We start from the raw sequence: 57,671 nt of genomic DNA, 5'->3' as shown, positions 1-57,671 counted from the left end.
TCTCCTCTGGCGAAACGCCTCGACACTTCCGAATATCTTCTGAGATAGGTACGGTTTGGATGATCAGTCATCATATGGTGAGTGCAGGGAAAACCTGTCGCAGAAAATTGATGTTGGACATCCATAATTGGCAACAAGAGTATGGATTTTCTATTCAACCGAGTGACGTTTTGATCATTGTTTCCGACCATTGGATTAGCCGAAGTAAAAACAGTGGTGAGTTATTGCATTGGTGGATGGGTGAACTCCCAGACGAGATCACTGAATATAGCCAACAAGGCATCACGCTAAGAGAGAGTGATTCTCAATTCGCCACTGAATTAAATAGTAATTTTAAAATCAGCCCTTGCTTTATTAAATTCGGACATCCTCTCAAACGGTCAGGAAATCAACAATTAGTTCGTAAATACCTGCAACTTTATGCCGTACTTCAATGGCAGTAACAATATGGGTCAACTTTTTCACTCCATCTTTAAAGTAAATAGTTAGACCTTCATCCCAATACTTTATAAGACCCAATTCAAACCCTGCCCAATAATCAATCAAAGTTTATCTTCTTTAAAAGAATAACTTACACGCTCATCGTTGATATTTTGAGAAGTAGATATCATTTATATGCAAACAGAGCTGTTTGTTAATATCGTAACTTTGACATTCCCCCATAACTTAAGGCTTTGCCCCTACTTTTACCTGGTGTATTAGCGCTGAAAACATATATTGATTGACGTTGATATGAGATAGATTACTCAGGGATTAAATTCACAATAATCATTATTAATGGTGAATGATAAGTAATTTTAATGACTAATATCAATTATCATGCTGTTTTTTCGTTAATTATATTTATTTAAATATTGACTCTACAAATGAGTTTTTATTAATTGACAATTTACTTACACCTGTCAATATTGTGACAGCCGCGACATTTACGTCCGCCATTGAATAAGCCCTCTTTACTAGCGACTATGATTTTATCAGACAGAAGTGAATTTATTAGCTGTATATCCGTAGATGCTGATATGCAGTTCATTGCGAAATACCAAGACCTGACGCTTAGAAGTGTCTATCAGCCTATATTCGATTCTTCTATGACTCAAATAGGCGTGGAAGCTTTGGTGCGCATTTCAAATAACAAAGGTGATACCGTTCGTCCCGATCACTTCTTCCATTCAGACGAAACCTCATGCACAGACAAAATTAATGTAGAGAGGTTGAGCCGAGCAATTCATATCCGCAACTTTGCGCAATCAAATGTTCGTCATCTAAACCTGTTTTTGAACGTTCTTCCAAACGTAGGTGAGCTGTTTGCTGCAGAGAAAGTAAGTGACAGCTTGCTAGCCAAACGCCTTCACGAGCTCAACCTTTCGTGCGAGCAAATTGTAATGGAATTGGTTGAACTCAATGTCGAAAGCGAAGAGCGTTTAAAAGACGCAGCCCTCTCACTTGCAGATAATGGCTTTCAAATAGCAGTCGATGATTTCGGAACACAAGCATCAACCGAGCAGCGCGTTCGCCATATCAACCCTCATATAATCAAGATTGATCGCTCTGTTATGTTGGACTTTGAACAAGGTGAAACTCAAGAAATGACCTTGGTACTCGATCTTGCAACCCAAATTGGCGCAAAGACAGTGATTGAAGGCATAGAAACCCAACAACAACTCGAAGCGATGCAGAGCCTAGGCTTCGATATGTATCAAGGCTATCATTTGGCCATGCCAAAACCGATTGAGTTGGATATACGCCTCGCAATCTAGCACTGCCTCTATTTCCGACAAAGCCGCTTTACCATTGGTAAGCGGCTTTTTTAATGTTTATCTATTCGTACCCTTTGCCACTCTCACGTGTCGTCAAATCACACGTATAAAAAAGCCCAGTCAAAACTGACTGGGCTGGCTTAAAAGAATCTGTTTTATATCATTCCCTAATAACCCGCAGTGGACGGTTTGATTCTATATAGAATAGCGAACATCACTGGTACTACTATTAGCGTTAGTACTGTAGCAAAGCCTAAGCCTGCCATGATGGTAATCGCCATCGAGCCGAAAAATGCATCGAATACCAAGGGAATCATGCCCAAGATAGTCGTAAGTGCTGCCATAGATACCGGTCGTACACGACTGATCGCGCTGTCGACAACCGCTAAATATGGGTCTTTACCTGTTTGTAGCTCACTGTTGATCTGGTCAAGCAGTACGATTCCGTTCTTCAAAATCATGCCGCTTAGACTCAATAAGCCTAGGAACGCCGTGAAGCTGAATGGCATATTGGTACCTAACAAACCAATTGAAACACCAATGATAGAGAGCGGGACCGTAAACCAAATCACAAGCGGCTTGCGAACCGAGTTAAACAGAAGCATCGTGATGATAAACATCAGCAAGTAACCCATTGGCAGTGAGCCAAACAGAGATTCCTGCGCATCTTTAGAGCTTTCGTACTCACCGCCCCAGCTAATGCTGTAGCCTTCTGGTAAATCTAATCCTTCTACCTTTGGTTTCACTCGAGCAAACAGACTCGCTGGCGTTTCATCACCAAGAACATCGTGATCAGCCAATACCGTTAGCGTACGTTTTCTGTCGCGACGCTGAATCAGTGGCTCAGACCATTGAAGCTCGACGCCATCAATCACTTGCTCAACTGGGATGTAAGTTTGCAGTGATGGGCTCCAAATCTTCACATTGTTCAGTGATTCAAAGTCAAAACGCTCTTCTTCAGGCAGGCGTGCCACGATAGGTAACATGTGCGTACCATCACGCAATAAGCCTATGTTGTAACCACCAAACGCCATCTGTAGTGTCTCAGACAGATCCGCCTTTGAAATGCCAAGGCGACGTGCCTTTGATTCGTTAAACAGTGGCACGAGCTCTTTGGTGCGTTCACGCCAGTCATTGCGCACATTTCGAGAGCCAGGATCGGCAAGTAAGATATCTTCGACTTCAACCGCAATATTACGCAGTACTTGTGGATCGGCGCCGATAATACGCGCTTCAATTTTTGAAGCTGGTGACGGGCCAAACTCAATCAACTTGAATTGGAACGTCGGTTTTTCAAATTCGTTTGCTAAGTCTTTGTCTAGCGCCGCTAGAGCCTTAAACATAGTGTCACGGTCAGTCGTTCTTACTTGCAACTGGGCGTAAGCTTCGTAGCTTTTCTCTGGTTGGTATGTCAGAGCGAAACGTTGCATGCCCTGCCCAACCGTTGTGGTTACAAACTCTACGTCGTCTTGTTGACGAATGTAGCTTTCAACCTTCTCAGTCTGCTTGATCGTTTCACGAACATCGGTACCTTCTGGCATCCACATGTCGACGTAGAACATCGGTGTGTTTGATGGCGGGAAGAACTGTTGCTTCACCATACCAAAACCAACAATTGATGCAGCTAGCAGAGCAATCATGCTCACTACCGTTAACCATCTGAAGCGCAATGCTAATTTCAGAGACGCGCCGAATACAACAAACAGGATACCTTTGTAAGGGTCTTCGTTTTCATCGACCTTGTCTTCTTCTTTTAGCAACATCTCAGCAAGGAATGGCGTTAGTGTTAGTGCCGTAACCCAACTTAAGAACAATGAGAAACACAATACCCAGAACAGTGAGCCCATGAACTCGCCTGTCGCGTCTTTCGATAAACCAATCGGCGCAAAGGCTGTGATAGCGATAATGGTCGCACCTAACAATGGCCATTGTGTTTGCTTCACGATGTCTTTCGCTGCTTGAAGCTTGGTTTTGCCTTTCTTCAAGCCAACCAAAATACCTTCAACGACAACAATCGCGTTATCCACCAGCATACCCAGTGCGATGATCAAAGCACCCAACGAGATACGGTGCAGTTCAACATCGTTGTAGTCCATCAAGATGAAGGTACCGAACACCGTCAGTAGCAGTACTAAACCGATGATCAAACCACTACGTAAGCCCATTGCGAACAGAAGTACGATGATAACAATCGCTACCGCTTCAACGAGGCTGATTAAGAAGTCAGCGACTGATTTGTCTACTTCTTGCGCTTGGTTATAGAAGTAATTCAACTCAACACCGGCTGGCTTAATGCTTTCTAAGCGCTCAAGTTCCGCATCAAGCGCATTACCAATCTCAACCACGTTTACGCCTGAAGAGAAAGCAATACCTAAGTTGATCGCTGGTTTACCATTGTACGTTAATACATTGCCCGGCTTTTCTTGAATACCACGAGTCACTTCAGCGACATCTTTCAAACGAATGAGGTTACCCGTATCACGACCATGAATGATCAGGTTTTCTAGCTCTTCAACCGTGCTCAATGTGCCGTTTGGCTTGATCGCTAGGCTTTGACCATTTAGCATCACCTCGCCCGCTGATACCACACTGTTTTGTTGTGCGAGCAGTGATGTCACAGTCGACATATCTAAGTTCAATGCGGCTAAACGTTCTAGTGACATCTCAACGAACAGTTGCTCTTGTTGATCACCGGCAATACTTACCTTGCCGACCCCTTCAACCAGTTCAATTTCGCGAGTTAGATAATCTGCGTACTGTTTTAGCTCTACGTAATCATAGCCATCACCTGTCAACATGATCATCACGCCAAACACATCACCAAAATCATCGATGATCTGGACAGAGTTAACACCACTAGGCAGCGTTGGCTGTAGATCGTTGATCTTTCGACGCATTTCATCCCAGATTTGTGGTAGCTCATCCGGACCGTAATCCATCTTCATGCTAACCATAATTTGAGACATACCATTCGATGAGGTCGATGTGATCTTATCGATGTAAGGGAGCTGTCTTATCTCTTTTTCAAGCGGGTAAGTCAGTTCTTCTTCAACTTCCATAGACGTAGCGCCAGGGTAAGTTGAAATAATCATTGCATCTTTAATGGTAAAAGCTGGGTCTTCTAAACGGGATAGATTACCAAAAGACGTCACACCGCCAATGGCCAAAATGACGAGAAACAGCCAGCTGATTACTTTGTTCTTTATTGAATATTCTGCGATGTTCATTCTGCTTTTCCTGACAATTGGATTCCGTCACGGAGTTTTCTTAGATTTGAATTTACGAGTACGTCACCTTGCTCAACGCCATGAGCGATTAATGCGCCTTGTCCACTGATCTTGTCGACTTCTACTTCGCTTTTGAATGCTTGTCCGTCTTCCATTTTCCACACGTAAAATTGGTTCGCTTCAGCGCCTGCTTGTAGTGTCGTCATCGGCAACTGGTAGCCTTGAACATCACTTAGGCCTGCTTTTGCCATGTCGACATTTACTGTAACGCTCGTACCCGGCAGAATTTCACTTTCAGGTTGTTGCATCTGCATCCAAAACTCGTATGTACGTGATTGTGGGTGCAATTCACTGGTGTGCTCTAGATACGTCAGAGGATATTCTCTAGAGTTACCACCAAAGGTCGCTTCAGGACGGTAGCTACTTGAACGCATGTCAGGACTGATCGACGCTAAGATCGAATCGGATACTTGGATTCGTACGTAGACCTTATCGTTCTGGTACAAACTAAGAAGCGTTTCACCTGGTGTCGTGTTTTCAAAACGCTGTTTATCAACCGTTGAAACTGTTCCTGGGAATGGCGCTAAAAGCTCCGTGTAACTTAGCTTGCGTTTTGCAGCCGCCAAATTCGCCGACGCCAGCTTGTAGTTAGCAGTCAGTTGATCGTGTTCTGATTGCGATAACATCTCACTGCCAAACATCTCCGTACCACGGGCCAACTGTTTGCTCGCCAGTTTAAATTGAGATTTAGCATCAGTAAGATCTTGGAGGTACGTTGCGTTATCTAAGGTTGCTAATAGTTGCCCTTTTTCGACGTTATCACCCGCTTCTACTAATACTTGTTGAATCTCACCTGATAGCTTAAATGCCAAAGGAGTCAATTCAGCTGGCATCACCTGTCCATTGAAACTTCTGAACTGATTAGTCAGCGGCGCGCCAACTTCAAAGGTAGACACCAACAAAGGCGGTTGTTCACGGTGTACAGCTTCATTGTTACAGGCTTGAAGTAACAGAGCCGACGCGACAACGACTGATAATTTTGAAAGGTTCATTAAATACCGCCCTCACGAAGCCAAGCTTTTACTTGTTGTCCGTCTGATAACACATCGACACCTGCTTCAACAATAAGGTCGCCAGACGACAATCCGTCGATAACCTTGCCTTGCTCATCAAGAAGGACTTGTACTTTAGAAATCAGTTGAGAGTCAGGGTTATAACGCCATAGTTCACCATGGCCTGCGTCTTTGTTTAACCAAGCTGAATCCACAATACCAATGCCATAGTCAGATTTACTTTTCTGAACTTCAACTTGCGCTGTCATGCCAGAAAGTAGATTGATGCCTTCTGGCTTTTCGATAGACACAACCGCTTGGTAGCTGTTGGTGTCTTCATCTGGTTGCGTTGAGATTTCTTTAAAGCGAGTCGGGATACGAATGCCGCGGTGGCTGTCCATCACAACCCACATGTTTGAGCTCGTTAGGTCTTGAATAGAACGGTCTTCAAGCTTTGATACTGGAATTGAAAACGTCACATCCATTTCACTGTGATTCAAGATATTCAGTACAGGCTGCTTTTCTGCAATCAATTGATATTGATTTCCAAACACCATCGATACCACACCATCGAATGGAGCAACTAAGGTAGTGTAGCCAAGGTTTGTTTTTGCTTGATCCAACTCAACTTCAGCGGCAGTAAAGGTGTTCACGGCTTGGTCGTAGTAATCGGTACTGACCAGCTTTTTTGCATACAACTCAGAAGCTTGTTTGTATTGGCTGTTTGCAAGATCAAATTTAGCTTGGGCTGCGTCAACGGCAATACTGTAATCCGTCGCGTCTAATACGGCTAACACCTGACCTTTCTTCACTTCTTGTCCCATACGAATATCGAATGTTTCTATATCGCCACCCACTTGGAAAGAAAGTGCCGCACGGTCGGTTGCATCAACCTTTGCAATGAAGCTATCAAGATCAATATCAGTCTGTTGCGGGATTTCGAACAGCTTTACAGGCTTGATTACCTGCTCATTTTCCTCTGACTGAACTTTGTCACATCCAGTTAGAGAGCCTGCGAGCAATAGTGCTGCAATAACAGCTCCCATGCGCTTGCTCGATATGGCATTGATAGACAAATTGGACTGCATGATGTCTCTCCATTTAATTATTATGATTTATTACACAGATGGGCAGTATATTTAATATTAAAGAATTCTCAAGCTTTACTTTCCACTTGTGCAGTATTTTTTATTTCAGTAAAAACAGTGTAGAATGTGGTAATCAGGTAAATATGTGAAATGAAGATGACTGAAAAGAAACAAGGTAGAAGAAGCGCGAAAGATGCTGAAGAGACGAGATTTTTGATCATGGGTGTTGCCGCGGATATGTTCTGTGAGCATGGTTATGATAGCGTTTCGCTTCGTAACATTAGTGAGAAAGCAGGCGTATCGCATAGCCTTATTCGCCATCATTTTGGTAGCAAAGAAAAGATCTGGCATGCTATAAGCGATTGTTTACACGACTATTTTCAGTCTTATATTGCTAAGATAATGGAAGAGCTACCAAAAGGTATTGCGCCGAATATTTCGATTTATTTATTCGCTATGCGCTTGTTTACTAATATGATTCACTCACGCAGACCAATGCAACTTCTCTCAGATTCAGTGCGTCAAGAAGATAACTTGGTTGATTACTTTATCGATAACGTTGGTGATGTTGAGAAAGAAATTAATGGACTGGCGAAACAATATAACGACGCCAATCCAGATAATCTGATCAACATTTACGAAGTAAAATGGCAAATGATCATCTACGCGAACGCCGCGGTGTGCCTAACACCGTTCATGGAGAGTACGTGGAATGAAGGCGACATGGTCACCTCCCCCGAAGAGTCCTTAATCAAGCATTGGCAACTATTCAACTCACAAATGGTAAGTAAATTTAGAATCGAAGAGCAATGGGTGCTAAACCCAACTAGCTTAGAAGAACTGATTTACGAAGTGCCCTGTGTATGGAAGTGCAATCAAGAACATAATTAACCCAGTATTTTTATCTGCATTGGTCATAAATTGATTTACTTGAAACAAAAATGCGCCGTTACAGAGCCAACTGTAACGGCGCATTTTTATATGTATAGAATTTTAAACTGGAGCATGTTCCAGTTTGTTAACGACGTGCTTTACCGCGGTTTTGGTGAATCTTAAGCTTTGCTTTCATCTTACGTTTTTCTGATGAACGACTCTTACTGCGACCACCGCGCTCTGGTGCTAGATCTTTTTCTAGGCTAGGTTCAAAGCCTTCTAGCCACTCTTGAGGCAAGCGCGTATCAAGCAGTCGCTCAATGTCACCCAATAAGTAAGCTTCATCCTGACTCATCAACGAAATCGCTAAACCGCTGTTACCTGCGCGACCAGTACGTCCGATACGGTGAACGTAATCTTCAGCTTTGTATGGCATGTCATAGTTTACAACTTGTTCTAACTGCTGGATATCAATACCACGAGCTGCTACGTCGGTTGCGATCAACGCACGAACTTTGCCTGATTTGAAATCGTCTAATGCTTTTTGACGCGCACCCTGGCTCTTATCACCATTGATTGACGCCGCTTTAATACCGTCTAACTTAAGCTCTTTAACGAGAGCGTCGGTGCCCTGCTTAGTCTTTGTAAACACCAACACTTGTTGCCAGTTTTTTGAGCCAATCAAATACGCCAATAATTCACTTTTTCGCGACTTATCTACCGGATAAACCATCTGTGTTACGGTTTCAGCGGTGCTGTTTTTTGGCGTAACTTGAATTTCACTTGGCTTCTGCATCATACGATGCGCAATCGCTTTGATTTTGTTATCAAACGTTGCAGAGAAGAACAGCGTTTGACGCACTTCGTTCATGCGAGAAAGAATACGTTTGATGTCAGGCATGAAACCCATATCTAACATACGGTCAGCTTCGTCTAGCACCAGCACTTCCGTTTGGCTCAACATGATGTTCCTAGTAAACATATGGTCAATAAGACGACCAGGCGTCGCAACAAGAATATCAGCGCCTCCACGTAGGTTATCAGTTTGAACCTTCATGCTAACGCCGCCGTAAGCCACCACAACTTTGATGTCGGTGCCCTTTGCGTAGCTAGTTAAGTTATCAAACACCTGCTGTGCCAATTCACGAGTTGGTACTAATACAAGCGCACGAACGAGCTTCGGGTTTGGAATAACGTTGTCTTTCGTCTCGATTAACCTTTGAATAATCGGTAAACCAAACGCAGCCGTTTTACCCGTACCCGTTTGAGCACCCGCCAGTACATCTTTGCCTTCTAATACCAATGGAATCGCTTGTTCTTGAACACTGGTTGGAGCCGTAAAGTTAAGCTCTGATAGCGTAGCAAGAAGGTGCTCAGACAATCCTAGTTGGTTAAAAGATTTAGTAGATTCAGACATAGTATGATGCTCAAAGATTAAATAGGCGCGGATTGTAGCAAACCTGCATTACGCTGTTTACCTTTCCTTTTGATTTTTCTTCATTTGAAGCGCATTAAACTGCTTCGCTTCTTCTAAAACATTGGGATAAAGCTCATAAAAGTGACACTGCAACGTATCATAGTGACGTTCGAGATCATCGTAACATGCCTCGAGCATACCGAGCTTTGGTCTTCTCAACGCCATTCGCTGCAATACCACCTCGATTGATGACATGTCTTGATAGCTCTCTAACCATCTATGCTCAGCCATTTTCTGATGAACCATAACGAAATTTTCTGGCCAGTGTGGCTCTTGATTTTCAAAGATCTGCTCATGGCTATCGAAACAAAAACGTTCTAATGTCTGCTGCGAGAACTGAGCCCAATGATTGGCTAAGCAGTGATCCCAAAATACATCGAGTGCGATAGGCGCAAAGCGTCGTGTTTGGTCTGAAAAGAGAGATTTTGCAGAGCGAGAAACATCATGACGATCAGTATAGCTATCAACAAATCGATGAAGCCTAATGCCGTCAGAGAGTGAATCCGAATACTGTTTATTGGGGTTGCCTTTCACAAAATCACCCAACAGGTTACCTGCTAAATTGCTGTTACAGTGCTTGGCGATGTGAAGGTGTGCAAGAAAGTTCATTGAACCTCATTAAAGTATCGAGAACTAAGTAACATGGTAAACGTACTCGTTTGTCTTCGCGAACTTTAATGAGGATAGTTTTGGTATGACGTGTGAGCGAATGAGATTTGCTCAGTCTAAGAATTGTCTAATTTGAGAACATTGAACTAAAAAACCTTTACTAAGGAAAACCCTAGTTGGAAGATTTGAAAAGTTCTTCTGCTAATTGTTTAACTGTCTGTTCATAGTCAGACAAGTCAATGCCAATTTCCATAGCATCTAACAACTCAAGACTTTCGTCATTATAAGATTGGTCACTCATTGTGCCCCCTCTATTCCTTGGTGTGGACATGATGTCCTGTTAACTAGTGCACCATCTTGGACTTATATTATGTCACTTTGATGAACGCACTCTACTCTACCCATTCCATATTTATAGCTTGAAGCTACTCGCGATCATTAGCGCTTGTTTACGCTAAAGGGGTATACGCGAACGACATATTTACTGCCACCTTACACCAAGTACAACTGATTACTCTACAAATTTTGAAGCAGATCATGGTCAAACGTTTGCTTCTCCCTTTTCAACACCTAACCCTCAAATGTGTGTAAATTAATATTTACAGTGCATATTTTTAATTACATTAGATATTGCATTTGGAATTAAACTCAATCAGAATACTTCAAAATCGAGATATTCTTTGGGTTTATGCGCTTAAGCTAGAAGAATTACAATGAAAACACACCCTAACGTAAAGAATTATATACAATGAATAAATCAAAGGTTTTTGGTAGTACTTTGATCATTGCAGGCACAACGATTGGTGCTGGCATGCTCGCTCTTCCACTTGCTTCTGCAGGTATTGGCTTTTCAACTTCACTTTTCTTAATGCTGGGTTTGTGGGCTTTAATGGCATTCACTGCCTTATTAATGGTCGAGCTTCACCAATTCGCAGAATCTGATGCAACCCTACACACCTTAGCTCATACAATTTTAGGGACGAAAGGAAAGTGGATCGCGAGCTTCGCAGTGATGTTTCTGTTTTACGCTTTATGCGCTGCATACATCGCGGGCGGTGGCGCTCAGTTTAACCAACGTATTTCAGATATCGCGGGCCTTGAACTCAATGGCCAAGTCACGACTCTTCTGTTTACCTTGTTGGTTGCAGGCGTTGTAACGATTGGTACACACAGTGTCGATAAAGTTAACCGCGTTTTATTTGGCTTAAAGCTGGTTGCAATGGTTCTGGTACTGAGCTTCCTAGCACCTAACATCACTTCTCAATACTTGCTGAGCATGCCTTTACAACAAGGTCTGATTGTTGCAGCTATCCCGGTTGTGTTCACCTCTTTCGGTTTCCACGGCAGCATCCCATCGATCGTTCGTTACTTAGATGGAGACGTTCGCTCTCTACGCAAGGTAATGATTGTCGGTTCTGCGTTACCTTTGGTTATCTACGTATTCTGGCAGAGCGTCACTTTGGGCGTAGTAAGCCAAGAACAACTGTTGTTAGACACAAGCTTGGGTGCACTTTTAGTTTCGCTTTCGCAAACCGTTCATCAATCAAATCTAAGCGTGATCGTAGGCGTGTTCGCTGACCTTGCTCTTCTTACCTCATTTATTGGCGTGAGCTTAGGTCTATTCGAATTTATGGGTGACTCGCTAAGCAAAAAACTAGGCAGTGCAAAGCGCGTTAAAACCGCTGTTATCACCTTCTTACCGCCTTTAGGCTTCGCCCTGTTTTACCCACAAGGTTTTATCATGGCGTTGGGTTATGCTGCGATTGCACTTTCAGTGCTGGCGATTCTTCTACCTACCGTAATGGTATACAAAGTTCGCTACACAGATTTCTCGGTAAAATCTCATGGTACTGAAGCGACTTACCAGGTGTTGGGTGGAAGCAAAGCGTTATTTTTAGCGGGTAGCATTGGCGTATTTATCATTGCCATTCAAATCCTTATATCAGTAGGCCTATTACCGTCTTTGGGCTAATAAACCCATACAGGATATAAATACTTGATTGAGATCTCATAAATGACATGTTGCTATCATTAATTTTCACAATTAGTCGATTGATATCACATTTTTATTGAGGTCGGTTATTTAGAGTCCACGGTAAAGGATTTACCGTGGAGTTTTTATGAAAGAAGTACAATTTCGAACGATAGACAAACTGTTTATTAAAATGTCTATCAACGATAAGTTTTGGGTCATTTTCTTAATCTTTTTCGCCGCTGTGGCGAGCCTAGCTGGACTCAACTACGTCAATAAAATGGAACAAATTGACGCAAGTGCAAAACAGCAAGTTGAGTATCAACTCAAAGGTATTTTATCAGCGTCAGATTCCCCTGCCTCTGTTCGTACTGTTAGCCAACAAACTCGTCCTCAAGAGACCATCATTTCGAACAATGGCACGGTTACCGCAACGGCTATTGGACAAGATGGTAATTATTACTCTCTTACCGTCTCAAACAACGATACACAAAACCAAAAGCAGCAAGCACTGTACACTTTATTACTCAGTCTTTTATGGTGTGTGCCTTTTGGTCTTTTCTGTTACTGGGTAGCGACCTTCTTAGGTGGTGCGCTGTGGGTACTTTATTCAACCACTCAAAAGATTGGTGATGGTGACTTAACTTCACGCCTTGGCTTCCATCCTGGCCGTGACGAATTCGGCACAATTGGTTGTGCTCTTGACCGTTCAATGGACACGCTCAGTGAGTTAGTTAACAACGTAAACCACAGTGCAGCAACCCTAAGTGAAACGTCGGCTTCTTTCGAAACAGAGATGAAGCGCAGCGAAACACAAATCATGAGCCAAAACGCATCTCTAGATTCGGTTGCTACTGCAATGGACCAGATGACCGCATCTGCTAATGAAGTGTCTAACATCTCTGCACGTTCAACAGAGCAAACAGAGCAAGACGCACAGCAGATCAACGACAGCCACGCGAAGGTTCAACAAGCAATCTCAGAAATCACCACCCTTTCTTCTTTGATTGAACAAACCTCATCTTCTGTGACCAGCTTGAATGTGAACACGAGCCAAATTAACGAAGTCATCACGACGATCAACGCAATTTCAGAACAAACCAACTTACTGGCTTTGAACGCTGCGATTGAAGCCGCTCGTGCGGGCGAACAAGGTCGTGGTTTCGCTGTTGTTGCTGATGAAGTAAGAACACTCGCAAGTCGCACTCAGTCAGCTACCGTTGAGATCCAAGCGATGATTGAGCGCTTACAACAAGAGAGTCAAAATATTGCAAAGATCACAGAGCAAACGGTCGATCAGGCGCAAACCAGTAGCCAGCTGATTTCTAACATTGGTCACGACGTAAACTCGATTGCAGATTCTGCACAAGCGCTGATGGACATGAGTATCCAGATTGCAACATCAGCCGATGAACAAAGCAACGTTGCCAATACGATTGCAGCAGAACTTAACGATATTCGCAGCCAATCCGATGTGATTAAGGACGTCGCTCAGAATTCGTCAAATGGTGTATCTAGACTAACGGAAGCGTCGGTTTCTCTGTCTCAGACGTTGGCGCGATACCGGACTTAAGGATCAGCAGGCTAACTAGCGGCGTGAATTGAAAATAAACGAATGAGGACTCGTAATGGGTCCTTTTTTTGACTTTTGTTTAATAACATTACAAGAACCATGGTCAATAACGATGACATTATCAATTACCATGAAGCAAGTCGCAAAGGAGAGATTAAGAAGTGTCAGAACTGTCTAATATTCGAGCTTAGGAGTAATCTAATTGAACGGGTCTTTTTTCGCTTACCCTCTTGCTGCAGGTGACACATAATGAATAAAACAGAAACACCAAACACCGACGACATTACATGCCCTTTATGCCAACATGACGAGTATCTGCTTTCAGAAAGTGGAGAAAAGTTTACTTGTGCATCTTGTGGTTTCCATACCAAACAATTCAGTAAGGTAGTCAGTCTTCAACTAGGCTCTACCCCACCAAAGCTGCAGAATTCGATATACCACCATTTGAGCAGTGCTTGCCATTAATCCAAACTGAAATTTCTTCTAAACTGTAGATATCCTGAGCCGCGAGTTCTAATGAGTCGGCTTCGGGATCTACGATTGCTTCATCAATACTCGGGCGTAATCGAAACGATTGGATACCCGCACGAACACCAGCCTCAATCCCTTTTAACGTATCATCCACGTAGATGCACTCATTTGGTAGAAAGCCCATATTCATGGCCGTGTACATGATTAGATCAGGTTCTGGCTTCCAACTGTTAGCATCAAAAGCTGAGAACACTTTACCTTTAAAATCATCGAGCATGCCTGTCATCGCCAATGAAGATTCAACTCTAGATTTCGGTGCATTGGAAGCGATACAAAACTCAATGTCTTGTTGTTTGAGGAATTCAATAAGTTCGATAGCGCCGTCCATCGGTTTTAAATGACGCTGAAACAGTGCTTCTAATTCGATCCGGTATAACGGTTCTAGTGTATCAATTGAGATAGATAAGCCTAAACGCGCTTGCGTATCCATTAAGATGTCGGCCAGCTTCCCACCTTGGAAGTGCGCATAACAGTCGTTGACGTTCAACTTCGCCCCAAAGCCAGTGAAAACGTTTACCAAAGCTTGGCAGCACAGCTTTTCACTGTCGATAAGTGTTCCATCACAATCGAAAATTACACATTTAGTCTGTTCTAACCGCATAGGTATCTCACTAAGATTGAATCCAAGTTTTATCCTATAGTGTTCTTTCAATGCGCGAGATGATTGAGGTAACAGTTTGCGGATACAGGCTTATTTCTCTTCGCGAAATATGGAGTTGATCACTTTATCGCTCAGCATAAGCAACAGTTTTTATCAAATTAACCGAGATCCTACGAAATCAAATACTGCGAGGTTTACATAAGCGACTCAATTTCAGGGGAAAATATAAATCACCACTTCCTAGCCGGATCGTGATGACTAGATAAAAAACCAAGACGTATAAACGATTAAGATAGACCGAGACTTAGCTAACAACCGACTCTTCAAAAACCTTAGCTTCAAGCGAACGTGAAATCGCATATTCCACAGTTCCAGTATCAGGATACGAATCTCGGATAGCGACAAACTCGGGTAAGTGTTTCAGTAGCAATTTCGTTAGCTGAGGATCAAACTGGTAGCCACACTCTCGCTCGAAAAAATCGACTACCATATCTAACGGCCACTGTTCTTTGTAGCAACGAGCACTAAGCAGCGCATCAAAAACGTCGGCTACGGCAGTGATGCGAGCAAACAGGTGAATTTCATCTCCCACTTTGCCATTCGGGTATCCTGTTCCATCCCAGCGCTCGTGATGTTCGTTAGCAATGATTGCCGCGAGGTTGGTAATATCACCCGCTCCGCTCTTCAGTAAGTTATAGCCAGCCGTAGTATGAAGCTTCATCACCTCCCACTCTTGGTCGGTTAATTTACCAGGTTTATCCAAGATCGATTCAGGGACAGAAATCTTACCCACATCGTGCATCGGGCTGATGATCTCAATCATCTCGACCTCGCGATGGCTCAAGCCACGATACTTAGCGAGCAATGAGGATAACTTGGCTACACGCTTAACGTGATTACCGGTTTCGCCAGAGCGGGTTTCAATCGCCTCGCCGAGAACATGAATCATATCCTTTTGGATATTCAAGGTCTGTTTCTGAAGCTTTAAGATTCGTTTGTTCTTATTGGCCAACTCTTTCTTTTGGCGCAGAGTGACAAATTGCATCAAGATGATCAGGCTCAAACCCGCAATCACCATCGACAGCCCCATTAACAACTGGAAGTTTTTGCGAATAAAGGAAGAAGGTTCGTTAATGAATACCGCTTCATCAGGTAATGCGTTGGCACTAATCCCGTATCGTTTCATTGCAGGGTAGTTGAATACAAAACGTTTGTTATCTCCGGGAGTTAACGGTTCTGCAAAACCGAGAGGAAGGTATTTGTCTAGCGCATCAACTGCCTCCTCACCCATGCTTTGTGAGTGATTCACATAACCACCGAGAACATCGCCCGAAATATAAAACTGCCACAACGCGAACACTGGTGCAGCACTCGCTTTTGACAAGGTATCCGCAATCTCTTGGTAAGTGTGGTAAACCCCTTGTTTCAACTCAGTGTTGTAATGACTGAGCAATACCGCATCGTCTGCAGAGATTCCTTCCAAAAACTGGCTTGTATGCTCCAGCGACAAATCGCGAATTTCTATGAGGTTGATATTTGGAAATTCAGCCATCATTCTGTTCATTTCATTATGAATCAATTCAGACGTGACACTGTAATCATTTACAAAATAGAGGTTCTTTAGATTAGGCCTTAATTTGGAGATCAGCTTAATATTAACGTCTATCTGATCGTTCTCGTAAAGCACAGTTGCTCTGTCAGATACTGCATACATATCGGTACTGGTGTCATTGATTCCCACCGCCACTACAGGAGTAGAACGGTCAATTAAAGCACCTAACGATTCAAGGAAATTTGCTGCGTTATCGTCAGTCGCAATCACGCCGTCAAATTCATAACCTGCATATTTGATTTGCAAATAGTTCGAGAGAGAACCGTAGTAGTCAGAGCTATGGATACGCTTTGAATCCAAATACTCGATCGAGAGTTTAACTTCGGTTCTAGATTGGCTGAACGCGCTGTCGATCCCTTTTTGGAAATCAGCGGTCCATTGGTAAGAAGGTTCGTATGAGTGTAAAACTAGGATACGTTTGATATCCCAGTCGTTAGCAAAACTGAGTGAAGAATAAGCGCTAATACACAATACAGCGATTGAGATCAATAGCTTGTACATACAATACCCTTTAAATAAGACGGGGTATTGTACTTAGATTAACGCTTTCTCAAAGAATCTTTAGTTCTCGATCCACACTTTATCGCAAGAAGCATGATCTTGTGCCCAAAAATCGTGTAACTGCTTAGCAAAGTCGTTGATACTTTGACCATTTCCAGCAACAACGTCCGATATCAATAGAGAATCCTCTAACTCTGTAATGATCGCACTCGCAACAACTTCGCCATTGTGAGTGCCGATGTATAAAACATGTTCATCAGACAGCATAATTTGGCTCAAGAACTCAAGCATGTGTGCCCTTTCGGCTTCATCTTGGTACACGCTTGCTTGGTTAAGTGAGAATAGTACGGTCAATTTATGGAAATCAACTTTATGCAGTTCATCAATTTGGGAAGGTGTTTGATCTGGAGCTAGGAGTTGGTATGTCTTGGATGGGAGTTTACTTTGATAAAGTTCGCGGCCTAGAAGGCTCTCTTTTGCGGGGTAAGCAATGTCGAGCTGACTAAACAGCCATTGGTTTTTCTTTTGTGCAGTTTCAGGTATTTCGTTATTCATTCTTTTAGTACCTACGGTTAGTATCCCCAAATATCGCAGTTATTTGGAAGACATACGGTCGGCTGAGGTGCCGAACTACAAGCAGAGAGCATACAGAGCATGACCAAGGCCAACAAGTACTTTAAATGCTTCATATTTTTCATTATCCAACAACATCCTTTAAGAACTTAACGAAAAGCTCTACACTCGTATTCAAGCTTTCAATATCCTTATAGTAAACAGAACTATATAAATAAAAAGGACTTCTTATGAAAAAAGCCTTAATAGCAGCAGGTATCGTCACAATGTTAGCTGGCTGTTCGGACAACGAGGTTGGCGACGTCTCACTGGGTTTCTTCACAATGAAGGATATCAAGATGTCTTCATTAGATGACGATAAGATCGCAGGTGTTACCTGTCATATCGCATCAATCGAAGCAAACCTTAGCCTTTCAGATCCAAGTGATAGCTCTATCTCTTGTCGTCAAACAGGTGAAATCACACCAGAAATGATTGCTCAAATAGACAAGAGTAAGTCTGGCGAAGTGGTATTCAAGCAATCGAAAAGTATCTTCTTTAAAACAATGAAGGTTCGTCGTATCTACGATGCAGAGAATCAGTCGCTGCTTTACTTGTCTTACACCACCAAAGAAACGGAAGGCAGTTTCAAGCATAGCCTTTCAACCGTTCCGCTTTGGGGTACAGAGGCTTACGTAGATCCAGCAACACTTGTTCCAGCTGAATAGCTTCAAGCCAAAGTAAGACGATTCACCTGTACAGACATTGTGCAGGTGATTCAAAATGTAATAAAAATGAAAGAAACAGAAACAAAATGTGATATCATGCGGCAAAATTTTTTCACTGTATTTTTCATATGAAGTTTCCTGGACAGCGTAAATCTAAGCATTACTTTCCAACTCACGCACGTGATCCGTTGGTCAACCAAATTCAACAAACACCTAAGCTTCACCGCGCAACGATTGTCGGTGTTGGCCAAACGATTGTTGATATCGAAGCCCGTGTTGACAACGAGTTCCTAGAAAAATACGAGCTGAGTAAAGGTCACTCACTAGTATTGGAAGAAAGTAAAGCAGATGCGCTGTATGAAGAGTTAGTTGAGCGCGGTTTGATCACGCATCAATACCCTGGCGATACTATCGGCAACACACTGCACAACTATTCCGTACTTGCAGACAGCAAATCTGTACTGCTTGGCGTTATGTCTAAGAAGATTGAAGTTGGCTCATTTGGTTATCGTTATCTTTGCCGCACTTCTTCTCGTATGAATCTAAATCACCTTCAAACTGTTGATGGTCCAATCGGTCGTTGCTACACGCTTATTTCTGAAGATGGCGAACGTACGTTTGCAATCAATGAAGGTCACATGAACCAACTTCTTCCAGAGAGCATTCCTGAAAAAGTGTTCGAGAAAGCGTCTGCATTAGTTGTCTCGTCATACCTAATGCGTGGCAAACCTGAAGATCCGATGCCAAAAGCGGTACAAAAAGCGATTGAATACGCGAAAGCGCACAATGTGCCTGTTGTACTAACACTTGGTACTAAGTATGTGATCGAAGGTAACGCTGAATGGTGGCAAGAATACCTGAAAGAGAACGTAACCATCGTCGCGATGAACGAAGACGAAGGTGAAGCGCTCACAGGTGAAAAAGACCCTCTATTGGCGGCTAACAAAGCGCTTGAATGGGTCGACCTAGTTCTATGTACTGCTGGCCCTATTGGCCTATACATGGCAGGTTACACTGACGAACCAGCGAAACGCGAAACCACACTGCCATTGTTACCGGGTAACATCCCTGAGTTCAATAAATATGAATTCAGCCGCGCGATGCGTAAGCAAGACTGTAAAGACCCTGTAAAAGTGTACTCTCATATTGGCCCTTACCTAGGTGGCCCACTTGAGATTAAGAACACGAATGGTGCTGGTGATGGTGCACTTTCAGCACTACTTCACGACATGGCAGCAAACAGCTACCACCACGTGAACGTACCGAACTCAGAGAAGCACGAGCATACTTGTCTAACTTACTCTTCTCTTTCTCAAATTTGTAAGTACGCAAACCGTGTAAGCTACGAAGTGTTGACTCAGCACTCTCCTCGTCTTTCTCGTGCGCTACCTGAACGCGAAGATAGCTTAGAAGAAACATACTGGGATCGTTAATCGACCATATTAGGGGTTAGCTGATTGAGGTTCACGCCAAGTCAGATTACCTATTCGTTGAAGGGCTGCTATATGCAGCCCTTTTTGTATTCAACACCAATATAACTGCAACTGTAGGTAATCAGATCGAATATTTTGCTCGTTTAAGATTTGATCTCGCGCAATGACTCTTTAGATCTGTTATCTTCCAGCACATAATTCGTGTGGTTTGCCTTTACTTGGCAGATTTATACAGTACCATCGCCACGCAAACGTTTACGTACCACCTTTCGGTTCTGATATAAGGATCAAATATGCTGTCTGATATTGATATTTGTCGCTCTACTCCCCTTAAAAACATCAGTGAGGTTGCCAAGCAAGCTGGCCTACAACACAACGAACATCAGCCATTAGGGCAATACAAATCTAAAGTGTCTCTCACATCACTTGAACGCCTCTCCAACCAACAAGATGGTAAATTGGTCGTAGTCACGGCGATTACACCCACGCCACTCGGCGAAGGCAAAACGGTGACCACCATCGGGCTAGTACAAGGTCTTGCCAAAATTAACCAATCAGCGATGGCGTGTATTCGTCAGCCTTCAATGGGCCCTGTATTTGGTGTTAAAGGTGGCGCAGCTGGCGGTGGCTACTCTCAAGTCGCTCCTATGGAACAGTTGAACCTACATCTAACTGGTGACATTCATGCTGTTACGGCCGCTCACAACCTTGCCTCTGCAGCAATCGATGCACGTTTGTATCATGAACAGCGTGAAGGCTTAGAAGCCTTTGAAGCGCGCTCAGGCTTAAAAGCACTGGATATCGACCCCACTAGAATCGTATGGCGACGTGTACTCGACCATAATGATCGCGCGTTACGCATGATCACGGTAGGCAAGAACGAAGCAAGCAAAACAATTAACGGCTTTGAGCGCGAAGATGGATTTGATATCTCAGCCGCTTCAGAGCTGATGGCTATCCTTGCTCTAGCAGATGACCTTCAAGATTTAAGAAAGCGCATTGGACGAGTGGTACTTGCTTACAACAAACAAGGCTTACCGTTAACCGCAGATGACTTCAATGTTGCAGGCGCAATGACCGTAACAATGAAGGATTCTATTGAACCAACATTGATGCAAACCCTTGAAGGCGTTCCTACCCTAATTCACGCCGGGCCTTTCGCAAACATCGCACATGGTAACTCTTCAATTATTGCCGATAAGATTGCTCTTAAACTGAGTGACTTTGTGGTAACTGAAGGCGGTTTCGGCTCAGACATGGGTTTCGAGAAAGCATGTAACATCAAGGTTAAGGCATCCAACAAGAGGCCTGACTGTGCCGTTGTTGTTGCGACACTACGCGGATTAAAAGCGAACTCAGGTTTGTACGATTTAAGACCGGGCACCCCACTACCAGATTCAATCTTTAATGATGACCAAGACGCGCTTATTGCAGGGTTTGAGAACCTAAAATGGCACATAACCAACGTTAAGCAATACCAAGTGCCAACAGTTGTTGCGATTAACCAATTCCCACAAGACTCAGCTCAAGAGCTCGATGCTTTGAAACAGATGATCACCGACTTCGACCCAAGCGTTAGCGTTGAAGTGAGCGAAGCATTTGGTCAAGGTGGCGAAGGGACGACTCAACTGGCTCGCGCCGTGGTAAAAGCTTGCCAAAAGGAGTCTGAATTTGAGCCTTTGTACCACTCTGAGCAAACCCTAGAAGAAAAGCTAATGGCTGTCGCTGAAGTCGGTTATGGCGCGGCAAGTATTTCACTATCTCCACTGGCTAAAAAACAACTAGCTGAATTCAAACTGCATGGCTATAGCAACCTATCAGTTTGTTTGGCAAAAACACCACTATCGGTCTCGACAGAAGCACACATAAAAGGTGCTCCCACTCAATTTGACGTACCCGTTAGAGAGCTAAAATTGTGTGCTGGTGCTGGCTTTATTTACGCGTTGTGTGGCAATGTGATGACCATGCCAGGCTTACCTGACAAACCAGCGTTCATGTCGTTAGATATTGACAGTAATGGAAATATCGTCGGCCTAAGCTAAATACCCTTAGTTAGATAAACGACAAATAATCGCGATTAATCTGGCTCAATTTTCAGACCGGTGTTCTATATTGAGCAATCATTTCCTAACGAAGTAATTGCTCAACAATCAAGCTTAAGTGCAAGAAGTTGCAATAAAAACGTAGTTATATGCGCATATTGTCTTAAGTTCTGGGGCAAGATCACATTAAAAACCTTATAAAATATATAGTATTGCGCTGATTCTTTGAGGACAGTGATGAATACAAGTATAAAAAAACTAGTCGGGCAATTTCTATGCACCATATTTGCCCTAGGATTAGTCCCTGCCCTCTATATTAACTCTGAATTTGACAGGGTCGATGCTCAGCACACGCTAAATATCAAACAATCCAGCCAGAACCAAATCGAATACAGTTTTCACGAACTCGCCGTTATTGTTGAGCAAATATCTAACTCTGTTCCTTCTATTGCAGACTCTCAAACGTTACTTCGTGCCGTTCAAGAACCTTCACTCATCCACAAAGAAACGCTACAAGATCTTTGGGTAATGTTAGCTCGTGGCCAAAAATACTATTCTCAGCTTCGTTATCTCGATCTAGCCGGCAACGAAGTGTTCCGCGTTAACTACAAAGACGGTCAAGCAATCGTGGTCCCAGATAACGAACTGCAGAACAAGTCTTCACGTGATTACTATGAGGAACTGCAACGATTAAAGATTGGTGAAGTTAGTTCTCGCGGCATTGACCTAGAAGTTGAAAACGGAGAGATCGTTCGTCCTTTAATACCAGCGCTTCGCATTATGACGCCAGTCGCTGAAAACAATCGCATCATTGGTTACTTCATCGCAAACCTAAACATGCTCGAGATCTATAAGCGCCTTCACTATCAGATTGGTGCATCGTCTGCTGTTCCGATTATTCTCAACAAAACCGGACACATCATTATGGGGCCAGACCCAAAGGAATCTTTCGGACATGTGATTGAGTCACGTTCAGAGCGAACTTACGCAAAGTTATACCCGGAGCTTTGGACTGCGATTCAAGACAAGAAATCTTCTAGCTATTTTGATGGTAAGAACTGGTATTTCCACTCTGATATCAGCCCCAACATAAAACAGTTCGAAGGCCCAATCTACATGGTTCTTCATATTGAAAATCAGCAGTTCAGCAGTCAATACCGACAAGAAAAACAAGCGATTGTCGTTCAGATCATCACTTTATCTTTCTTGATTTCAATGATCTCTGCTGGCTTCGTATTGTGGAACAGCAATCACAAGAAGAACAGTATCGAGAGCCAACTGGCTAAAGCAGCAATGAATGGCATGTCTGCCTTGGTGATTACCGACAGAAACAACCGCATCATCAAAGTAAACCAAGAGTTCACCCGCGTGAGTGGCTACGAGTTAGAAGACGTAAAAGGTCGTCAACCATCGATGTTTGCCTCTGGCCGCTACAATGAAGAGTTCTACATCAAGATGTGGAGTATCATCAAAGAGAAAGGCATGTGGGAAGGCGAAGTCGTTAACCGACGTAAAGACGGGTCTTTAATCACGGAAATACTGCGAATCCAAACCATCAAAGATTCGAAAGATGTGATTCAGTTTTATGTCGCTTCATTTGTGGATATCAGTAAACACAAAGAGCTAGAAAACAAACTGAGAAACCTGAGCGAAAAAGATGCCTTAGCTGGGTGTTGGAACCGCCGTAAGTTCGATCTTGAGCTGCGAGATGAGTGCTCTCGTGTGAATCGTTATCCTACTCGTGAACAGTCTTGCTTAGCGATCTTAGATATAGACCACTTCAAACGCATCAACGACAGATTTGGTCACGATTATGGTGATCGCGTCATTCAAACGGTTGCTCAAGTACTCCAGCGAGAATGCCGTGAAACAGATTTTGTCGCTCGTATTGGTGGTGAAGAATTTGGCGTTATTCTGCCTCACACTACAACAGAAGAAGCTGAATACGTTCTTAATCGGCTCAGAATCGCTGTCAGTATCGAACTCGACAACGTAGTCACCGTGAGCGGTGGGATTACTAACGTAACAAATGATCCAGCACTTAATTACAAGTGCGCCGATTTAGCCCTATACGAAGCTAAAGCAGCAGGGAGAAACAATGTGTGCTTATTCCTAGATAAAGAGATGAGCGAAATAGCCTAGCAAATGACAATTGCATTCACTTGCCCGGCAAACGATCAGCTTGGAGCCGGATAAAATTCTAACTTGCTCCCCTCAACGACAAGAATACAATCCATGTTCGCAGCATGAGCAGCCTGCTTACCTAGGTTCGTATCTTCAAAAACAACACACTGCTTTGGCTGCAAACCCATACCAAAACACGCATCTAAGAAGGTATCCGGATTGGGCTTGTGATTCTTAACGTCTGTTGCTGTCACTAGGATATCGAGCTTACTCAAGATGTCTGTCTTATCCAGTAACTGTTCGGCACTTTTACGTTGACTGCCCGTTCCTACTGCAATCTTCTTATTACCCAGATGCTCTAACAGCAGAGAGTGAGTACAAGGGATAACGTCTCCTTTGTCTTCAATAGCCGCAAACGATGCCATTTTAAACGTGGACACAGCTTGTGGGTCGAGAGACAAACCGTATTTACTGTTCACCTCACCGGCTATTTTGTAGCTCGGCATGCCACCTAAGCTATACAGCCAAGACGCTTCAAAATGAAAGCCGAACTCTTCAGCCGTTTGCTGCCACGCCTTTACATGTGCAGGCATTGTATCGATCAGCGTACCGTCCATATCAAAGATCAATCCTTCATACGCCGTTAAATCTATTTTCATCACTACTACCACTCTTTAAGAAAGTTACTGATACCATAACCAATATTCAGTATCATGACCCCATATTACCGTTCAAAATGGATGTTTATGTTACAAATATCTAACTCTGTTTCGATTCAAGACTGGGAACTCCAGTTAACAGCGATCAGAGCACAAGGAGCCGGCGGTCAGAACGTCAATAAAGTATCGAGCGCGATACATTTACGTTTTGATATCACACACTCCACCCTGCCCGACTTCTATAAAGAAAAGCTTTTGGCACACAAAGATAGTCGCATCACCAAAGACGGGGTGATTATCATTAAGGCGCAACAATATAGAACTCAAGAACAAAACCGCGATGATGCTTTAGTGCGTTTGAAAGAATTGATCTTGGAAGCGACAAAGGTTCAAAAAGTAAGAAGAGCAACAAAGCCAACGCGTGGCTCTCAGAAAAGACGTTTAGAAAGTAAGAAGCAAAGAAGTACCACCAAACAGCTACGCGGAAGAGTGAGCTGATGGCTTCATGCCCTCAGTAACCACATTACTGTAGAAAGATCTGTCACTTTAACTAACGAATAGATCCATTACGCTGTTTATTTGAAAGTAAGATTACTGCTTCTTTTTGACCGACAAAATCAGTTTGATCAACAACATTCGCTCTTCGCTGGTCAGTAAGCGACTGACCGCTGCAACGTCTTCCGCTGTTGCTTGTGATGCACCCACAATATCAAGAACCACATCCAAATCCGTCACCTTTAAGGTTCTGGTGATTGAACGATACTGAGACATCTTAATATCCGCCTCGCCACGTTCAATCCGTTGATAGGTTTTTAAACTCATTCCTGAACTCGAGGCTAACTTTTCTTGAGACAAGTTAGCTTGTTTCCTACGCTCAATCAGCGCCACTATTATGGGTTCTTGTGACATAAGCTCATCCTCAAAAGACAGTTATGACCTAAATTCAGCAAGAAGCAGACCATATTGACTTGTGATGGTTTACATAAGCCATCAAAGGCATATTATCCAATTATTAAAAAACGTTACGTATCATAAACTTTCACGCTTTGATTGGTCGTGAGCGTAAAGGCTAGAAGACTTGAAGACTCAAGTGTTGGGAAATTAAAAAAATTGCATATTGCGAATAAGAAAAACGTCAAATTGGAAATTGCGAATCACTATACATTGGCATTTCCTTGCATTAGTCACGCATTAGAATCAGACAATCCCCGCCCAGAAATTATTGCAATACAACATAAGCTACTCACTTACAAAGAGGTGTTGCTACACGGGAGCATGTTGGAAGGTAAGGAATTAAAGCAGGCTTTTTCTGCATTGAACGAAAATGAAAAAGGTGTAGCGCAAGGTGGGATTAAAAGCATCAATGCTGCGATAAAAGAGATGGATGAGATTCTAGAAAGATACAGCCGTAAAGCGGTTGTAGAACTAAGCAGCTAAGTAACTAAGCGGGTAAATGACTAAACAGATAAACCTGCAGAAATAAAAAAGTCGACGCTATCGTTAGATAAAGCGTCGACTTGTTCTAACATTTTGAAGTTCTAACGTTTAACTGCTTTTCTAACACTAGCAATCAACATCAGCATACCTAGCAAACCAAATGAAACACTACCACCACTGCTACCAGAGCCAGATGATGTACGTGCATTCACATAAGCTGTTCGCTTAGCATCGGTTGCTGAGATTTGAACGGTCTCTGAGCTATTAATGACACCATTAGTTACATCTGTAATCCAATCTCTATAGTCATAGATTTCAGTGAATACTGACGTTACTCTTGAGCTACCACCACACGTTTCAGGACCAAAACTGGTGATCCCTACTTGTCTGTAAATGGAACCATCCTTCCAGTAAACCGGACCGCCAGAGTCACCTTGACAAGTGCCCCCGTACAAGCCAGAAGCTGCTACATCTCCAACAAAACAAATTTGATTCTCTGTTAACTCATCGCCAGCAGCGAATACCGTTTTACAAGTCGCATTGTCTACATAATTGAGGTTTGCTTTTTGTAGTAATGTGGTTCCGTCAAAACCAGTGCGTGTATCACCATGACCCACAGCGGTAAATACCTCTGAAGAACTACGATAACCATCCGAACTCGGGCGTTTTACAATATCGTTAATTGAATCAATATTCAGTGCGCTTTCTAGCTTAAGAATGGCAACATCGTTACGGAGTAGATCACTCAACGCATTTGAATAGTCACTGCGATAATAAACTTCTGAAACTCGCGCTTTTTGAATGTTACCGTTAGGGAATTGAGACGTATCTTCAATTTGAGGGACTACAGTAGTAAATAGCTGCCCTTCTTCATTGCCGTAAATACAGTGTGCTGCCGTCAGAATATGAGTCGGGTTTAAAATGGTCGCGCCACAGTAAGGGCCTGTAGAGTAAACACCATCATAATCAATACGATCAATGAACAAGCTCGCCATTGAAGGAAATTCAGTCACTGAAGCGTCACTACCGTTCACGATATAAGGTGTTACGCTCGCGTCAGGAGTACTTTCGACCGAGTTTTCTGTCGCCATAACACTTGATGTATAGATTAATGGGGCTAAAAGCCCAAGAACGGCTTTACGAACCGGATTCATTGTATGGTTCTCATTCATAGATAACTCCTTGTAACCCCTACTACTTATTTACAAAATTGATGAATCGCCACCATAACACGTACTAATCATCATTATAGTAAGTATTTGTAACGATATGGCCACATCTCTCATTTGATAAACGAATTTATAAACAACTTATCTTAGCTCATCATCCTAAGTTTATACGTTGCGAAAAACAAAAAAGCCTACCATTAAACTTCTCGATACAGAGAAGCAAACAATAGGCTTTTGGTTAAGCTTGGTGGTTTCTCTTAAAAGAGATTAGCCACGGTAGTAACGTTGAGGTACGAATGGCATTTTTTCTACTGTCATTGGTAGTTTCTTACCACGAACTTCAGCAAATACTTCGGTGCCGATTGCTGCTAGATCAGTGCGCACGTACGCCATTGAAACTGGTTTACCCGCGTTAGGACCAGCTGTACCACTAGTTACCACACCAACCTTGTTACCTTCAGCGTCAAACAATTCAGCACCTTCACGTACTGGTGCTTTAGTTTGACCAACAAGACCAACACGCTTGCGTTGAACGTCTTTAGTCGCGATTTGCTCAAGGATGATATCAGCGCCAGGGAAACCGCCAGCACGCTCCCCGTCAGTACGACGCACTTTTTGAATACCCCATAGAAGGCTAGCTTCTACTGGCGTTGTTGTTGTATCTAGGTCGTGACCGTAGAGACACAAACCACACTCAAGACGAAGTGAGTCACGTGCACCAAGGCCAATCCACTCTACTTCAGCTTCTGAAGTTAGCTTACGTGCTAGTGCTTCAGCATGATCATTCGGTACAGAGATTTCGTAACCATCTTCGCCTGTGTAACCACTGCGGCTTACGATACATTCCACACCATCGATATCCACTTTTTGAACATCCATGAACAGCATGTCTGCAACGCTAGGTTGGAAACGAGCCAGTACTTCAGACGCTTTAGGGCCTTGAAGTGCTAGTAGAGCGCGGTCATCAATCACTTCCATTTCTACGTCTGCAGGAAGGTGAGCCGTTAGGTGGTCGATATCTTGTGTCTTACAAGCTGCGTTCACAACAACAAATAGGTGATCGCCAAGGTTCGCAACCATCAGGTCATCCATGATGCCGCCCTGCTCGTTAGTAAAGAACGCGTAACGCTGCTTACCAGAAGGAAGGTCAATAATATCTACAGGAACCAAAGATTCTAAGACAGCAGCTGCATTTGCACCATGTAGACGAAGTTGCCCCATGTGAGAAACATCAAAAAGACCGGCAGCGTCACGAGTGTGTAAGTGCTCTTTCTTTACACCTAGTGGGTACTGAACTGGCATATCGTAGCCAGCGAAAGGAACCATTTTCGCACCCTCTTCAACGTGAAGTGCATGCAGTGGTGTTTTTAGTAGGTCTTGATTAGCGTGTTCTTGAGTCATTTTATTCTCCATGAAGCGTTGCAGGCTGTCCAAAATCGAGTCTGCCGCTTATATCTCTATTTAGAGTCGCCTCTAACGATACGGGTTAACGTTAGAAACAGTAGATAGTAAAAAGTGATGTCTTTTATATAGGCCTATATTGTTAGCGTTATAAATATGAATAGCTGTACAAACCCTATACAACTCACTTTCTAAGAATTCACTTCAGTAAACTTCAATCAACATGAGTAAACCGTGTTCACTATAATAAACAAGCCTGAGTGAGTTTTACACCCTTAACAAGATTAAAACAGCTCAAAATGTGACATTTAACAATTTAAAAACAATTATTCGATACATGCAAAAACGCGATATTGATGATTTTCACATCAATATCGCGTCATTTGACAAACGTTAGAAACAAAAGCAAACGTTTGCATTCACTATAAGAAATTCTAAGTTTGTTAACTTATTTTGCAGTCACCCACAAAATCAGCGCATCTTCTGCACTAGTAGAAATCAACATGTGGCCCATATTGGCATCGTAATACATGCTGTCGCCTTCGCTCATTGGTACGGGTTCGTAGAATTCTGAGTAGAACATCACATCACCGGAGATAATCATTAAGAACTCTTCACCATCGTGACGAACCCAATCATTATATTCTTCAAAAGTACGCGCTCTTACGCGGCTTTTGAACGGCATCATCTTCTTATTAGAAAGCTCAGTCGCAAGCAGTTCATGCTCATAAGTCGGTGTAGGGTGAGGTTTGCCCTGACCTGCTTTGGTTAAGTCGCGACGTCCTGTTGCGACTTTTTTCCTTGGTGGCTCAAAGAGTTGCGGCATATCAATTTGCAAACCCATCGCCAGTTTTTGCATAGCCTGAAAGGTTGGCGAGATTTGTTCATTCTCGATTTTGCTGAGCGTAGAACGCGCCAAGCCAGTTCTTTGGCTTGCTTCTTCTAACGTAATCCCAAGCTTGCCGCGGATATCTTTAATACGCTGGCCTAGCCTAAGTGGTTCTATATTCTGGTCTAACGTTTCTTTCGCCAACGTTAAAGATGGGTACTCATCATAAATGTCTTCTGACATAGGTCCCTCATTATTTTCTTACTTCCTGTCTATTCATTTCATTGTTGCATGAAGCGCTTTGTTGATTAAAGAGCACACACAGAAATAAAGCGTGCTCCCTGTAGCAAAACGAGAAAAGTTGTTTCCTATTGGAAATTTTTGTTGAAAATTGATTTTATCAGAGCTATGTTATCGACTTGTTAGATGAAGAGATGCTACTTCAGCTTGCAGCAAATGATAGATTTAACATTTGTAAGAGCTGTTTTTTACCCGAACTTTTTGGGAAACAATTCGTGCTGCATTGACCCTACAACGATCGCTTAGACGCTGTAAAAGTATATTTATAACGCAATTCACGTTTATCTATACCTATATAGCGCAAACGATACCGATGCAGAAATCAACGTAAGACTTAATGGACTATAAAAACAATCACCATTAGCTTAATGAAAGGTCTCGACAATGAACGCTTACCAAAACCATAGCTTAGACAGTTTTTTCTCTACGAACCTATCTGCGACTGACGACGCAGTATTTGCTGGAATCCAAGCAGAGAACACTCGTCAAAACGAACAAATCGAACTTATTGCTTCTGAGAACATCGTTTCTAAAGCAGTAATGCAAGCTCAAGGCACTTGCCTAACCAACAAATACGCTGAGGGCTACCCAGGTCGTCGTTACTACGGCGGTTGTGAGCACGTAGATACAGTAGAAGCTATCGCAATCGAACGCGCTAAGCAGTTGTTCAAATGTGAATACGTAAACGTACAGCCTCACTCTGGCGCTCAAGCAAACGGCGCAGTTAAACTTGCCCTACTTCAACCTGGCGACACTATCCTAGGTATGTCTCTTGACGCTGGTGGTCACCTTACACACGGTGCACGTCCTGCAATGTCTGGTAAATGGTTCAACGCAGTTCAATACGGCGTAGACCGCGACACTCTTGAAATCGATTACGAAGCAGTTCGCGCTTTAGCTATCGAAAGCCAACCTAAAATGATTATTGCTGGTGGTAGTGCTATCCCACGCGTTATCGATTTCGCTAAGTTCCGTGAAATCGCTGACGAAGTTGGCGCAATCCTAATGGTCGATATGGCACACATCGCGGGTCTTATTGCGACAGGTGCTCACCCTAGCCCACTACCACACGCTCACGTTGTTACGACAACAACGCACAAGACACTTCGTGGCCCACGCGGCGGTATGATTCTGACTAACCACGAAGACATCAACAAAAAGATCAATTCTGCAGTGTTCCCTGGCCTACAAGGCGGCCCACTAATGCACGTTATCGCGGCTAAAGCAGTAGCATTTGGCGAAGCACTTGGCCCAGAATTTAATACTTATATTGATTCAGTGATCGACAACGCAAAAGTTCTTGCTGAAGTGTTGCAAACTCGCGGTTGTGACATTGTGACTGGCGGAACAGACACGCACCTAATGCTGGTTGACCTTCGCCCTAAGGGCTTGAAAGGTAACGTAACTGAAGAAGCATTAGAACGTGCAGGGATCACATGTAACAAAAATGGCATACCATTCGACACAGAGAAGCCTATGATTACTTCGGGTATTCGTTTAGGTACGCCAGCTGGAACCAGTCGTGGTTTTGGCACTGAAGAATTCAAACTTATCGGTGAATGGATCGGCGATGTACTTGATGGCTTAGTTGAAAGCCCTGAAGGCAACGCTGAAGTTGAGCAACGTGTTCGCAAGCAAGTTAAAGAGCTTTGCAAACGCTTCCCTCTTTATCGTTAAACCGTTTTTAAGATTTAAATTAAAACCTCATAAATTTTTGGAGAATAAGCAATGGACAATACACTAAAGTTTGCAGACAGCCACGAGTGGGTAAAAGACAACGGTGACGGTACTGTAACTATCGGTATTTCTGAGCACGCTCAAGAGATGCTAGGTGACGTTGTGTTTGTTGACCTGCCTGACACTGGAGACGAAATCGAAGCCGGCGAAAGCTTCTCTCTAGTTGAATCAGTGAAAGCAGCTTCTGATATCTACGCACCAATCTCTGGCGAAATCGTAGAAATCAACGAAGAATTAGAAGATAGCCCTGAGTTAATTAACGAAGAATCTTATGAAGGTGGTTGGATTGTTAAAGTGAAGATGTCTGATGCATCTGAACTAGACAACCTTAAGGATGCGGAAGAATACCTAAGCTCTATCGAAGAAGACTAATAGGTTCCTCATTACGATAAAGCTGCTCTTTGGAGCAGCTTAATTTTAGGGGCTAGCTCACGGCTCCAAAGAGAAAGTAGAACATATCATGACTGAATTACTTCAAAGCCAATTACTAAAAGACTTGGGTACTCAAAACGAGTTTGTTGCTCGTCATAACGGCCCTAATAAAGCAGACCAGCAGAAAATGCTTGATGCGATCAACGCGACTAGCTTAGACGCACTGATCGACGAAACGGTTCCTGCACAAATCCGTCTTGAAAAACCAATGACACTTGCTGCGCCACTGAGCGAAATGGACATGCTGACCTCTCTTAAAGAGATCGCTAACCTAAACCAAGTGAAACGTACTTTCATTGGCCAAGGCTACTACAACACATTCACTCCAAACGTTATTCTACGTAACGTTTTAGAGAACCCAGGCTGGTACACAGCTTACACACCATACCAACCAGAGATTTCTCAAGGTCGTCTTGAATCTCTACTAAATTACCAACAAATGGTAATGGACCTAACCGGTATGGAAATCGCGAACGCATCCCTTCTTGATGAAGCGACAGCGGCTGGCGAAGCGATGACACTGTGTAAGCGTGCTGGTAAAAGCAAGAGCAAAGTATTCTTCGTTGCTGACGATGTTCACCCTCAAACACTAGAAGTTGTTAAAACTCGTGCTGAGTACATCGGTTTTGAAGTAATGGTTGGTGCTCTTGAAACACTTCCAGAGCAAGATGTATTTGGTGCGCTTCTTCAATATCCGAGTACAACGGGCGAAGTTCGCGACCTAACAGACATCATTGCGAAAGCTCAAGCTAACAAAACACTGGTTACAGTTGCTACTGACCTACTTGCTTCTGCTCTACTTAAGCCGGCTGGCGAAATGGGCGCAGACGTAGTTATCGGTTCAGCGCAACGTTTCGGTGTTCCTATGGGTTACGGCGGTCCACACGCTGCATTCATGGGTACTCGTGAAAAGCATAAGCGTACAATGCCAGGTCGTGTAATCGGTGTATCTATCGATACTCACGGTAACCAAGCGCTACGTATGGCAATGCAAACTCGTGAGCAACACATCCGCCGCGAGAAAGCGACATCGAACATCTGTACAGCTCAAGCACTTCTAGCAAACATGGCGTCTTTCTACGCGGTTTACCACGGTGCAGAAGGCCTACGTACTATTGCTCGTCGTACACACCACATGACAGCTATCCTAGCGGCTGGCCTGACTAAAGCGGGTTACGAGCTAACGAACAACAGCTTCTTCGATACCATCACGATCAACTCTGAAGAGAAGACAGATGCACTGTACGCGAAAGCGCAAGCAGCAGACATCAACCTTCGCCTTCTTAAGGGTAAGATCGGTATCAGCTTAGATGAAACAACAACGATCGACGACGTGAATTCACTGTTTGCAATCTTCGACGTGAAAGAAGACGTTCAAGCACTATCTTCTGACATTGCTTCAAACGAGTTTGCAGCAATTCCAGAAAACTGCCGTCGTGAATCAGAGTTCCTAACTCACCCAGTATTCAATACGCACCACAGCGAAACGCAAATGATGCGTTACCTAAAACAGCTTGAGAACAAAGACTTCTCACTAACGCACGGCATGATCCCACTGGGCAGCTGTACAATGAAGCTGAACGCTGCTGCTGAGATGATTCCAGTAACATGGCCTGAGTTTGGTTCTATTCACCCATTCGCACCTCTTGATCAAGCAGCGGGTTACACAGCGCTAGCGAAAGATCTTAAAGAGAAGCTATGTGAAATCACTGGTTACGACGATTTCTCACTACAACCTAACTCTGGTGCATCTGGCGAATACGCAGGTCTAATCGCGATTCAACGCTACCACGCAAGCCGCGGTGACGCTCACCGTAACGTTTGTCTGATTCCAAGCTCTGCGCACGGTACTAACCCTGCAACAGCATCAATGGTTTCAATGAAGGTAGTAGTTGTTAAGTGTGATGAAGATGGCAACATCGACATGACAGACCTGGCAGCGAAAATCGAGAAGCACAAAGAAAACCTATCAAGCATCATGATCACTTACCCTTCTACGCACGGCGTATACGAAGAGCAAGTGAAAGAAGTGTGTGAACAAGTGCACGCAGCGGGCGGTCAGGTTTACCTAGACGGCGCGAACATGAATGCTCAAGTAGGCCTAACTTCACCTGGCTTCATCGGTTCAGACGTATCTCACTTGAACCTACACAAAACATTCTGTATCCCACACGGTGGTGGTGGACCGGGTATGGGTCCTATCGGTGTTAAATCTCACCTAGCACCTTTCCTACCAGGTCACATCGAAAATGGTGTACAAGGTTCTGACTACGCGGTATCAGCTGCAGATCTAGGTAGTGCTTCTATCCTACCTATCTCTTGGGCTTACATCGCAATGATGGGCGAACCTGGCCTAACAGACGCAACGAAAGTAGCGATTCTGAACGCGAACTACGTGATGGAAAAACTACGTCCTCACTACCCTGTTCTTTACCGTGGCACTAACGGCCGCGTAGCGCACGAATGTATTATCGATATTCGTCCGCTTAAAGAAGACACAGGCATCAGCGAAGAAGATATTGCTAAGCGTCTAATGGACTTCGGTTTCCACGCTCCGACGATGTCTTTCCCAGTAGCTGGCACACTAATGGTAGAGCCAACTGAATCTGAAGATTTAGAAGAGCTAGACCGTTTCTGTGAAGCGATGATCGCAATCCGTCACGAAATGGCAGCAGTGAAAGCGGGTGAATGGCCACTAGACAACAACCCTCTAGTGAACGCACCGCACACACAAGTTGACCTAGCTGGCGCAGAATGGGATCACCCTTACTCTCGCGAACTGGCTTGCTTCCCATCGAAAGCAACCAAGAACTCGAAGTACTGGCCAACAGTTAACCGTGTAGACAACGTATACGGCGACCGTAACCTAATCTGTTCTTGCCCAAGCATCGATAACTACGAAGACTAATTCGTAGCGGCGCTAAGCAGCGAAACATAACAAAAGGCGAACCAAACGGTTCGCCTTTTTGTTGTCTGAAATTCAAGACCAATAAATGGGTTGACCTTACCGTAAGGGAAAGGTTTAAGGTAAAATAAATCCAATGATGAATGAGGAAACGATGATGGGATGTTGTAACAAAGCGCCAAAAGGTGGAGCCCCTCTTGGCTTGCTTCTAAAAGTCACGATTGGAATTGGTCTTTTTGTGTTTCTGCTGGCTTTGTGGCAGTAGATAGATAAATGTTTCACTTCCAAAAAGCTTGAAGATTATAGCTTCTAACTGTTTGTTGCCCGGGTGATAAATTAACTCTTCTCCGCGCGCGCATAGGAGGGCTTATAATAGTTACCCACACCTCATTTAGAATACTTTTATTGGTGATATCCTCTTTAAGTTATTACAACTTCAAAAGAGCCATTACTCTTTGGCTATCTAAATGCTTATCTAGTCCCGCCATGCTTTTTATTACTTCAGGATGTGAGAACATCTCTTTACCTGCCACTTCACCCAAGATTTGAAAACTTTTTTCCAACGCAACATCTCCTTCATAGGCGATTGCGTCTTTCGTTTGCTCCAAGCAAGCTTCAGTTGTCAGGCGCATAGATAACTTAGCGACATTTTTGTTTGACTCATCCATTTGACTGGGAGTCGCTGCAGAAACTTTGTCTACAGCAGGATGAGCAGACACAGCTAAAAACATCCACTTTACAAGCTCAACCCTATCTTCTTTAGTTGTTGAGCTCACCAAACATTTCGTAAGTTCATCGGTGTAAACACCAGCAACAGCATTGCCAGAAACTAGAACACTTAACAGAGTGCCGACAAGCGCCTTTTTGTTTTTCATTTTTACCCTTAATCTAATTGTAATGAATAGCCACAGAATCTGTGTACTTGAAGGTAAAGACTTCTTCTTAAAACCCTATGCCACTAATTGTACATCTACTTGTAATTACATAACATTGAATGATGTCAAATTTATAAATATTCATTTGAAAAATAAACGTTTAATCCAGTTCAGAGCGTTATCAATCATTGATTAATATGATTGAACTTTGTATAGCATTCATAGAATTTAATTCTATATTTTAACAATCCGACTAACTTAACCCAAAGCTTGACCCTATACGGTAAGGTGTTTATATTGTCGCCCGCCCAACGGGCACATCCTAAAATACACACCGGCCATCCTGCCATCATTCGTGTATTTATATTGGTGTTGTGAACTTCCATGCTAACGAAATTTCGTCCTTTTACTCGTGAATCGGGTGCGCTTATGCATCTTTCGATTCCAATCATTTTGACTCAAATAGCTACCCAAGCGATGGGATTTGTCGATACGACAATGGCTGGCCAAGTAAGCCCTGCCGATCTCGCCGCTATTGCACTTGGCACCAGCCTTTGGATTCCCGTGTTGTTGTTGCTACGTGGCGTGATTATGGCGTTAACGCCTGTTGTCGCTTACCACCGCGGCGCACGCGACTTTCAAAGTATCTCTGTTGAATTCTTCCAGATGGTTTGGTTGGCATTAATCGCGAGTGTGCTACTTATCGCTTACTTGGTGAGTGCTAAACCGATCTTAGAATGGATTGGGGTTGCCGCTGAGATCATTCCTATCGGCAGCGATTATGCGTTTGCCCTAGCCTTCGGTGTGCCGGGAATTGCCCTGTTCTACACCTTGAATGGCTTCTGTGAGGGTATGAACAACACCAAAGTACCAATGATCATTTCGGTGGTTGGGTTGTTGGTGAATATTCCGGTCAACTACGTACTTATCTACGGTAAGTTCGGCTTCCCTGAAATGGGCGCTGTAGGTTGTGGTTGGGCAACAAGTTTGGTGTATTGGTTAATGTCGGGAATGCTGTATTCCTACATTAAAGGTCACCACCACTACAAAACCATCATCAACTTTTCAGATGCAAAACCAAAAGCTAAACAAATGCTTCACCTTCTAAGATTAGGTTTACCTATCGGGATGAACATCGCGGTATGTGGCAGTATCTTTGCGGTAATCGCTCTGATGATTGGTCGTATTGGTGCAGAGAACGTGGCAGCGGCGCAAATTGCTCTGAATATATCGAGCCTAACTTACGTGATTCCTATGAGTATCTCATTTGGCATTACGATTCGTGTTGGACATGCACTAGGCGAGAAAGACGAACTAGGCGCAATTGAACGCAGCAAAGTCGGTATTTTGGTTGCCGCGTTGATTTCATTACTTTCAGTTGCGATGTTCCTGCTGTTCCCAGAGTGGATCATTAGACTTTACACCACCGACCCTGCAATAAGCGCTACGGCAGCAGTATTGTTGACCTTTACTGCGATGTACCAGTTCAGTGATGCATTACAAACATCCGCTAACGGTGCATTACGTGGTTATAAAGATACTAAGATCCCAATGATCTTAGCTATCGCTTCATACTGGGGCTTGGCACTGCCACTCGGCATGGTGCTAGGACTAACAGACCACATTGTTCCTGCAATGGGTGAAGAAGGCTTTTGGATTGGTATTCTAACGGGCTTGAGCGTTTCAGCGACGCTGATGTTAATTCGCTTGCGATACGTGATTAAGCAGCGTGACTTGCCACTAGCAGATGCTGCATTAGCAAACTAAGATAGACCAATAATCTAATACAAAAAAGCGCGTTACTGCTACTCGGCAATAACGCGCTTTTTTTATCTAAATTGAACTGTGTTTATCTGTTTATCTGTTTATCTGTTTATCTGTTTATCGCCAAATATGAACCAGCCGCAATCATTATTCCACCAGCACTTTGGTTTAATCTTTTATGAGCGCGTGGTGTTTTAAGTAAACTTGCCATTCTGCCCGCGCCCATTGCAATGATCATTAAACCGGACATCAAAGCAACCGCCGCTAAAACAGAAACCAAGACGATATCTTGTGAACGCAAAACAGTCAGATCAATAAACGTTGGCAAGAATGAAATATAGAACAAAATCACTTTCGGGTTTGATGCTGAAATCAAAAAGCCTTGTGCGAAACTGGCGAGTTCCGATTTCTGACTTTGTTTTGCTGCGAGCTCAGCTGTGCCTTGCACTTCAGGTAGGCTCTTAAACATCTTGTAGCCCAAGTAAATCAAATAAGCGGCACCAACGTAGCGAATCACCTCAAAAGCAAACGACCAGTTCTCAGCAATCGTCGCTAGACCAAAACAGGCAAGCGCAAGATAAATCAGATCACTGCATATCATTCCTACAGAAAGAGAAATGCACTTTCGCCACCCATCGACCATACCACGAGCCAAAATCGCAAATACACCGGGACCCGGAGTAATGCCAAATATAAACATGGCAATAAAGAATGTAACTGCGCCTTCTAATGACATTGGCTTGTCCTTACTTATAACCCAACATGATTGATCACGAACGTATCATGGAGTTTCGATTCAGGTAAAGAGTGTTTTGGTCTGCGAAGATTCAAAAAGCTCATGTTTGAATAACTGTCATACGTAATTTCCCCACAAAGCACCAAGTGTTTTATCTAAGGTAATAAAAAAGCGAACCTAATGGCTCGCCTCTACAAAATATTGACTACGAATCAACGTAGCAAGATTAGTTCGCCATTGGTGACAACAGCTCAGGGTTAACCACCAAGTTTCTCACACCGTGGGCGTGGTCTTCGTTAAAGTCATTGCCTTCACACCAGTTCCCGACTGTCGCGATGTTTACTTTCGCTACTTGTGGACGAACACTCCATGTTACTTGGAAAGGTGAACCTTGCTCGTTGTAACCTGGGCCCGTTGTTGAACCTGCGTATTGAATCGCTGAACCCGTATCTTGTGGGATGTTGGTTGCTTGGTGCAATCCATTCACTTTTGAGTGCTTAGCCAATGCTTCGAACTCGAGTGCTTTGTCGTCATTCACTAATACGTATACTTGGGTCTCCACACGCAGTTGCGGATTGGTAATCGCATCGTTGAAACAAGCACCCAGTGTTTCACCCGGCTCTACTTGTGCCGTTGAATACACGTAATGCACTTCGATGGTATCGCCCGAATGCAAAGAACCATGCTCGCTCGGACAAACCTTGCCCTCAAATGGTTTTAGTTCAGCCTCACTTAGCTTACCAGTGTATTTAAAGCCACTCTGGAAACCCTTGCCATCACCGTTACCAGCGTATTGGGTAAACTCGCCACCTTTGTGCTCTGCGTTCTTATGGAAGTGGATATTACATAGGTTCATGGCTGTTGAATCTGGCGCATCAGAAAACAATCGAGCGTTTGTTCCTTCTACTGAACCTAGATCACGAGGCGCTTGCGGACCAAAACCTTGCCCTTGGGTATTTTCAGAAAGCTTCGCTCTTTGTTCTGCGATAACACCATCTGAAACAGACTCATGGTTCGCGTCTGATGCGTTTGCTTGAGCAGATAACATCACCATCGCGACGCTTAAAAACACACTCTTGTTGTTCATATTTCTTCCCTAGAATGTTGATAGCTAAACTTAAACCAAACTTAACAGCAAACATCTTACTATGCTCACACATGAATATAAGCCTTGTCTTTGTAAGATTAGATTTCATCGCTTACTTTGGGAGAGTATTCAAATCCTTGGTGCATATAACAAGATCAACAGGTTAAATACGGCGAGCCCCTTCTATAACAAGTAAATACCGAGCTGTGCTGACCTGCCCCTTACTCGAGTCCAGCTCATATTGTGTTAGTGAGCGCAAACAAGACGTTACGTAATCCTGACGAGCTGACTGCCAGTCACCTAATCAGAAACAAAAAAGGCGAACCACATGGTTCGCCTTTTTTGTTTAGTACTAGTTTTTAAAATCGAGCTATTGTGCTGGTCGCGTTCCTGAAGCAAATATTCCGAAAGTCATGACATTTAAAGCATCTGTCACACCTTCCAATGATTTTATGACCTGCTTCGTAGGCCCGTTATTGAATATATGATTACCTAAGCCTTTTTCACTGTGAACCCTTGCATGATCCTCGGTGACTTGTTTATCTGTCACTTGCATCTGTTGATTAGTTTTTGCTGGTTCACTCAATTCATGAGAAGCCGAATCTCCATCGCTATTGATATCACTGGTATCTGCAGTAATAAAGGAACTCTCGTTAACGTTATTTGCGACAGGCTCAATGGCCACTTCACTTGCCGTCTCCTTGACCACAGCCTTTTCGACGCTGTTATTAAGCACATTCTCATTGCTTGATGTATTTTCGTCGGTTTGATTTTCACTTGTTGTCGCACAAGCGGATAAAAGCAACAGGCTAATAGTTATTATGATTAATTTTCTGACCATGACGATTGGGACTGGATTAATAAAACATTGTTCAATTGTAAGTAACTTATGCTAGGAGTTCCAGTGACACGCTTGTTTTGTCGTAACCAGATGTGTACATAATTACTTACTACTTGATGAATCAATAGTTTACTCTCAGCTAAACTTAAAGTTCGTTAAGATAATTTCATAGGTAGTGATGACTGACCTTAATAGTTTGATACCTCAATCAGATTACCATCAGGGTCGCGGAGGTAAATTGAGGTGATCTTGGCCACTGCACCGGTTCGCTCTACAGGGCCCTCCTCTATAGTGACACGTTGTCCCGTAATATGATCGAATACCTCATCAATCGGTGTGTTGGTGATGAAACATAGGTCGGCACTCCCCGCTTGTACATGCTTAGCCTTAGGTTCGAACTCCTGCCCTTGCTGATGAAGATTTATCTTTTGGTTACCAAACGACAGTGCCCAGCGCTCCTCACCAAACTGAATCGGTTTCATCCCCAACACTCTCTGATAGAAGTCTACCGTTATCTCGATATCTTTAACGGTTAATACAAGGTGATCTAAGTGACTGATATCCATAAATGATTGCTCTCCGTAAGTGACAGGCCTGCTAATTAACTCCTCTACAAGATTTGATAAAAATCCAGAGCGTTATTCACTCATAATCTAACGCTTAGAAAAGTGATACAACAGCCTTTTACGGCTATAGATCCCATTATCAACGAATAAAGGGAGCACTTCTAAGTACTCCCTTTGCAGCGTTATTCTAACTAAATTGATTGGTTAAATTAGTGACATAAACCTTCATGCGTCCAGTACCAATAGTTTTCAAACGGATCAGCCCCCCAGTTATCTGTTGTAGACGTAAAACGGTTGCCCCAATATTGAACCGACGCCCCAGCTGGGTAGAAAATATTCGGGCTCCATTCTGGCACATCCACACACATGTCCTGAGGATCAGGTTGAGGACTAGGGTTTGGCAGTTCTAGTACAGTGCTGACCGCTACATAAGCGTCTGTTGACCCTTGCGCACCCGATACCATTACGTAGATATCATCCCCTTGTATACCACCAAAGCCACAGTACTCGTTGTTATCCAAGTTAGTAGACGAACAATCGTAGTCATTTGATGATGCTGGACGACCGATAGCAACATATAGATCGACGTTACCGTAACCATTGTAAGTTTGGATCCAAACATCACCTTCAGAGCTGTTCTTCAGAACAAACTGCTGTTGATCGTTACCGCTACTCAACACAGGCGCAGGAACGTTCAATTCTAAATTGTTGATGCCCGGAGTTGGTGTCGGTGGATTAGGGTTTGGATTCGGCTGACCAGAACCACAGTTTTGGACATTAACGCCTACCTGACTAAACGCATTACGCACCGCAGATGCTTCATAACCTAGCTTTTGTGCCGCCTTACAAACCCCTTCCGCACCTGATTGGAAGTTCGATTTTGATGTCCAATAAAGTTGGTTTGCCGTAGCGTAAGTCATGAACGCCTTTTTAATGTCCCAACCGTTGCTGGTGGCTAGATGGTAGAATGCTTTGTTGAAAATACCCGAGCTGTGGTGAACGTCAATCCCGTTGTAATATTGGTTAACGTGATCGATAGACATACCATCTTGGCTAGGTTGAATGAAATAGCGCATCGCAGGGCTGTACTTCATTACGTGCTCACCCATCTTCCAGTTAAAGCTGCCATGAACATATTCGCTTAAAGCCGCTGCAGCCACATCAGAGAAAGACTCATTCATGCCGCCCGACTGACCGCGGTACTCAAGGTTTGAATTTTGTTCAGTAAAACCGTGGCTTACCTCATGCGCGATCACATCCCACGTCGCCAATGGATACATAGATTGGTTACCATCACCAAACGTCATCTGTTGGCCATCCCAGAATGCATTGCCGTAGTTCGAACCGTAGTGCACACGCATCGTTAGTTTTTGCTGGATAGGACGAGTGTTCAACCACTCTTTGTACATGTCAAAAACACGCTGGCCGAAGTAATGTGCATCGTTCATTGGTGCATACGCGCCGTTAATCGCACGGTAATCATTGACGTTCCTACCGTAATTACCATTACAGGCAAACTGATGAACCTGACCATAGTCTTGGCGATTATTCATATTCATCGTAACAACGTTTTGACTGTCCATCTGGCAATATGAGTTAACCTGGAAACCACCGTATTGAGTATTCGGGCCAAAATAGTAACGACCGCTTTTCTCGTTTCCACCAGGGCCTTCGGCATCAATGAACGCAATACCTTCCCACTGATCGAGTAGCTCGCCAGATTTAGCGTCTACAAGCGTAATTGGTCGTGAAGGTCCCATACCTTTTGTTTGTAAGAAATCAACTTTATAAATCAGGTGTGCTTGTTGCTGTTCATCAAGCCAAATGAGGAGGTCAGCATTTGGATTACGAATCGTAGCTGCAGCCACGCCCTTGTGCTGTGACTTAGCAATCGCTATTGCTTGCTGGGCGTTGATTATCGGCAAAGTAGAACCGATATCAGCTTCGATACCCGTTAAAACTTGCCCGTCTATTGCTTGAGCAATGCCTTGCTGAGAATGATCAACCACCACTGACTGACCATAAACCGGAATGCCATAGTGGAGCTGTTGTTTACGCAGGAGTGTCGTTGTACCGGTATCGACTCGACTTGCTTCATAGTAAGCAAGTGGTTGACTTACAGCACTAAAGCCCTGATTTTTTTGATTTAGAATGATTGATAGATCGACATCGGAATAATTCACTACATTGGCAGCTTGAGAAGTAAACGCTATTGGGAATAGCATTAGTAAATGTGTACCACGCATACATCACCTTTATAATTTTTGTTTTTATAAATTCACCCACTGGATGAGCGCGCATCTTAACGATAGATTATGCGCATGATTAAATGCATTTAGTTTTATATGTGACATTGATTCAGAAGATAATCTTTCACGAAAATAAAAGTGAGGTGGGGAGTCAAAAAACCCATACTTTCCGCCACTTAGCAACAACTCAACAAATCGACGTAAAATATGGAGGGGTATCTAATTTCCGACAATACTCGGAAATTTCATGCTTCGAATCGTTACGAGATTAAGGTTCGATATCGATTTTCAAATAACAGCGCCAACTCACCCCTATTAGATTCAGAGCCCGAAAATCGTTAAAGACGGTTTCGTGCAAAATCGTAATAAGGGTGTATTACCTAGCGTGCGGACTTAACCTAGTGTTTATTAAGCATGCAAATGACCAATTTATTGTTGGCTATCTTAACAAGTGCCATTGCCGTCAATCAGAGTATATTCAGCCCAAACACGTCCTTTACATCGAATAAAACGGCTTCTGTTTTCTCTCTCGATACCTGTGTACCTTTGCGTAAAATATCAATGAGCTGTGCTTTGTCGTCTAATAATTCAGCTCTGCGTGCTCTAATCGGGCGAATCATCTCTTGTAGACACTCTTCCAATACCTTCTTAGTTTGGCCATCCCCTAACCCGCCTCTGCGATAGTGATCTTTTAGTTCATTGACGTACTGAGCGTCAGTATGGAAAGCATCAAGATAGGTAAACACGATGTTCCCTTCAACTTGGCCCGGATCTTCGATTCGTAGATGATTTGGATCGGTATACATGGATTTGACTGCGGCACGAATCTCTTTCTCTGTCGCACCTAAGTTGATAGCGTTGCCCATTGATTTCGACATCTTACTTTTGCCGTCGGTGCTCGGAAGACGAGAGGCATTACTAAGCAGAGGTTTACACTCATTTAAAATTGGCTTGCCCACGAGTGAGTTAACTTTTCTCACGATCTCGTTGGTCTGTTCTAGCATTGGCAATTGGTCGTCACCCACCGGAATCAAGGTCGCGTTAAACGCCGTGATATCAGCCGCCTGTGAAATCGGATAAGTCAGAAAACCAGCTGGAATTGAGCGACCAAACTCCTTGTTTTGAATCTCGCTTTTAACTGTTGGGTTGCGTTCCAAACGAGCGATAGAAACAAGGTTACTGTAAAACATGGTGAGTTCGGCCAGTGCTGGTAACTGAGACTGGAGGCAAATCGTGGTTTTTGTTGGGTCGATACCTACCGCTAGATAATCAGCAACAACGTTGAGGATGTTAGATGAAACCTTTGAGGGATTATGAGCGTTGTCGGTAAGCCCTTGCATGTCAGCGACCAATATCGTTTGGTCGTGAATATGCTGCAATGAAGTCCTCTGCTGAAGTGAACCTACATAATGCCCCAAATGCAAAGGGCCAGTCGCTCGGTCGCCAGTAAGAATAATTTCCGGTTTGTTCGTATTTTGAGGTGTTTTCATGGGGTATCTCCAAGTAATAAAAGCTACTGGAGATAAAAAGAAACGACATTCTTGGTGACATTCTTAACTACCTTCCAGCAGCTAAAGAATGTGAGTATTCCGTGCTGCTCTAGATAGAGCACCACCAAAAGAAAATTGAAGTTGAAGCAGAAGTAAATTTCATTATTAAAATCTACCAACAATAAGGGTTAACGACAACACTTTTATTGGTAGGTAATAAAACTAACGTACCGAAATCGCTTTTCGAGGCGTTTCAAAACAGCAAACTATTAAAGATGCATATCGTAAGCAAATGTATTAATTACATAAATCAATAATTCTAGAACGCATTGCTTGATTGACGTTAAAGTGAACGTTCAAAAACTCAAGCTGTGCCAGAGCCGATTCCGCCGTGCGTTCGTAGCCTTGAGTAAAGGTTGGCAGTAACTGAGCAAACTTAGGGAAGCGCGCTTCTAGCCTTCTATCAGACATAAACTCATCGACGAATTCAGGTTGTGAGCTTTCCGTTTGACCCACAAGATCGATCAAACGATCGAGTGCGTAAGATTGGACGAACCGACTGCCCGACAGCTTTTCACCTCGGTTATAGCGAGACATACCCACATAAAGATTGGTGAGAGCTTCACCTATGATCCAGTCTTGGGAATTAGCCTCTACCGCTGTCTTTTGTGGTGGAATACAACACTGAGTATCAAAGTCAGCTTCCCGCCAAACGATTCGCCCTTCAGCAAACGGAATATGTGCTAATTCATGTGGTTCAAACACCGCAAACTCACAGAACACCCCGTCTGCATAGAGCACCTTATAGCCGTCGACCGTATTCCTTACCGCGTAGTCGATTGAATGAATGTCAGATAACCAATGCAAACTGTCTAAGAAATACTGCTTGTGCCCCGTTTGCACTATCGCAAAGAAATCGACGTCTGAGTATTGATCCAGTCGCTCCGTTTCAATGCCAACTGAACCAAGCCCCAACAAGGCATGCGCCTTACCAGAAGCTCTTAAAGAACCTCCAATCGCATCTAAACGTTGCAGTAGTTTTTCTGGTGTATTGACCACCTGTCGCGTTTCTTTTTTACTCGATTGAATCGTTTTATCGGCTTGCATCGTTATGTCCCTATCAAGTTGAATGCTACTCAACCTAACTGATAGTTAGAACATCTAAGAAGCTTAATTTATAAAACGTGTGTTTTGGATAACGATCTGCGCAAGTTATTGTCTCATTTAAACGCGTAAATCATCCACCTGCGTTCGATTTACAACGAAGACTTAGCCAGATACGCTGCCATTTCTTGCTCTGGAACCATACCGCCACCGGTTGCCCAAACAAGATGAGTCGCGTTCGCTAACGTTGATTCAGTGATGCCTAACCTCTCCAGATATTCACTGTTGTGTTCAACATGAATAGCCCCCGGCATACCAGCCAGTGCAGAAGGTTCTAATTGAATACCCTCGGCTTGGTTCAATACGCCTAACAATTGGTACATACGTTCATCAGTTAATGTGTAGTAACCATCAAGCAAACGTTCCATGGCTCGACCGACAAAGCCAGATGCCCGTCCTACCGCCAAACCGTCGGCAGCGGTGAGGTTATCGATACCAAGATCTTGCACTGCAATCTCATCATGCAAACCAGTGTGAACACCCAGCAACATGCAAGGAGAATGAGTCGGCTCAGCAAAAATGCAGTGAACATCATCACCAAAAGCCATCTTTAAACCAAATGCAACACCACCTGGCCCGCCACCCACGCCGCATGGCAAGTAAACAAACAACGGATGCTGTTCATCAACCACAATGCCCTGTTGTTCAAATTGTTGTTTAAGTCTTTCTCCTGCCACCGAATAACCAAGGAACAAGGTTTGCGAGTTTTCATCGTCAATGAAAAAGCATCTAGGATCTTGTTGTGCCTCTTTACGGCCTTGTTCTACGGCAACGCCATAATCTTGTTTATATTCAACAACATGGACGCCATGCTCACGAAGTTTGTTTTTCTTCCAAGCTCTTGCGTCTGCCGACATATGAACGGAAACCGTAAAGCCGAGTTTCGCACTCATGATGCCAATCGACATACCAAGGTTACCCGTTGAACCTACCGCTATGCTGTATTGCTTAAAGAAGTCACGAAACTCAGGTTCAAACAGCTTACTGTAGTCATCACTCTCACACAGTAATCCGCCTTTAATCGCTAGCTTTTCGGCATGCGTTAGTACTTCATAAATACCACCACGAGCTTTGATTGAACCTGAAATCGGTAAATGGCTGTCTTTCTTCATCATCAAACGCCCTTTAATAGGCTGCTGATAATGCGCTTCCAATGCTGATTTCATCGATGGGATCTCAACAAGCTCAGACTCGATGATGCCATTGGTCACTTGAGTTTCAGGAAATGCTTTGGCTAGATAAGGAGCAAACCTTTGTAACCTCAAGCTCGCATCATGGATGTCTTGCTCATCCAAGCCGACATAAGGTAACCCTTGGTCTAGTGTTGTGACATTTGGGTTAAACCAAACCACCTCTTCGAGCGCCATAAGCTTATTTAGTAATGGAAAGTCGTTGGTGAGGTTATTTAGATTCAGTTCGATCATGGGCTACCTTCTCTGGTATTTAGCGTTCTGCGCTATTTCAATCACTTGGTGTGCAGCCTATTAGAGCCGTAATCGAGAAATGATTCAATAACCTATACTTATGTCTAACGTCAATAGGATGGTATTTCCCTTACTATGCCCTTGAGGCAACCGTCTTGATGTACTCACTTGGCGACAGACCAAACTTACCCTTAAAGCGCTGACTAAAACGTCCTTCAGACTGGTAACCACAAGATTGAGCGAGCATCGTGACATTGTGTTGGCCATTTTGCATAAGATACAAAGCATGGCTTAAACGCACTTCTGCTAATACCTCACGATATTGCATACCTTCCAGTTTTAGCTTTCGGATCAGTGTCGCGCGGCTCATCGCAAAACGCTCCGCCACCGACTCTAGCGGATGCTTCTCATCTGGTGAATGTGAAAGATAATGGCTGAGCTTTTGGCTAAACGAAACGTTGGCACTGACAAAGAGTCGATGCAACACCCCTTTTTCAGCCAGTTGCTGGTATAAGCCCTGCAACCAAAACTGTTGAGTCTCTTTGCTCATGTTCTGTGTATCAAACGAAAACAGCGCGTTGAGTGAGTCTTGTAAGTTTCGGTCCGCTTGCACCGTAGGCAACCCCAGCTCATTCGACCGTTCCTCACTTAAATCAAGCATCGCCTGAGAAGGTTGTAATTGAAAGCTGAATACTCGCGAAAAGAAGCGCCCTTTGTGGGGCATGTTCTCAAAGCTTAGTGAAGCTGATGCCTCACACAGCAACAGCTCAGAATGTGAGAGTTCTGCCGCTGAGTCTTTCCAAAACAGGCGCTTACTGCCTGTAATGATCTGAATGATACTAGGGGATAGAATCCTCACATTACGTAGCTTTTGTAACTGCTCGGCACGAAAGATCGTCACTTGGTATTGATGATTCATCTCATCCCCTTGTTTACTTATTATCAACGTGTATAAGCTATTAACGCGTATAAGTTGCGGTCAGTTTCGCTTTGTCTAAAGCCATACTGTTCAACGTGAATCCAACCACTGCCGACGGCGTATTTTCGTCTAGATTAAGCTTATCCGTTGGTAATGCCCAAACCGTGAACTGGTAGCGGTGCATGCCATCTTTTTCAGGAGGACAGACGCCACCGTAACCAACTGTACCGTAATCAATGCGACCTTCTTTGCCACCGACTTTAGATATATCGACACCGCGAGGTAGCTCGTTAACAGTCGCAGGGATATCAAACGCAACCCAATGCCAGAAACCACTTTCTGTCGGAGCATCTGGGTCATACGCCGTGATTGCAAAGCTTTTGGTTCCTGCTGGTGCATCTTTCCACATTAACTGTGGTGATAGGTTATCGCCGTCACAACCCCAACTTGAGTATTCAAAAGTCTTCGCCATTGGATGACCTTCTTGAATATCGTTGCTGGTTAATTCGAACGCCTGAGCAGAGCCCGCAGCCAAAATACTGATTGCCAATACTGATTTGATGATTAGTTTCATGATGGTTCCTCTTATTTGGTATGAGTTGAGTATAGTCCTTCCCACATGCTTATTAATGACAATAAGTACATAATTATCTAATTTATCGGAATCAAATGATACTTACTGTAATTTCATCTTATTATTTAAAAGCATGATCCACTCGACAGTTTGCTGTTAAGGGAGCACTTGTTGACATTCAGGTTACAAATCTCACCCAAAAGTCTTTAGACTCGCCTCACGACTTTTAATGAGAATGATTGGATGCGCAGGTTTACCTTAGCCCTTTGCTTGACCTTTTGGCTCCCAACTTTAGCCAATGCCCAAAGTTTGCAAGACAAGTGGCAAACCCTGTATCAACTGACCTGGCAATCATCCCCAATCTTAGTATCTCAACAAGAGTTGGCTCAGTACCCAAAAGTTCTGCTTCATGAAAGTAGCCGTTATCCTAATTTCAACCATTTCAGTTGGGACGACATCGCAACGTTAGCCTCAATACAAGATCACTGCAGAGCGATTGAAAACAATAATCCTTCATTACATGACGCCATCGAGTTCGAACTCACTTTGTGTCAGCAACAAGCATTGGATTCCGTTTGGTTTGCAGCACACTCCAAACGAAACCCTGCAGGTGGCAGTTTTGCTGATCGTTATTTAGCAGTTTACCCCGACGTAAGCGAGCAGATACGCCCATTTTTGAGTATTGCCAACCCCCAGCACCCTTTATATTCCAAGCTAAAAACGCTAACCGCACAAGGCAAAGAAGCACTGCTCAATGGATACCGCGCTTGGCAACAAGACGATGTACTTTGGCTAAGTGGCGAACAAGGCTGGAAAGCCATTCCCTTAGATGTTTGGCAACCTATTGCAGAGCAGCAAGAACTATCGTTGACGGGTGACACCTGTACTTTTCGTTACAGCAACATATGCTTGAGCGAACCTAGCAATGACAACTTAATCATGAAAACGTTGATCTTTTCATTGCTGTTAACGTTGCTTTCCGGACTTGGTAGAGTCTTATATCTAAGAACAAAACAACGCAAAGAGAGGCAGTTCGTTTTGCAGCTTCTCACTCATGAACTGCGTACGCCCATTGCTAGCCTTGGCTTAACTGTTGAGATGTTCAGAAATCGCTACGATGACTTTTCTGATGAAACTCAAAGCGCGGTTTGGCGTTTAATATCTGACTATCAAAGGCTCTCTCAGCTCACAGAAAACAGCAAAGTGTACCTAAGTTCGGATCAGTCAGAGCCTTTGTTAAAGCAAAACGCATCATTAGAAGAATGGCTCGATCATGTGTGTGTAAAGCACAATATTTCTTATCAATGTGAAGCGCGTGAACTTGAACTGAACCTGCCTTATTACTGGCTAACAATCTGCTTGGATAATCTAATAAAGAATGCCAAACAACATGGTAGAGGTGAAGTTTTGGTACAAGTCAAACTCGGAGACAAGCTGACTATTGAAGTGCAAGACGAGGGGCACTTCCCTTCGCCCATACAACGACTCATGTCCAGTGTCACGCCAAGTAAAACTCACAAGCAAGACAATATGGGCATCGGCCTGACTATTGTCGAACACTTGATAAAACAAGCTGACGGCCGCCTCATTATTCTCCGCAATCCTACCCGATGTATTTTGGAAATAGCTTATGAACAGGCCTGTCATCGCACGGTTATAAATTAAAGTCTCTGCTGAGCAACTCAACAAAGGCTTAGAAGCCCAAACTCTTTCTTTGGTATCGCCTAAAGGAAAAGTCCTTCTTGATGGACAACTCGCTTCCAAAAATGAGTATCAAGAGATTGAAACCAATGAAATGTTCATCAAACCCGAATCTGGTGTTTATCAACTAAAGATAGGTTCAAACCACTGCCAGCTATATTATCGAATGGACAAGTCGTCATCTGGCAGCCCAATCATAGTTAGCTTCGATACGGTTTAGACAAAAATGAATAATAGGAAGCTTAAGCACTTATTTAACCGCTAATGTTCAGCCCGTTACTTGTGCTTCCTATTTTGAAAGGCAGTCAGTAGGTAGTCGATAAAGACCTTCTTACGTTTCGGCATCAACTGTCTGTCGGCATACACTAGGCTTACTGAAACTTCCGGCATCTCATATTCAGGTAATAAACGAATCAGCTTACCTGTCTTGAAGTGCTCACGACAAATGAATTCAGGAAGCACCGCTAAGCCAAGCCCATCAACACACGCTGTTAAGCATGCCGTGATAGTATTCACCCGCAACTGACACGGCAGATCGATCAAAATCGACTCACCGCCTTCCAATTGTAAATGCCACTTGGGCAGGCGCGCCGCCTTATTTACCACCTCAATCATTCGGAATGGCGGTTTAAGGTCATTGGGCGAAGAGATTTCACCGAACTGTTCTAAATACTCAGGGTGGGCTACCAATACACGCTTCGATGTTGTGAGGTAGCGAGAAACCAAGCTCGAGTCCACTAGCTCACCAATTTGCGCGTAAAGATCGATCCCCTCTGCAATGATGTCGACCTCTCGATTCGTCAGTTCTAAATTCAAAGTCACGTTTGGGTGCTCTTTTAGGAAGCTGTGGATGTGTGTGGCTAATACTTGATGCCCCAATTCAACAGGCAACACAACGTTCAACTGCCCTCGGATCAAATCCTGATTGGCAGAAACCTCTAGCTCAGCTTGGTTCATGATCTCGTGCATTTGCACGCTCGATTGATAGAAGCGCTCACCCTCCGGCGTTAAGACTAAACTTCGTGTCGAACGAGTGATCAACCTCACACCTAGGTGCTGTTCCAGCTCGTCAAGCTTTCGGCTGACGGTCGACTTGGTCATGTTCAATGCCTCAGCTGCGTGCGTGAAGCTTCCACAATCAACAACTTGCGTAAAAACAGTCACAGCATTTAAGTCCATCGTACTTCTCCCAAAACCCTATTAGTAAGATTATTGCAACAGTGTTTTCCTTTTTTCCTATCTTATCAATCAATCGAATTCATTTACAATTCGTTACATCTAAATAAAAACAAAATGAGAAATAAAAAATGACAGAGAACAACAACGCTTCGCAAACAGTAAGCACAAAAAAACGTAAAAAAGCTCCGCTTATTGCTACTGCGATCATGCTGTCATTGGGTTTAGCCGGCGCTGGATACTGGTACGGCTATGGCCAGTACTTTGAATCTACTGACAATGCCTATCTGCAAGGCGATATCACTAATATTAGTCCTAAGGTATCTGGCTATATTGTTAAGTCTTACGTGAGTGACAACCAACCAGTAAAAGAAGGTGATTTGTTGGTTCAAATCGATGACCGAGATTACCAGTCAGCATTCGCTCAAGCTAATGCCCATTTATCCGTCGTACAATCTGACGTAAAGAACTTAATCGCACAACAGACATTACAACGTAGCAAAATTAACCAAGCAGAAAGTGGCGTCGATTCCGCAGAAGCAGAATATGAACGTGCTATCCAACAAGTACAGCGCTCTCGCAGCTTGTTAAACCGCAATTACGCTTCTCAAGATGAAGTCGACAGCATGGTCGCACAACAAAAAGTGACTCAAGCAGACTTAGAAGAAGCTAAAGCCAACCTTGTCGCAACTAATGACCAACTCATCGTTATTGCTAGCGAAATTGAGCAAGCCAAAGCCTCAGTAACAGAAGCTAAAGCTCAAAGAGATCAAGCACAACTTAACCTTGATTACACCAAAGTTTACGCGCCAGCAGATGGTGTGATTGGTAAACGCAGTGTACGTGAAGGCTTGTTGATTCAAGCAGGTGCACCATTGATGAGTTTGGTGCCAAACAACCAAGTGTGGATTGAAGCCAACTTCAAAGAGACACAGCTAAGTGGCATTCATAAAGGTCAGACGGTTGAAGTAGAACTGGATGCGTTCCCGGGGCAACCACTTGAAGGTGTGGTCGACAGCTTCTCCCCTGCGACTGGCGCCAAGTTTGCGCTCCTACCACCAGAAAACGCAACCGGCAACTTCACTAAAATCGTTCAACGTGTACCGGTGAAAATCATCATTCCAGATCAGCAAGAGTTGAAAGGTCGATTGCTTCCTGGTTTGTCTGTGGTCGCGACCATCGATAAACGAGGCTAGACCATGAGTAACGCTGGTGTTATCACCCACACTAATGATGATGGTGAGGTTTCAAGACGTCATTGGATCGCCCTATTTGGCGGTTTGATTGGCGCGTTTATGGCGATTTTAGATATTCAGATCACCAACTCGTCTCTCAAAGACATTCAAGGTGCGCTATCTGCCACCTTAGATGAAAGCTCGTGGATCTCTACGTCTTATCTAGTCGCAGAGATGATTGCTATCCCACTCAGTGGTTGGCTTTCTAAAGCGCTTGGAAAACGCCGTTATATCACGTGGACGACGGCCATCTTCACCATTTCATCTTTGTTGTGTTCGTTCTCTTGGAACATGACCTCGATGATCGTGTTCCGTGCAATGCAAGGTTTTAGTGGTGGTGCTTTAATCCCGCTTGCTTTCTCGTTGGTGATTCAGTTATTGCCTGTCAACAAGCGCGCTGTGGGTATGGCACTGTTTGGTGTAACGGCAACGTTTGCTCCGTCAATCGGCCCAACGTTTGGTGGCTGGCTGACCGAGAACTTCTCGTGGCACTATATTTTCTATATCAACATTCCTCCAGCTTTACTGGTGATCACCATGATCCGATATGGCTTGGATGATGAAAAGCTCGACCTTGGTACGCTGAAAAAAGCCGATTGGTTTGGTATCGCCACCATGGCGTTAGGATTGGGCTGTCTAGAAGTAGTGTTAGAAGAAGGTAACCGTGAAGAGTGGTTCAGTTCGAGCTTCATCATAGGCTTGAGTATTGTGTCTGCAGTGAGCTTAGTTTACTTCGTCATAAACGAACTCCAACACAAAAAGCCACTGGTGAATTTACGGCTATTGCGAGATGGGCAATTTGCTATGTCTTGTATCGCCTATTTGATTCTAGGGATGGCATTGCTCGGCTCTATCTATGTGCTGCCAATGTATCTAACTCAAATCCAACAATACAATGCGATGGAGATTGGTGAAGTCTTGATGTGGATGGGTTTCCCACAGTTGTTGATATTCCCAATCGTCCCTAAGCTGACGCAAATCATTAAGCCTAAGTACTTAGTGACCTTTGGTTTCGCGATGTTCGGTTTCAGTTGTTACGTGAATACACATATGACGATTGATTTTGGTGGCCAGCAGCTGATTTTGTCTATGGTTCTGCGTGCTATCGGTAGCCCATTTATTATGGTTCCGCTGTCTTTGGTTGCCATGAAGAACATCAGCAAAATGGACACGCCAGACGCATCAACGTTAACCAACGTGATGCGAAACCTAGGTGGTGCTTTCAGCATCGCGATTATCGCTACGCTACTCGATAACAAAACGCGTGAGCACTTGGCACACATCAAGGAGTCAGTACCTTCTGTGAGTCAACTTGGTTGGCAGACGCTTCAGCAACAACAAGCGTTTTTCATTCAGTCAGGAAGTGATGCCGCAACTGCGATGCAACAAGCACAAGCAAGCTTGCTCGGCACAATGCAACGTGACGCTGCGATCATGGCTTACAACGATGTGTTCTTAATGATGACGGCGTTCTTGGCTCTCGCTGCAGTATTGATTCTAAATATGCGTGATTAGCGCTAGAGTTTCGGTAATTAAAACTTCAAACATAGAACAGCATTCGAATATAAACTCGAACAATGAAATAGAGAGGTAAGCTTATCGGCTTGCCTCTTTTTTATTTCTAAAACACGTATAACCTAACAAAAATCAGGTAAAAGTAACCTGTGTTTGAAGGCTTTCATAAATGTTTTAATTACCAATAGTTTATTGAGTGTTTGTATGTGATACAGGCACCTTGACATTGTGCAACCTGACACCTAAATTAAAAATAACATTTGGTATTGAGGAAAATGGATTTGACCTTACCACCTGACCTACGAGTTTTAATTGTCGACGACTCCAAGAGTGCTACTATTCTTATAAAGCAGCAACTCTCGAGCTTAGGCATTTCACATGATTGCATCTTTATTGCGACCGACTATCGACAAGCCATTAAAGCGGTCGAAACGCACTCTTTTCATGTACTCCTCATCGATTATCACTTAGAGCAATCCTTCACTGGGTTTGAGCTTTTGGGGATTCTGTATCGAAATCGCCTAATAGACCACACTGTAGCGACAATCTTGCTCTCTGGGGATATGCGTCAAGAAACGGTATTAACTGCCCTTTCAGGTGAGGCACACCATTTCGTATCTAAACCGATTCATACTCAGAGGTTAGGTAAAAAGATCCAAAGTGCTGTGTCCGTGTCGAAGAAACTCACCCAACTTAATGATTTATATCCAATCTCCTCTCAAGAGAGATTAGCTCAAGCTTTGGCGGTCTCCCCTAATGGCACCAGTGTCCAGTTCGAAGCGACATTGATTGAACATTTAATAGCAGGTAAGAAATGGCAGTTGCTGTCTAACGTCATTAACAACTCGAAAACCAACATGCACCCAACAAAATTAGTGGCTGAAGCGCTAATTCTCGACAGCTTAGGCAAGCCAAATTTAGCCATAGATAAGCTCCACAATTTTCTGATAGCGCAGCCACTCTCATTGAGCGTTATTGATTGCTTAAGCTGTATCTATGAAAAACATAAGATGCTGCTGCCTGCTCTTAAATTGGCGATTCGTGCATTTGAAATGACACCAAGTATCAGCCATCGTGCAATTAGGGCGATCGACTTAGCTGAGAACGCAGATAACACACATATGATCATCAAGTTAGGTGAGATGTATGCGACCCACATTTCAGCTGCTGACATTGATGTCATCCATTCCATTGGTACGCACTTTAATTCGTTAAAAGCAACTTACCAACGCGAGACGCAACTAAAGTACAAACGTATTTTGCTTGAGCACGCCAACCAATTCACAGAGTTGGTAAACCTGAAACTTCCGGTAAAACAACAGCAGCAAGTTTTGGCCAGCCTTGCCCTATTTCAGAGCAGCATATTGCTCATCGAAAATAGCCCTCAGGTTGCCCACAAAAAAGTGATTCGAGCTTCGACACTGTTAGCGAATAATTTCCACAGCCAACCAACTTATTTGCTTGCTCAACTATTACCACTGCTCGCCCACTTTGGTGAGTACTCTCTTTATCATTTAGCCGTGGAATGTCTAAAATCTCGTGGAGAAGCAATAAGCCACAAACTTGAGTCCAAAAATGTCGACCCTTCAACTTGTATAAACATTGAAAACTTTGGCTCGATCCAGGAATTAAAAGACTACATTCACAGTTACCCATATTCAGTTGCCGCCAAACTTGACTATATATATGCCGTCAATAAAGCTCATATAGATGAGAAACTTAGCAACGACTATTTAGAAGAAATCTTACAATTAGAACTTCCTCCAAAATGGAACCAATGGATTAGTGATTCATCACGCTATGGTTTTTCCACTAAGCCGCCTAGCCCATTTTCAACATGCAGCCGACAGGAGTCCACATGCTAGACTTTGATGCTTTAAACGCCTACTTAGACAACGACAGAGAAGTCATTTACGCCGTTTTGTCTACATATCAAGAAGACCATGGCAATTCGCTACAAGAGATCGAAGAGTTGGTTCAACAACAGGATTGGGGCAAGCTTCATTTTACCGTGCACACCTTAAAAGGCATCCTAGCCAGTTTTGGGGAAGAAACGGCGACTGTTGCATTAGAAAGAGTTGAACAAAACACATTCAACAAGCTTGCACCACAAGATGATGATCTTTCCGTTATCTACAGCGAAATGAAGATCATCAATCAGCAAATCGATGAGGTTCTTAGCACTTATTAGCCGATAGAATTAAGACTTACGTGGCGATACTTTATAATCTAAACAACTAAAAGAGTTGAGGTACTTGGAAACATTGAACCTCGACTCTTGCAATTTTCTCCTCATTTCCCCTATCAATTATACAGCCAGCCCATACCTATAAATTCATCCTATTTATCTAGATGAACTGATGCATAACGCGCGTTTTATAAACCCGCTATATTGATGTTTTAAATGAAAAACCAACACACTTGATGAGATGCAAAATAGTTAAATATTTGTATATCTTTTTGTGACTTAAACATACGAAATTGCATTTTATTTATTGGTAAAGAAGAAACTGTTATCTACACTCTAATGAAACCAAGCGTTAATCACTTGGTGGCATAATAATAAGATAAAACGTTCGGTCGGCTAGAGAAGGACAAGGAAATGAACAAGGATAGTTTTGCTGCGTTTCAGGGGCTCACGGAGGAAACCCCTATTACCGAATCATTTTCTACAAGTGCAGACCCTTATGCTCATTATGTGAAAGATATTGTAGGCATTGATCTGCTGTCGCGCGAAGATGAAGTGTATTACGCAAAATTGAATCGCGCGGGTGATAAAAAAGCGCGTGATGTTATGATCGAATCAAACCTACGCCTTGTTGTGAAAATCGCAAAGAGTTACCTAAAACGTAAAGGCAATAGTTTCACCCTGCTCGATCTGATCGAGGAAGGTAACATTGGCTTGATTAAGGCCATCGACAAATACGATCCAGAACCAGGTTATCGTTTTTCAACCTATGCTGTGTGGTGGATCCGTGAAAACATTGAAGCCGCATTAATGAACACAGGTCGTACCGTACGATTGCCAGCTCATGTCTGTAAAGAAATAAACAGTCTCGCCTCAAAAAAGCTCGATGTAAGCAAAAAAATGAGTAAAGAGATTTCGATCTCTGAGCTATCAGACAGTTCAGGTGTAAAGACCAAACGCGTCGATCAACTGGTGGCGTTAAGCGGATTTATTGACGTGACGACAACGGTTGGAACTAACCATGCACCGATGGTACTTGATCAATGCGAAAGTGAATATATCCCCGACCCTCAACGAGATTGTGAAGATCAATCCTTTACCCAAGCTCTAGAACAGATCATCAGTACACTTCCTCCGAAATTACAAAAGGTGCTTATTCACCGTTTCGGCTTCTTCGATAACAAAGTAAAAACGTTATCTGAGGTTGGACAAATGTTGGATGTGAATGTGTCTAGTGAGCGTGTTAGACAGATGCAGAAAGAAGCAGTCGAGAGGATTCAAAAACGGCTCAAATTTGATGGTTGGGTTTAAGTCACCGCCCTATTTAGAATTAGATGAAGATAACGTAAAGTAAAAACAGCAACGTTAAGCCAAAACAACAACTTTAAGTAAAGTACCTTAAGGGTGAGCTTCCAAGCTTGCCCTTTTTTGTTTACCTGATTCGCTAGAAAACAAAAGGGTGATAAGTACGCGAACCCTAAAATCGCTAATGGCTAGTGCTACTGCATTAACTTACCTTAGAGGAGTGACTCGCTCGCTGCGCAAA

48 protein-coding genes (2 of these 48 only partly in view) are annotated in these 57,671 nt (G+C 43.5%); 21 read left to right on the top strand and 27 right to left on the bottom strand.

Translation table 11 applies throughout. The annotated features are described in order from the left end of the window. Window positions 1-443, top strand: the 3' portion of a protein-coding gene (locus CWO27_RS09080) for a hypothetical protein (protein ID WP_102433334.1). The gene continues 193 nt to the left of window position 1, outside the view; only the last 443 of its 636 coding nucleotides appear in the window; its start codon lies beyond the left edge, outside the window; its stop codon occupies window positions 441-443. A gap of 576 nt (window positions 444-1,019) precedes the next feature. Then, window positions 1,020-1,757 carry an EAL domain-containing protein gene (locus CWO27_RS09075; RefSeq protein WP_102433333.1) on the top strand — a complete coding sequence of 246 codons (738 nt, stop codon included), beginning with the start codon at window positions 1,020-1,022 and terminating at the stop codon, window positions 1,755-1,757. Between the two features lie 167 nt (window positions 1,758-1,924). On the opposite strand, the gene CWO27_RS09070 is transcribed toward CWO27_RS09075, so the two are convergent. Genes CWO27_RS09070 through CWO27_RS09060 form a run of 3 tightly spaced genes read right to left on the bottom strand, consistent with a single transcriptional unit; the run spans window position 1,925 to window position 7,124 of the window. After that, a complete protein-coding gene (locus tag CWO27_RS09070; protein ID WP_107898880.1) occupies window positions 1,925-4,984 on the bottom strand; it encodes an efflux RND transporter permease subunit in 3,060 nt (1,019 codons plus the stop codon). Further along, window positions 4,981-6,036 carry an efflux RND transporter periplasmic adaptor subunit gene (locus CWO27_RS09065; RefSeq protein ID WP_102478853.1) on the bottom strand — a complete coding sequence of 352 codons (1,056 nt, stop codon included), beginning with the start codon at window positions 6,034-6,036 and terminating at the stop codon, window positions 4,981-4,983. The genes CWO27_RS09070 and CWO27_RS09065 overlap by 4 nt, the downstream gene beginning before the upstream one ends. Then, the gene (locus tag CWO27_RS09060) at window positions 6,036-7,124 is read right to left on the bottom strand and encodes an efflux RND transporter periplasmic adaptor subunit (protein ID WP_107898879.1); all 1,089 of its coding nucleotides are present in this window, start codon (window positions 7,122-7,124) and stop codon (window positions 6,036-6,038) included. Before CWO27_RS09060 ends, CWO27_RS09065 begins: the two co-directional genes overlap by 1 nt. Window positions 7,125-7,274: 150 nt before the next feature. On the opposite strand from CWO27_RS09060, the gene CWO27_RS09055 reads away from it, so the two are divergent. Further along, a complete protein-coding gene (locus tag CWO27_RS09055) occupies window positions 7,275-8,015 on the top strand; it encodes a TetR/AcrR family transcriptional regulator (protein WP_102480545.1) in 741 nt (246 codons plus the stop codon). 127 nt (window positions 8,016-8,142) lie between these two features. Here the strand turns inward: CWO27_RS09055 and CWO27_RS09050 are convergent, their stop codons facing one another. The 3 genes from CWO27_RS09050 to CWO27_RS23755 all read right to left on the bottom strand — a co-directional run bounded on the left by CWO27_RS09050 (window position 8,143) and on the right by CWO27_RS23755 (window position 10,384). After that, window positions 8,143-9,414 (bottom strand): DEAD/DEAH box helicase, encoded by a 1,272-nt coding sequence (locus tag CWO27_RS09050; RefSeq protein ID WP_102530251.1) that lies wholly within the window; start codon window positions 9,412-9,414, stop codon window positions 8,143-8,145. 57 nt (window positions 9,415-9,471) lie between these two features. After that, entirely contained in the window at window positions 9,472-10,083 is a 612-nt protein-coding gene (locus CWO27_RS09045; protein WP_048660216.1) for an acyl carrier protein phosphodiesterase, read from the bottom strand. Between the two features lie 172 nt (window positions 10,084-10,255). Next, window positions 10,256-10,384 carry a hypothetical protein gene (locus tag CWO27_RS23755; RefSeq protein ID WP_017059831.1) on the bottom strand — a complete coding sequence of 43 codons (129 nt, stop codon included), beginning with the start codon at window positions 10,382-10,384 and terminating at the stop codon, window positions 10,256-10,258. 447 nt (window positions 10,385-10,831) lie between these two features. Between CWO27_RS23755 and CWO27_RS09040 the strand changes: the two genes are divergently transcribed. After that, entirely contained in the window at window positions 10,832-12,055 is a 1,224-nt protein-coding gene (locus CWO27_RS09040) for an aromatic amino acid transport family protein (RefSeq protein WP_107898878.1), read from the top strand. 148 nt (window positions 12,056-12,203) lie between these two features. After that, the gene (locus tag CWO27_RS09035) at window positions 12,204-13,628 is read left to right on the top strand and encodes a methyl-accepting chemotaxis protein (protein ID WP_048662013.1); all 1,425 of its coding nucleotides are present in this window, start codon (window positions 12,204-12,206) and stop codon (window positions 13,626-13,628) included. 406 nt (window positions 13,629-14,034) lie between these two features. On the opposite strand, the gene CWO27_RS09025 is transcribed toward CWO27_RS09035, so the two are convergent. From CWO27_RS09025 to CWO27_RS09015, 3 genes are all read right to left on the bottom strand, one after another. Continuing rightward, window positions 14,035-14,760, bottom strand: a complete 726-nt coding sequence (locus CWO27_RS09025) for an HAD-IA family hydrolase (RefSeq protein WP_048660219.1) — start codon at window positions 14,758-14,760, stop codon at window positions 14,035-14,037. A gap of 304 nt (window positions 14,761-15,064) precedes the next feature. Then, the gene (locus CWO27_RS09020) at window positions 15,065-16,873 is read right to left on the bottom strand and encodes an HD domain-containing phosphohydrolase (RefSeq protein ID WP_107898877.1); all 1,809 of its coding nucleotides are present in this window, start codon (window positions 16,871-16,873) and stop codon (window positions 15,065-15,067) included. A gap of 60 nt (window positions 16,874-16,933) precedes the next feature. Continuing rightward, the gene (locus CWO27_RS09015; protein ID WP_102530255.1) at window positions 16,934-17,428 is read right to left on the bottom strand and encodes a hypothetical protein; all 495 of its coding nucleotides are present in this window, start codon (window positions 17,426-17,428) and stop codon (window positions 16,934-16,936) included. A gap of 248 nt (window positions 17,429-17,676) precedes the next feature. Between CWO27_RS09015 and CWO27_RS09010 the strand changes: the two genes are divergently transcribed. From CWO27_RS09010 to CWO27_RS08995, 4 genes are all read left to right on the top strand, one after another. After that, window positions 17,677-18,153, top strand: coding sequence for a CreA family protein (locus tag CWO27_RS09010; protein ID WP_017059837.1), 477 nt, complete (start codon window positions 17,677-17,679; stop codon window positions 18,151-18,153). Between the two features lie 128 nt (window positions 18,154-18,281). After that, complete coding sequence (locus CWO27_RS09005) at window positions 18,282-19,586, top strand: inosine/guanosine kinase (protein WP_017069885.1); 1,305 nt, start codon at window positions 18,282-18,284, stop codon at window positions 19,584-19,586. 293 nt (window positions 19,587-19,879) lie between these two features. Further along, the gene (locus tag CWO27_RS09000; RefSeq protein WP_107898876.1) at window positions 19,880-21,628 is read left to right on the top strand and encodes a formate--tetrahydrofolate ligase; all 1,749 of its coding nucleotides are present in this window, start codon (window positions 19,880-19,882) and stop codon (window positions 21,626-21,628) included. A 237-nt stretch (window positions 21,629-21,865) separates the two neighbouring features. Next, a complete protein-coding gene (locus CWO27_RS08995) occupies window positions 21,866-23,770 on the top strand; it encodes a sensor domain-containing diguanylate cyclase (RefSeq protein ID WP_048660223.1) in 1,905 nt (634 codons plus the stop codon). A 35-nt stretch (window positions 23,771-23,805) separates the two neighbouring features. Here the strand turns inward: CWO27_RS08995 and CWO27_RS08990 are convergent, their stop codons facing one another. Continuing rightward, a complete protein-coding gene (locus CWO27_RS08990) occupies window positions 23,806-24,411 on the bottom strand; it encodes a beta-phosphoglucomutase family hydrolase (RefSeq protein ID WP_107898875.1) in 606 nt (201 codons plus the stop codon). Window positions 24,412-24,498: 87 nt separating this feature from the next. Between CWO27_RS08990 and arfB the strand changes: the two genes are divergently transcribed. Continuing rightward, on the top strand, window positions 24,499-24,909 hold the full coding sequence (gene arfB / locus CWO27_RS08985; RefSeq protein ID WP_048660225.1) for an alternative ribosome rescue aminoacyl-tRNA hydrolase ArfB: 411 nt from the start codon (window positions 24,499-24,501) through the stop codon (window positions 24,907-24,909). Window positions 24,910-25,002: 93 nt separating this feature from the next. Here arfB and CWO27_RS08980 read toward each other — a convergent pair whose 3' ends face one another. Continuing rightward, window positions 25,003-25,320, bottom strand: coding sequence for a helix-turn-helix transcriptional regulator (locus CWO27_RS08980; RefSeq protein WP_048662017.1), 318 nt, complete (start codon window positions 25,318-25,320; stop codon window positions 25,003-25,005). A 201-nt stretch (window positions 25,321-25,521) separates the two neighbouring features. Between CWO27_RS08980 and CWO27_RS08975 the strand changes: the two genes are divergently transcribed. After that, a complete protein-coding gene (locus CWO27_RS08975; RefSeq protein WP_048660419.1) occupies window positions 25,522-25,848 on the top strand; it encodes a hypothetical protein in 327 nt (108 codons plus the stop codon). 101 nt (window positions 25,849-25,949) lie between these two features. On the opposite strand, the gene CWO27_RS08970 is transcribed toward CWO27_RS08975, so the two are convergent. From CWO27_RS08970 to CWO27_RS08960, 3 genes are all read right to left on the bottom strand, one after another. Next, the gene (locus tag CWO27_RS08970) at window positions 25,950-27,020 is read right to left on the bottom strand and encodes a S1 family peptidase (protein ID WP_107898874.1); all 1,071 of its coding nucleotides are present in this window, start codon (window positions 27,018-27,020) and stop codon (window positions 25,950-25,952) included. A gap of 264 nt (window positions 27,021-27,284) precedes the next feature. Further along, entirely contained in the window at window positions 27,285-28,418 is a 1,134-nt protein-coding gene (gene gcvT, locus CWO27_RS08965) for a glycine cleavage system aminomethyltransferase GcvT (RefSeq protein ID WP_060981379.1), read from the bottom strand. 448 nt (window positions 28,419-28,866) lie between these two features. Further along, window positions 28,867-29,490: a helix-turn-helix domain-containing protein gene (locus CWO27_RS08960; RefSeq protein WP_017105927.1), complete on the bottom strand. Its 624-nt coding sequence runs from the start codon at window positions 29,488-29,490 to the stop codon at window positions 28,867-28,869. A 441-nt stretch (window positions 29,491-29,931) separates the two neighbouring features. Here CWO27_RS08960 and CWO27_RS08955 point away from each other — a divergent pair, with 441 nt between their 5' ends. From CWO27_RS08955 to gcvP, 3 genes are all read left to right on the top strand, one after another. After that, window positions 29,932-31,224, top strand: coding sequence for a serine hydroxymethyltransferase (locus CWO27_RS08955; RefSeq protein WP_059018605.1), 1,293 nt, complete (start codon window positions 29,932-29,934; stop codon window positions 31,222-31,224). A gap of 51 nt (window positions 31,225-31,275) precedes the next feature. Beyond that, the gene (gene gcvH / locus CWO27_RS08950; protein ID WP_017105929.1) at window positions 31,276-31,656 is read left to right on the top strand and encodes a glycine cleavage system protein GcvH; all 381 of its coding nucleotides are present in this window, start codon (window positions 31,276-31,278) and stop codon (window positions 31,654-31,656) included. Between the two features lie 88 nt (window positions 31,657-31,744). Beyond that, window positions 31,745-34,624 (top strand): aminomethyl-transferring glycine dehydrogenase, encoded by a 2,880-nt coding sequence (gene gcvP / locus CWO27_RS08945; protein ID WP_107898873.1) that lies wholly within the window; start codon window positions 31,745-31,747, stop codon window positions 34,622-34,624. A gap of 425 nt (window positions 34,625-35,049) precedes the next feature. Here the strand turns inward: gcvP and CWO27_RS08940 are convergent, their stop codons facing one another. After that, complete coding sequence (locus CWO27_RS08940; protein ID WP_076670255.1) at window positions 35,050-35,496, bottom strand: hypothetical protein; 447 nt, start codon at window positions 35,494-35,496, stop codon at window positions 35,050-35,052. A 384-nt stretch (window positions 35,497-35,880) separates the two neighbouring features. Here CWO27_RS08940 and CWO27_RS08935 point away from each other — a divergent pair, with 384 nt between their 5' ends. Next, window positions 35,881-37,263: an MATE family efflux transporter gene (locus CWO27_RS08935; protein ID WP_107898872.1), complete on the top strand. Its 1,383-nt coding sequence runs from the start codon at window positions 35,881-35,883 to the stop codon at window positions 37,261-37,263. Window positions 37,264-37,369: 106 nt separating this feature from the next. Here the strand turns inward: CWO27_RS08935 and CWO27_RS08930 are convergent, their stop codons facing one another. From CWO27_RS08930 to CWO27_RS08880, 10 genes are all read right to left on the bottom strand, one after another. Further along, the gene (locus tag CWO27_RS08930; RefSeq protein ID WP_107898871.1) at window positions 37,370-37,996 is read right to left on the bottom strand and encodes a LysE family translocator; all 627 of its coding nucleotides are present in this window, start codon (window positions 37,994-37,996) and stop codon (window positions 37,370-37,372) included. Window positions 37,997-38,222: 226 nt separating this feature from the next. Beyond that, on the bottom strand, window positions 38,223-39,083 hold the full coding sequence (locus CWO27_RS08925; protein WP_107898870.1) for a delta-class carbonic anhydrase: 861 nt from the start codon (window positions 39,081-39,083) through the stop codon (window positions 38,223-38,225). Window positions 39,084-39,453: 370 nt separating this feature from the next. Further along, window positions 39,454-39,924: a hypothetical protein gene (locus CWO27_RS08915; protein WP_107898868.1), complete on the bottom strand. Its 471-nt coding sequence runs from the start codon at window positions 39,922-39,924 to the stop codon at window positions 39,454-39,456. 188 nt (window positions 39,925-40,112) lie between these two features. After that, window positions 40,113-40,490, bottom strand: coding sequence for a VOC family protein (locus CWO27_RS08910; RefSeq protein ID WP_107898867.1), 378 nt, complete (start codon window positions 40,488-40,490; stop codon window positions 40,113-40,115). 209 nt (window positions 40,491-40,699) lie between these two features. Then, complete coding sequence (locus CWO27_RS08905; protein ID WP_107898866.1) at window positions 40,700-42,736, bottom strand: M4 family metallopeptidase; 2,037 nt, start codon at window positions 42,734-42,736, stop codon at window positions 40,700-40,702. 470 nt (window positions 42,737-43,206) lie between these two features. Then, window positions 43,207-44,229 (bottom strand): tryptophan--tRNA ligase, encoded by a 1,023-nt coding sequence (trpS, locus tag CWO27_RS08900; protein ID WP_107898865.1) that lies wholly within the window; start codon window positions 44,227-44,229, stop codon window positions 43,207-43,209. Between the two features lie 297 nt (window positions 44,230-44,526). Then, a complete protein-coding gene (locus CWO27_RS08895) occupies window positions 44,527-45,336 on the bottom strand; it encodes a hypothetical protein (RefSeq protein ID WP_107898864.1) in 810 nt (269 codons plus the stop codon). Between the two features lie 149 nt (window positions 45,337-45,485). Next, entirely contained in the window at window positions 45,486-46,817 is a 1,332-nt protein-coding gene (locus CWO27_RS08890; protein ID WP_107898863.1) for a D-serine ammonia-lyase, read from the bottom strand. 133 nt (window positions 46,818-46,950) lie between these two features. Further along, window positions 46,951-47,736 (bottom strand): helix-turn-helix transcriptional regulator, encoded by a 786-nt coding sequence (locus CWO27_RS08885; protein ID WP_107898862.1) that lies wholly within the window; start codon window positions 47,734-47,736, stop codon window positions 46,951-46,953. A gap of 40 nt (window positions 47,737-47,776) precedes the next feature. Beyond that, window positions 47,777-48,310, bottom strand: coding sequence for a YbhB/YbcL family Raf kinase inhibitor-like protein (locus CWO27_RS08880; protein ID WP_050648620.1), 534 nt, complete (start codon window positions 48,308-48,310; stop codon window positions 47,777-47,779). Window positions 48,311-48,553: 243 nt separating this feature from the next. Here CWO27_RS08880 and CWO27_RS08875 point away from each other — a divergent pair, with 243 nt between their 5' ends. Next, window positions 48,554-49,975, top strand: coding sequence for an ATP-binding protein (locus tag CWO27_RS08875; RefSeq protein WP_240699535.1), 1,422 nt, complete (start codon window positions 48,554-48,556; stop codon window positions 49,973-49,975). Between the two features lie 312 nt (window positions 49,976-50,287). Here the strand turns inward: CWO27_RS08875 and CWO27_RS08865 are convergent, their stop codons facing one another. Then, complete coding sequence (locus CWO27_RS08865) at window positions 50,288-51,190, bottom strand: LysR family transcriptional regulator (protein ID WP_107898861.1); 903 nt, start codon at window positions 51,188-51,190, stop codon at window positions 50,288-50,290. 128 nt (window positions 51,191-51,318) lie between these two features. On the opposite strand from CWO27_RS08865, the gene CWO27_RS08860 reads away from it, so the two are divergent. From CWO27_RS08860 to CWO27_RS08840, 5 genes are all read left to right on the top strand, one after another. Beyond that, entirely contained in the window at window positions 51,319-52,383 is a 1,065-nt protein-coding gene (locus CWO27_RS08860) for an HlyD family secretion protein (protein ID WP_107898860.1), read from the top strand. 3 nt (window positions 52,384-52,386) lie between these two features. Then, the gene (locus CWO27_RS08855; RefSeq protein ID WP_107898859.1) at window positions 52,387-53,937 is read left to right on the top strand and encodes a DHA2 family efflux MFS transporter permease subunit; all 1,551 of its coding nucleotides are present in this window, start codon (window positions 52,387-52,389) and stop codon (window positions 53,935-53,937) included. A gap of 275 nt (window positions 53,938-54,212) precedes the next feature. Then, on the top strand, window positions 54,213-55,802 hold the full coding sequence (locus CWO27_RS08850) for a response regulator (RefSeq protein WP_102432428.1): 1,590 nt from the start codon (window positions 54,213-54,215) through the stop codon (window positions 55,800-55,802). After that, window positions 55,796-56,128: an Hpt domain-containing protein gene (locus CWO27_RS08845; protein WP_017082339.1), complete on the top strand. Its 333-nt coding sequence runs from the start codon at window positions 55,796-55,798 to the stop codon at window positions 56,126-56,128. Before CWO27_RS08850 ends, CWO27_RS08845 begins: the two co-directional genes overlap by 7 nt. A gap of 411 nt (window positions 56,129-56,539) precedes the next feature. Next, on the top strand, window positions 56,540-57,436 hold the full coding sequence (locus CWO27_RS08840) for a sigma-70 family RNA polymerase sigma factor (RefSeq protein WP_102432429.1): 897 nt from the start codon (window positions 56,540-56,542) through the stop codon (window positions 57,434-57,436). 201 nt (window positions 57,437-57,637) lie between these two features. On the opposite strand, the gene CWO27_RS08835 is transcribed toward CWO27_RS08840, so the two are convergent. Next, window positions 57,638-57,671, bottom strand: partial view of a hypothetical protein gene (locus tag CWO27_RS08835; RefSeq protein WP_102432430.1) — the final stretch only. 320 nt of this gene lie beyond the right edge of the window; the window shows 34 of its 354 coding nt (coding positions 321-354); its start codon lies beyond the right edge, outside the window; it ends in the stop codon at window positions 57,638-57,640.

The organism is Vibrio sp. 10N.286.51.C3 (assembly GCF_003050065.1).
Lineage (GTDB): Bacteria > Pseudomonadota > Gammaproteobacteria > Enterobacterales > Vibrionaceae > Vibrio > Vibrio crassostreae.
This window is presented reverse-complemented; position numbering and strand designations above follow the sequence as displayed.

Bases quoted from the DNA above. Each gene is read 5' to 3' on its own strand.
- CWO27_RS08855 (WP_107898859.1), top strand. From the start codon at position 52,387: ATGAGTAACGCTGGTGTTATCACCCACACTAATGATGATGGTGAGGTT.
- CWO27_RS08940 (WP_076670255.1), bottom strand. From the start codon at position 35,496: ATGAAAAACAAAAAGGCGCTTGTCGGCACTCTGTTAAGTGTTCTAGTT.
- gcvP (WP_107898873.1), top strand. From the start codon at position 31,745: ATGACTGAATTACTTCAAAGCCAATTACTAAAAGACTTGGGTACTCAA.
- CWO27_RS08930 (WP_107898871.1), bottom strand. From the start codon at position 37,996: ATGTCATTAGAAGGCGCAGTTACATTCTTTATTGCCATGTTTATATTT.
- gcvT (WP_060981379.1), bottom strand. From the start codon at position 28,418: ATGACTCAAGAACACGCTAATCAAGACCTACTAAAAACACCACTGCAT.
- CWO27_RS09070 (WP_107898880.1), bottom strand. From the start codon at position 4,984: ATGAACATCGCAGAATATTCAATAAAGAACAAAGTAATCAGCTGGCTG.
- CWO27_RS08895 (WP_107898864.1), bottom strand. From the start codon at position 45,336: ATGCAAGCCGATAAAACGATTCAATCGAGTAAAAAAGAAACGCGACAG.
- CWO27_RS09020 (WP_107898877.1), bottom strand. From the start codon at position 16,873: ATGTACAAGCTATTGATCTCAATCGCTGTATTGTGTATTAGCGCTTAT.
- CWO27_RS09010 (WP_017059837.1), top strand. From the start codon at position 17,677: ATGAAAAAAGCCTTAATAGCAGCAGGTATCGTCACAATGTTAGCTGGC.
- CWO27_RS08890 (WP_107898863.1), bottom strand. From the start codon at position 46,817: ATGATCGAACTGAATCTAAATAACCTCACCAACGACTTTCCATTACTA.
- CWO27_RS08880 (WP_050648620.1), bottom strand. From the start codon at position 48,310: ATGAAACTAATCATCAAATCAGTATTGGCAATCAGTATTTTGGCTGCG.
- CWO27_RS09005 (WP_017069885.1), top strand. From the start codon at position 18,282: ATGAAGTTTCCTGGACAGCGTAAATCTAAGCATTACTTTCCAACTCAC.
- trpS (WP_107898865.1), bottom strand. From the start codon at position 44,229: ATGAAAACACCTCAAAATACGAACAAACCGGAAATTATTCTTACTGGC.
- CWO27_RS08995 (WP_048660223.1), top strand. From the start codon at position 21,866: ATGAATACAAGTATAAAAAAACTAGTCGGGCAATTTCTATGCACCATA.
- CWO27_RS08990 (WP_107898875.1), bottom strand. From the start codon at position 24,411: ATGAAAATAGATTTAACGGCGTATGAAGGATTGATCTTTGATATGGAC.
- CWO27_RS09015 (WP_102530255.1), bottom strand. From the start codon at position 17,428: ATGAATAACGAAATACCTGAAACTGCACAAAAGAAAAACCAATGGCTG.
- CWO27_RS08840 (WP_102432429.1), top strand. From the start codon at position 56,540: ATGAACAAGGATAGTTTTGCTGCGTTTCAGGGGCTCACGGAGGAAACC.
- CWO27_RS08955 (WP_059018605.1), top strand. From the start codon at position 29,932: ATGAACGCTTACCAAAACCATAGCTTAGACAGTTTTTTCTCTACGAAC.
- CWO27_RS09050 (WP_102530251.1), bottom strand. From the start codon at position 9,414: ATGTCTGAATCTACTAAATCTTTTAACCAACTAGGATTGTCTGAGCAC.
- CWO27_RS09025 (WP_048660219.1), bottom strand. From the start codon at position 14,760: ATGCGGTTAGAACAGACTAAATGTGTAATTTTCGATTGTGATGGAACA.
- CWO27_RS08925 (WP_107898870.1), bottom strand. From the start codon at position 39,083: ATGAACAACAAGAGTGTGTTTTTAAGCGTCGCGATGGTGATGTTATCT.
- CWO27_RS08875 (WP_240699535.1), top strand. From the start codon at position 48,554: ATGCGCAGGTTTACCTTAGCCCTTTGCTTGACCTTTTGGCTCCCAACT.
- CWO27_RS08850 (WP_102432428.1), top strand. From the start codon at position 54,213: ATGGATTTGACCTTACCACCTGACCTACGAGTTTTAATTGTCGACGAC.
- CWO27_RS08885 (WP_107898862.1), bottom strand. From the start codon at position 47,736: ATGAATCATCAATACCAAGTGACGATCTTTCGTGCCGAGCAGTTACAA.
- CWO27_RS09000 (WP_107898876.1), top strand. From the start codon at position 19,880: ATGCTGTCTGATATTGATATTTGTCGCTCTACTCCCCTTAAAAACATC.
- CWO27_RS09060 (WP_107898879.1), bottom strand. From the start codon at position 7,124: ATGCAGTCCAATTTGTCTATCAATGCCATATCGAGCAAGCGCATGGGA.
- CWO27_RS08960 (WP_017105927.1), bottom strand. From the start codon at position 29,490: ATGTCAGAAGACATTTATGATGAGTACCCATCTTTAACGTTGGCGAAA.
- CWO27_RS08845 (WP_017082339.1), top strand. From the start codon at position 55,796: ATGCTAGACTTTGATGCTTTAAACGCCTACTTAGACAACGACAGAGAA.
- CWO27_RS08910 (WP_107898867.1), bottom strand. From the start codon at position 40,490: ATGGATATCAGTCACTTAGATCACCTTGTATTAACCGTTAAAGATATC.
- CWO27_RS08865 (WP_107898861.1), bottom strand. From the start codon at position 51,190: ATGGACTTAAATGCTGTGACTGTTTTTACGCAAGTTGTTGATTGTGGA.
- CWO27_RS09035 (WP_048662013.1), top strand. From the start codon at position 12,204: ATGAAAGAAGTACAATTTCGAACGATAGACAAACTGTTTATTAAAATG.
- CWO27_RS09040 (WP_107898878.1), top strand. From the start codon at position 10,832: ATGAATAAATCAAAGGTTTTTGGTAGTACTTTGATCATTGCAGGCACA.
- CWO27_RS08915 (WP_107898868.1), bottom strand. From the start codon at position 39,924: ATGGTCAGAAAATTAATCATAATAACTATTAGCCTGTTGCTTTTATCC.
- CWO27_RS09045 (WP_048660216.1), bottom strand. From the start codon at position 10,083: ATGAACTTTCTTGCACACCTTCACATCGCCAAGCACTGTAACAGCAAT.
- CWO27_RS23755 (WP_017059831.1), bottom strand. From the start codon at position 10,384: ATGAGTGACCAATCTTATAATGACGAAAGTCTTGAGTTGTTAGATGCT.
- CWO27_RS09065 (WP_102478853.1), bottom strand. From the start codon at position 6,036: ATGAACCTTTCAAAATTATCAGTCGTTGTCGCGTCGGCTCTGTTACTT.
- CWO27_RS09055 (WP_102480545.1), top strand. From the start codon at position 7,275: ATGAAGATGACTGAAAAGAAACAAGGTAGAAGAAGCGCGAAAGATGCT.
- CWO27_RS08970 (WP_107898874.1), bottom strand. From the start codon at position 27,020: ATGAATGAGAACCATACAATGAATCCGGTTCGTAAAGCCGTTCTTGGG.
- CWO27_RS08860 (WP_107898860.1), top strand. From the start codon at position 51,319: ATGACAGAGAACAACAACGCTTCGCAAACAGTAAGCACAAAAAAACGT.
- CWO27_RS08935 (WP_107898872.1), top strand. From the start codon at position 35,881: ATGCTAACGAAATTTCGTCCTTTTACTCGTGAATCGGGTGCGCTTATG.
- CWO27_RS09075 (WP_102433333.1), top strand. From the start codon at position 1,020: ATGCAGTTCATTGCGAAATACCAAGACCTGACGCTTAGAAGTGTCTAT.
- CWO27_RS08905 (WP_107898866.1), bottom strand. From the start codon at position 42,736: ATGCGTGGTACACATTTACTAATGCTATTCCCAATAGCGTTTACTTCT.
- gcvH (WP_017105929.1), top strand. From the start codon at position 31,276: ATGGACAATACACTAAAGTTTGCAGACAGCCACGAGTGGGTAAAAGAC.
- CWO27_RS08980 (WP_048662017.1), bottom strand. From the start codon at position 25,320: ATGTCACAAGAACCCATAATAGTGGCGCTGATTGAGCGTAGGAAACAA.
- arfB (WP_048660225.1), top strand. From the start codon at position 24,499: ATGTTACAAATATCTAACTCTGTTTCGATTCAAGACTGGGAACTCCAG.